General features: G+C 67.1%; 46 protein-coding genes, 1 tRNA gene, 1 CRISPR repeat array and 1 riboswitch (2 of these 49 cut by a window edge). Of the genes, 32 read left to right on the top strand and 15 right to left on the bottom strand.

All coding sequences use genetic code 11. The features are described from left to right. The 3 genes from B6K69_RS16205 to B6K69_RS16195 all read right to left on the bottom strand — a co-directional run. A protein-coding gene (locus B6K69_RS16205; protein WP_108644531.1) for a carbohydrate ABC transporter permease crosses the window boundary here: on the bottom strand, nucleotides 1-118 show its start. 827 nt of this gene lie to the left of the window's left edge; only the first 118 of its 945 coding nucleotides appear in the window; its start codon is at nucleotides 116-118; the stop codon falls past the left edge of the window. A 123-nt stretch (nucleotides 119-241) separates the two neighbouring features. Next, complete coding sequence (locus tag B6K69_RS16200; RefSeq protein WP_108644530.1) at nucleotides 242-1,558, bottom strand: ABC transporter substrate-binding protein; 1,317 nt, start codon at nucleotides 1,556-1,558, stop codon at nucleotides 242-244. 189 nt (nucleotides 1,559-1,747) lie between these two features. Next, on the bottom strand, nucleotides 1,748-2,785 hold the full coding sequence (locus B6K69_RS16195; RefSeq protein WP_108644529.1) for a LacI family DNA-binding transcriptional regulator: 1,038 nt from the start codon (nucleotides 2,783-2,785) through the stop codon (nucleotides 1,748-1,750). A gap of 176 nt (nucleotides 2,786-2,961) precedes the next feature. On the opposite strand from B6K69_RS16195, the gene B6K69_RS16190 reads away from it, so the two are divergent. From B6K69_RS16190 to B6K69_RS16160, 7 genes are all read left to right on the top strand, one after another. After that, nucleotides 2,962-3,876: a LysR substrate-binding domain-containing protein gene (locus tag B6K69_RS16190; RefSeq protein ID WP_108644528.1), complete on the top strand. Its 915-nt coding sequence runs from the start codon at nucleotides 2,962-2,964 to the stop codon at nucleotides 3,874-3,876. Beyond that, nucleotides 3,873-4,895: a hypothetical protein gene (locus B6K69_RS16185; protein ID WP_108644527.1), complete on the top strand. Its 1,023-nt coding sequence runs from the start codon at nucleotides 3,873-3,875 to the stop codon at nucleotides 4,893-4,895. The genes B6K69_RS16190 and B6K69_RS16185 overlap by 4 nt, the downstream gene beginning before the upstream one ends. A gap of 136 nt (nucleotides 4,896-5,031) precedes the next feature. Then, entirely contained in the window at nucleotides 5,032-6,186 is a 1,155-nt protein-coding gene (locus B6K69_RS16180) for an ABC transporter substrate-binding protein (protein ID WP_206340525.1), read from the top strand. Between the two features lie 120 nt (nucleotides 6,187-6,306). After that, entirely contained in the window at nucleotides 6,307-7,311 is a 1,005-nt protein-coding gene (locus B6K69_RS16175; protein ID WP_107672191.1) for an ABC transporter ATP-binding protein, read from the top strand. Further along, nucleotides 7,308-8,243, top strand: coding sequence for an ABC transporter permease (locus B6K69_RS16170; protein WP_107672125.1), 936 nt, complete (start codon nucleotides 7,308-7,310; stop codon nucleotides 8,241-8,243). Before B6K69_RS16175 ends, B6K69_RS16170 begins: the two co-directional genes overlap by 4 nt. Next, nucleotides 8,233-9,042, top strand: a complete 810-nt coding sequence (locus tag B6K69_RS16165) for an ABC transporter permease (RefSeq protein ID WP_108644526.1) — start codon at nucleotides 8,233-8,235, stop codon at nucleotides 9,040-9,042. Before B6K69_RS16170 ends, B6K69_RS16165 begins: the two co-directional genes overlap by 11 nt. Before the next feature lie 17 nt (nucleotides 9,043-9,059). Continuing rightward, nucleotides 9,060-10,517, top strand: a complete 1,458-nt coding sequence (locus B6K69_RS16160; RefSeq protein ID WP_228156764.1) for a gamma-aminobutyraldehyde dehydrogenase — start codon at nucleotides 9,060-9,062, stop codon at nucleotides 10,515-10,517. Nucleotides 10,518-10,527: 10 nt separating this feature from the next. Here the strand turns inward: B6K69_RS16160 and B6K69_RS16155 are convergent, their stop codons facing one another. Continuing rightward, nucleotides 10,528-11,436, bottom strand: a complete 909-nt coding sequence (locus B6K69_RS16155) for a hydrogen peroxide-inducible genes activator (RefSeq protein WP_108644525.1) — start codon at nucleotides 11,434-11,436, stop codon at nucleotides 10,528-10,530. A gap of 154 nt (nucleotides 11,437-11,590) precedes the next feature. On the opposite strand from B6K69_RS16155, the gene katG reads away from it, so the two are divergent. Continuing rightward, nucleotides 11,591-13,762 (top strand): catalase/peroxidase HPI, encoded by a 2,172-nt coding sequence (gene katG, locus B6K69_RS16150; RefSeq protein ID WP_108644524.1) that lies wholly within the window; start codon nucleotides 11,591-11,593, stop codon nucleotides 13,760-13,762. Between the two features lie 73 nt (nucleotides 13,763-13,835). On the opposite strand, the gene B6K69_RS16145 is transcribed toward katG, so the two are convergent. Then, on the bottom strand, nucleotides 13,836-14,243 hold the full coding sequence (locus B6K69_RS16145; protein ID WP_123876585.1) for a hypothetical protein: 408 nt from the start codon (nucleotides 14,241-14,243) through the stop codon (nucleotides 13,836-13,838). 29 nt (nucleotides 14,244-14,272) lie between these two features. Then, nucleotides 14,273-14,484, bottom strand: a riboswitch (cobalamin riboswitch). Nucleotides 14,485-14,579: 95 nt separating this feature from the next. Between B6K69_RS16145 and recJ the strand changes: the two genes are divergently transcribed. The 10 genes from recJ (at nucleotide 14,580) to cas2e (ending at nucleotide 25,507) form a co-directional block, all read left to right on the top strand. Continuing rightward, nucleotides 14,580-16,328 carry a single-stranded-DNA-specific exonuclease RecJ gene (recJ, locus tag B6K69_RS16140; RefSeq protein ID WP_108644523.1) on the top strand — a complete coding sequence of 583 codons (1,749 nt, stop codon included), beginning with the start codon at nucleotides 14,580-14,582 and terminating at the stop codon, nucleotides 16,326-16,328. Between the two features lie 71 nt (nucleotides 16,329-16,399). After that, nucleotides 16,400-16,474 (top strand) — tRNA-Glu (locus tag B6K69_RS16135). A 431-nt stretch (nucleotides 16,475-16,905) separates the two neighbouring features. Next, nucleotides 16,906-19,404 (top strand): CRISPR-associated helicase Cas3', encoded by a 2,499-nt coding sequence (gene cas3 / locus B6K69_RS16130; protein ID WP_164681981.1) that lies wholly within the window; start codon nucleotides 16,906-16,908, stop codon nucleotides 19,402-19,404. Nucleotides 19,405-19,807: 403 nt separating this feature from the next. Then, the gene (gene casA, locus B6K69_RS16125) at nucleotides 19,808-21,265 is read left to right on the top strand and encodes a type I-E CRISPR-associated protein Cse1/CasA (RefSeq protein ID WP_108644522.1); all 1,458 of its coding nucleotides are present in this window, start codon (nucleotides 19,808-19,810) and stop codon (nucleotides 21,263-21,265) included. Beyond that, nucleotides 21,262-21,789 carry a type I-E CRISPR-associated protein Cse2/CasB gene (gene casB / locus B6K69_RS16120; RefSeq protein ID WP_108644521.1) on the top strand — a complete coding sequence of 176 codons (528 nt, stop codon included), beginning with the start codon at nucleotides 21,262-21,264 and terminating at the stop codon, nucleotides 21,787-21,789. Before casA ends, casB begins: the two co-directional genes overlap by 4 nt. Further along, nucleotides 21,786-22,886: a type I-E CRISPR-associated protein Cas7/Cse4/CasC gene (gene cas7e, locus B6K69_RS16115; RefSeq protein ID WP_108644520.1), complete on the top strand. Its 1,101-nt coding sequence runs from the start codon at nucleotides 21,786-21,788 to the stop codon at nucleotides 22,884-22,886. The genes casB and cas7e overlap by 4 nt, the downstream gene beginning before the upstream one ends. Beyond that, nucleotides 22,886-23,551: a type I-E CRISPR-associated protein Cas5/CasD gene (gene cas5e / locus B6K69_RS16110; RefSeq protein WP_108644519.1), complete on the top strand. Its 666-nt coding sequence runs from the start codon at nucleotides 22,886-22,888 to the stop codon at nucleotides 23,549-23,551. Before cas7e ends, cas5e begins: the two co-directional genes overlap by 1 nt. Then, nucleotides 23,548-24,276 carry a type I-E CRISPR-associated protein Cas6/Cse3/CasE gene (gene cas6e, locus B6K69_RS16105; protein ID WP_108644518.1) on the top strand — a complete coding sequence of 243 codons (729 nt, stop codon included), beginning with the start codon at nucleotides 23,548-23,550 and terminating at the stop codon, nucleotides 24,274-24,276. Before cas5e ends, cas6e begins: the two co-directional genes overlap by 4 nt. Next, nucleotides 24,273-25,223 (top strand): type I-E CRISPR-associated endonuclease Cas1e, encoded by a 951-nt coding sequence (cas1e, locus tag B6K69_RS16100; RefSeq protein ID WP_108644517.1) that lies wholly within the window; start codon nucleotides 24,273-24,275, stop codon nucleotides 25,221-25,223. Before cas6e ends, cas1e begins: the two co-directional genes overlap by 4 nt. Beyond that, complete coding sequence (cas2e, locus tag B6K69_RS16095) at nucleotides 25,220-25,507, top strand: type I-E CRISPR-associated endoribonuclease Cas2e (RefSeq protein ID WP_107672138.1); 288 nt, start codon at nucleotides 25,220-25,222, stop codon at nucleotides 25,505-25,507. The genes cas1e and cas2e overlap by 4 nt, the downstream gene beginning before the upstream one ends. Nucleotides 25,508-25,587: 80 nt before the next feature. Beyond that, nucleotides 25,588-27,447: a CRISPR direct-repeat array (repeat unit 29 nt; unit sequence CTGTTCCCCGCACCCGCGGGGATGAGCCG). A gap of 511 nt (nucleotides 27,448-27,958) precedes the next feature. Here cas2e and B6K69_RS16090 read toward each other — a convergent pair. Then, a complete protein-coding gene (locus tag B6K69_RS16090; protein WP_108644516.1) occupies nucleotides 27,959-28,720 on the bottom strand; it encodes a siderophore-interacting protein in 762 nt (253 codons plus the stop codon). A gap of 849 nt (nucleotides 28,721-29,569) precedes the next feature. Between B6K69_RS16090 and B6K69_RS16085 the strand changes: the two genes are divergently transcribed. The 10 genes from B6K69_RS16085 to B6K69_RS16045 all read left to right on the top strand — a co-directional run bounded on the left by B6K69_RS16085 (nucleotide 29,570) and on the right by B6K69_RS16045 (nucleotide 46,191). Next, nucleotides 29,570-31,165: an ABC transporter substrate-binding protein gene (locus B6K69_RS16085; RefSeq protein WP_108644515.1), complete on the top strand. Its 1,596-nt coding sequence runs from the start codon at nucleotides 29,570-29,572 to the stop codon at nucleotides 31,163-31,165. A gap of 24 nt (nucleotides 31,166-31,189) precedes the next feature. Next, nucleotides 31,190-32,173: an ABC transporter permease gene (locus B6K69_RS16080; RefSeq protein ID WP_107672141.1), complete on the top strand. Its 984-nt coding sequence runs from the start codon at nucleotides 31,190-31,192 to the stop codon at nucleotides 32,171-32,173. Further along, nucleotides 32,173-32,991 (top strand): ABC transporter permease, encoded by an 819-nt coding sequence (locus B6K69_RS16075; RefSeq protein WP_108644514.1) that lies wholly within the window; start codon nucleotides 32,173-32,175, stop codon nucleotides 32,989-32,991. The genes B6K69_RS16080 and B6K69_RS16075 overlap by 1 nt, the downstream gene beginning before the upstream one ends. Beyond that, nucleotides 32,988-33,770, top strand: a complete 783-nt coding sequence (locus B6K69_RS16070) for an ATP-binding cassette domain-containing protein (RefSeq protein ID WP_108644513.1) — start codon at nucleotides 32,988-32,990, stop codon at nucleotides 33,768-33,770. Before B6K69_RS16075 ends, B6K69_RS16070 begins: the two co-directional genes overlap by 4 nt. After that, complete coding sequence (locus B6K69_RS16065; RefSeq protein ID WP_108644512.1) at nucleotides 33,767-34,546, top strand: ABC transporter ATP-binding protein; 780 nt, start codon at nucleotides 33,767-33,769, stop codon at nucleotides 34,544-34,546. Before B6K69_RS16070 ends, B6K69_RS16065 begins: the two co-directional genes overlap by 4 nt. Next, entirely contained in the window at nucleotides 34,543-35,625 is a 1,083-nt protein-coding gene (locus B6K69_RS16060; protein ID WP_108644511.1) for an aminotransferase class V-fold PLP-dependent enzyme, read from the top strand. The genes B6K69_RS16065 and B6K69_RS16060 overlap by 4 nt, the downstream gene beginning before the upstream one ends. Further along, the gene (locus B6K69_RS16055; protein ID WP_108644510.1) at nucleotides 35,622-36,419 is read left to right on the top strand and encodes an HAD family hydrolase; all 798 of its coding nucleotides are present in this window, start codon (nucleotides 35,622-35,624) and stop codon (nucleotides 36,417-36,419) included. Before B6K69_RS16060 ends, B6K69_RS16055 begins: the two co-directional genes overlap by 4 nt. A 383-nt stretch (nucleotides 36,420-36,802) precedes the next feature. Continuing rightward, nucleotides 36,803-36,934 carry a hypothetical protein gene (locus tag B6K69_RS18575; RefSeq protein ID WP_257791669.1) on the top strand — a complete coding sequence of 44 codons (132 nt, stop codon included), beginning with the start codon at nucleotides 36,803-36,805 and terminating at the stop codon, nucleotides 36,932-36,934. Next, on the top strand, nucleotides 36,934-45,390 hold the full coding sequence (locus tag B6K69_RS16050; protein WP_228156763.1) for a glycoside hydrolase family 94 protein: 8,457 nt from the start codon (nucleotides 36,934-36,936) through the stop codon (nucleotides 45,388-45,390). Before B6K69_RS18575 ends, B6K69_RS16050 begins: the two co-directional genes overlap by 1 nt. 378 nt (nucleotides 45,391-45,768) lie before the next feature. Further along, complete coding sequence (locus B6K69_RS16045; protein ID WP_123876584.1) at nucleotides 45,769-46,191, top strand: hypothetical protein; 423 nt, start codon at nucleotides 45,769-45,771, stop codon at nucleotides 46,189-46,191. A gap of 133 nt (nucleotides 46,192-46,324) precedes the next feature. On the opposite strand, the gene B6K69_RS18695 is transcribed toward B6K69_RS16045, so the two are convergent. The 6 genes from B6K69_RS18695 to B6K69_RS16015 form a co-directional block, all read right to left on the bottom strand. Further along, nucleotides 46,325-46,585 (bottom strand): DUF3309 family protein, encoded by a 261-nt coding sequence (locus B6K69_RS18695; RefSeq protein ID WP_228156762.1) that lies wholly within the window; start codon nucleotides 46,583-46,585, stop codon nucleotides 46,325-46,327. Between the two features lie 95 nt (nucleotides 46,586-46,680). After that, nucleotides 46,681-47,526 (bottom strand): transglutaminase-like domain-containing protein, encoded by an 846-nt coding sequence (locus tag B6K69_RS16035; RefSeq protein ID WP_236939014.1) that lies wholly within the window; start codon nucleotides 47,524-47,526, stop codon nucleotides 46,681-46,683. Nucleotides 47,527-47,902: 376 nt separating this feature from the next. Next, on the bottom strand, nucleotides 47,903-48,193 hold the full coding sequence (locus B6K69_RS16030) for a hypothetical protein (RefSeq protein ID WP_108644508.1): 291 nt from the start codon (nucleotides 48,191-48,193) through the stop codon (nucleotides 47,903-47,905). A gap of 100 nt (nucleotides 48,194-48,293) precedes the next feature. Then, nucleotides 48,294-48,650, bottom strand: a complete 357-nt coding sequence (locus B6K69_RS16025) for a hypothetical protein (RefSeq protein WP_108644507.1) — start codon at nucleotides 48,648-48,650, stop codon at nucleotides 48,294-48,296. After that, entirely contained in the window at nucleotides 48,650-48,955 is a 306-nt protein-coding gene (locus B6K69_RS16020) for a hypothetical protein (RefSeq protein WP_107672152.1), read from the bottom strand. The genes B6K69_RS16025 and B6K69_RS16020 overlap by 1 nt, the downstream gene beginning before the upstream one ends. Before the next feature lie 333 nt (nucleotides 48,956-49,288). Then, nucleotides 49,289-49,744, bottom strand: a complete 456-nt coding sequence (locus B6K69_RS16015; protein WP_108644506.1) for a cupin domain-containing protein — start codon at nucleotides 49,742-49,744, stop codon at nucleotides 49,289-49,291. 206 nt (nucleotides 49,745-49,950) lie between these two features. Between B6K69_RS16015 and B6K69_RS16010 the strand changes: the two genes are divergently transcribed. After that, nucleotides 49,951-50,499, top strand: a complete 549-nt coding sequence (locus tag B6K69_RS16010; RefSeq protein WP_164681980.1) for an OmpA family protein — start codon at nucleotides 49,951-49,953, stop codon at nucleotides 50,497-50,499. A 314-nt stretch (nucleotides 50,500-50,813) separates the two neighbouring features. Further along, on the top strand, nucleotides 50,814-51,005 hold the full coding sequence (locus tag B6K69_RS16005) for a hypothetical protein (RefSeq protein ID WP_228156761.1): 192 nt from the start codon (nucleotides 50,814-50,816) through the stop codon (nucleotides 51,003-51,005). A gap of 49 nt (nucleotides 51,006-51,054) precedes the next feature. Here the strand turns inward: B6K69_RS16005 and B6K69_RS16000 are convergent, their stop codons facing one another. From B6K69_RS16000 to B6K69_RS15990, 3 genes are all read right to left on the bottom strand, one after another. Further along, complete coding sequence (locus B6K69_RS16000) at nucleotides 51,055-51,807, bottom strand: Crp/Fnr family transcriptional regulator (RefSeq protein WP_108644503.1); 753 nt, start codon at nucleotides 51,805-51,807, stop codon at nucleotides 51,055-51,057. A gap of 155 nt (nucleotides 51,808-51,962) precedes the next feature. Continuing rightward, nucleotides 51,963-52,151: a hypothetical protein gene (locus B6K69_RS18270; RefSeq protein ID WP_164681979.1), complete on the bottom strand. Its 189-nt coding sequence runs from the start codon at nucleotides 52,149-52,151 to the stop codon at nucleotides 51,963-51,965. Nucleotides 52,152-52,328: 177 nt separating this feature from the next. Then, complete coding sequence (locus B6K69_RS15990) at nucleotides 52,329-52,625, bottom strand: virulence factor (protein ID WP_236939034.1); 297 nt, start codon at nucleotides 52,623-52,625, stop codon at nucleotides 52,329-52,331. Between B6K69_RS15990 and B6K69_RS15985 the strand changes: the two genes are divergently transcribed. After that, nucleotides 52,572-53,384 carry an ABC transporter ATP-binding protein gene (locus B6K69_RS15985; protein ID WP_108644500.1) on the top strand — a complete coding sequence of 271 codons (813 nt, stop codon included), beginning with the start codon at nucleotides 52,572-52,574 and terminating at the stop codon, nucleotides 53,382-53,384. The two genes, B6K69_RS15990 and B6K69_RS15985, sit on opposite strands and share 54 nt — an antisense overlap. Before the next feature lie 610 nt (nucleotides 53,385-53,994). Next, nucleotides 53,995-57,671, top strand: the 5' portion of a protein-coding gene (locus tag B6K69_RS15980) for a DUF4011 domain-containing protein (protein ID WP_164681978.1). The gene runs 1,804 nt beyond the window's last position; 3,677 of the gene's 5,481 nt are visible here — the first part of the coding sequence; its start codon is at nucleotides 53,995-53,997; the stop codon falls past the right edge of the window.

Raw genomic sequence — 57,671 nt, 5'->3', positions numbered from 1 at the left:
GAAGAAAGATCGTCGGGGCGACGAAGATCCAGGCGATGGCCCGGTCCGACAGGCCGCGGATGCGGCGCGAGACGGGGGCGGGCGTGGCCCTTGCGGCAAGGTCGATGGGGTTGGTCATGGCATGGTCCCGCTGCGGCGCAAGACGGGACGGCCGTCTCGCCGGGCCCTCCCTCCCCCGCGCGAACGGGGGAAGGAGGGGTCTTCTGCCCCGCCCCCGCGTTGGGGGGACGGGGATCAAGGGTCAGAGCTTGCCTTCGTCCTGGAAGACTTCGGTCCAGTCCGCGATCAGGCCATCCAGCGCCTCTTGCGCGGTGCCCTGATCGGCCACGATGTAGTTGTGCAGCCGGTCCTGCATTGCCAGCAGGAGCGAGGCATAGGCCGGTTCCTGCCAGAAATCCTGCACGCCGTTCATCGCTTCAAGGAAATCGCCGGCGAAGGGGGCGCTGTCCTTGAAGCCCGGATCTTCCAGCACGGCCTTGTGGCAGGAATAGCCGCCCATCGACCACCATTTCTTCTGCACCTCGGGCTGGGCGAACCATTTGATATAGGCCAGCGCCCCATCCATGTTGTCGGTGTAGCTGACAACCGAGATGCCCTGCCCGCCCAGCGTGCTGGCGGCCACGTTCTGCGCCGGGTTCACGAAGAAGTCGATCTTGTCGCCGCCGACATTGGGGTCGGCGTAAAGGCCGGGGAAGAAGGCGAACCAGTTCATCGCCATGGCCACCTGCCCCGATTTGAAGGCATCCAGCGACTGTTCCATATAGGCGTTGTCATAGCCGGGGGGCGTGGCAGTCTTGTAAAGTTCCTTGTAGAATTCAAGGCCTTCCACCGCCGCCGGGCTGTTCACCGCCCCTTCCATGTCATACTTGCCGGGGGTGTTTTCATATTTGAACCCCCAGGCATAAAGCGCGCCGGTCGCGCCCATGGTGATGCCTTCGGACCCGCGCTCGGTGAAGATCGAGGCGCCATAGACGGTCTGGCCGTCGATCTCGCGGCCCTGGAAGAACTGCGCGATTTCCAGCAGTTCCTTCTGCGTCTTCGGTTCGGCCAGGTCGCGGCCGTATTTTTCCTTGAAGGCGGCCTGGATCTCGGGGCGGGCGAACCAGTCCTTGCGGTAGAACCAGCCGTTCGCATCGCCCATGGCGGGCAGTGCGTAATAGTTCGGTTCACCCTTCGGCCAGGTCGAATAGGCATAGACGGTCGCCGGGGCGAAATCGTCCATGCTGATGGCTTCCTTGTCGAAGAAATCGTTCAGCTTGACGTAATGGCCATTCTCGGCGCTGCCGCCGATCCACTGGCTGTCACCGATCAGCAGGTCGCACAACTGACCGCCCGAGTTCAGCTCGTTCAGCATCCGGTCGGCGAAATTGGGCCAGGGCACGAATTCGAACTTCATCTTGATGCCCGACTGGGCTTCAAAGTCCTTTGACAGTTCGACCAGCGCGTTGGCCGGATCCCAGGCGGCCCAGCACAGGGTCAGTTCCTTCGACTGCGCCGAGGCGGCCGAGGCCGCGACAAGCGCAAGGGCCGCGGATGCGGCCAGATGTCCAGCTTTCATGTAATCCTCCCGGTTGTCGATGCAGTCCGTGACGTGCCTGTACCGGGAAACCTCCGGCCGGGCCTTCTCCCTGCGGAAAGCATAGGAACAGCCGGCGTCTGCTGTCCACAGATTTATGAGGTACGCACCTCATTTCGCGGTGCAGCATGGAACGGGCCGAATGACGCCGTCTGGCGGGCGCAAAGCAACCTATTGATCGGGCGGCAGGTTTTCGCGCAGGACGATTTCGACGCGCAACTGTTCCTGCGCCTCGTCAATCGGGGCGTGATCGGCCTTGGCGCGCAGCACGCGCAGGGTGGACCGCGCAAGGTGGCCCAGATTCTGCGTGATGATCGCATCAATATGGCCCGCCAGCAGGGCGCGGCGGGTGTGCGGCGTCAGTTCGTGACCGATCACGACGAATCGCCCGGTCATCCCCAGATCGGCCAGCGTGGCGGCCAGCGCGCGGTGCCCTGCCCCCAGAAGATAGATGCCGCGCACATTGCGGGCATGACGCAGCGCCTCGGTCACCACGGCGCGGAGGGTGGTGTCGGAGCCGTGGGTTTCCAAGGTGGGCAAGACCTCGAGTCCCGGAAAATCGGCCAGCATCACCTCGTCAAAGCCGCGGCGGCGTTCGATGGCATCGCGCAACTGCATCGACTGCGCCACCGCCAGAATCTGCCCCGGCGCCGCCCCGGCAAACCGGCCCATCAGCACCGCCGCCGTGCGCCCCGCCGCGCGGCTGTCGATGCCGACGAAATGGTCGCGTTCCGTGCTGGGCAGGTCAGAGGCCAGCGCAATGACCGGAATCCCCTTTGATTTCAGCCCCCTGATCGCATCGCGCAGGACCGGGGTTTCCGGCGCCATGACCGCGACGCCCGCCACGTCCTGCGGCGACATCCGGCCCAGCAGGGCCGCCAGCGCATGGGCGTCTTCCGCCGGGTAGCGCGTGATCTCCAGCTCCATCCGGGCGGTGACGGCCGAATGCGCCGCCTCGGTCAGCGCCTCGGCCAGCGTTTCGACGAACTGGCTGTCGCCATCGGGCAACGCCGCCACCATGCGATAGCGCCTTTGCCGCGCCAGATTGGCCGCCGCCATGTCGCGCACATAGCCCAGACGGGCCACCGCATCCTGCACCGCCGACACGGTTTTCGCCCGCACCCCGGGCCGCGCGTTCAGCACGCGGTCCACCGTGGCCAGGCTGACGCCGGCTTCGCGGGCAATGTCATTGACGGTGGGGCGGCTCATGTCTCCTCGCTATGCGGAAAAGCGTGGCCCAGTCCTTGAGGTACGTCAATCATTCTCATCCCCACTTGCCGCACCCTGCCCAGGCGGCGCGGCAAAAGGCAAGCGTCGGCCCGCTCTGGCAAAGACGGCGCAAGGGTGCAATCCTCAGCCCGACCCAACCGCCCCCGCGAGGCACCTTGGCCTTCACCCTGCGCCAGCTTCAGTTCTTTGTTGCCGCGGCCGATTCCGGCAGCATCTCGGCCGCCGCGCGAATGCTGTCGATCTCGCAAAGCTCTGTCACAGAGGCGATCCGCGCGCTGGAGGTGGATCTGGGCGTCCTGCTGTTCGAACGCCGCGCCCGCGGGCTGGAGCTGACGCACAAGGGCGGGCTGTTCCTGCGCCATGCCAGCCAGATTCTTGGCGACGTGTCGCAGGCCCGCCAGTCATTCCAGCAGGAAACCGGCAATGTGCCGGGGCGGCTGTCGCTGGGCGTGTCGTCGCTGGTGGCGGGCTATGTGCTGTCGGACGTGCTGTCGCGGTTTCGCCGGGGCTGGCCGGCGATCGAGATTTCGGCGCTGGAGGAAACCGGCGACTATCTTCAACACCTGCTGATCGGGGGCGAACTGGACGTGGCCGTCCTGTTCACCTCGTCGATCCGCGACCGCGCGGCGCTGAATGTGGAAACGCTGCTGGTGTCGCCCTATCGGCTGTGGCTGCCGCAGGGGCACAGGCTGGCCTCGGCCGAAGTCATCGCGCCCGAGGATCTGGTCGAGGAACCCTTCATCAGCCTGATGGTGGACGAGATCGAGGAAAGCACCCGCCGCCTGATGGCCGGCTTGTCGGTGCGGCCCCGCATCGCCTTTCGCACCCGCAGCGTCGAGGCGGTGCGGTCGCTGGTCGCCACCGGCGCCGGGCTGGCGATCCTGCCCGGCCTGGTTTACCGGCCCTGGTCGCTGGAAGGCGACCGGATCGAGATCCGCGATGTGTCGGGCGACCTGCCGTCGGTGCAGGTCGGGCTGGCCTGGCGCAAGGGGGCGCCGCTTTCGGCCCCGGCGCATAACTTCGTGCGGTCGGCTCAGCTTGGCTTTGCCGCGCGCCCCGCCGTTCCGTGAAGATCCTGCTGCACATGGGGCCGGGCAAGACCGGCACCACCGCCTTGCAGCAATCGCTGCATGACGGGGCAGAGGTGCTGCGGGCCAGATCGGTGCTTTACCCCCGCTTCGGCGGGTCTGCCATTGCACACCATCTGCTGCTGGCGCTGTGCGAACACCCCGACCGGCTGACCGGCTGGACGCTGCAGGAACATGGCGGCCCCGAGGCGACGGCGGACAGGGCCTGGCAAGTGTGGAACGAGCTTTGCCTTGCGGTTGCGGCCAGCCCGCCCCGGGTGCTGGTGCTGTCCAGCGAGGTGCTGTTCCAGCAGGCGCGCGGCAAGGCCAAGGCCCTGCTGGCAGAAACCCTGTCGGAACTGACCACCGACATCACGCCCATCTTCTATATCCGCGATCCGGTTTCGCATTACCGGGCGCGGCTTCAGGAATGGCTCAAGACCGAAAACGCCCCGCTGCCGCCCAGCCGGCTGCCGCTGCGCGAGGCGATCCTGGATACCGGGGCCGCCTTCGGACGCCCGCCCGAACTGGTGGCGTTTGACCGCACCACCCTGCAGGGGGGCGACATCACCACCGATTTCGTCACCCGGTTCCTTGGCCCCGAGGTGACGCCGGCCGACCTGCCACGGCATCAGGCGAATGTCGGCCTGTCGGCCGAGGCGCTGGTGCTGCTGGCGCGGCTGCGGCGTGACGGCGGGCTGACGGCGGCGGCCCGGCGGCGGGGCGAACGGCTGATCCTGCCGCTGGCCGCGCTGGACCGCAGCGATCCGCCCGATGCGCCGCTGGCTCTGCACCCCGAAGTGGCCGAGGCCGCCCTGCGCGCCGCCACCTGCCACCGCTGGCTGGCCGAGACCGGGCGCCTTGCCCTGCCGGGGCTGGACACGGGCCGCATCGACGGCGCCCCGCCGCCCGGCTGGATGCGCGCCGCGCCGCCGGAAACGCTGTTCGCGCATGATCCGGCCCGTCTGGCGCGGCTGACCACGGCGCTTTGGCAAAGCCATCCGCATCTGATGGCCGGCTGAAACCGCCAGCCATCGGAAACGCCGATACCTCGCATCCATCTTTTGCATTTGCGATTCCTGCCCGCTTCCGTAGCGTGATTGCATGACCGGAATACCGGCGTGCCGCCCGGAGCGGCCTATCCACAGGGAGTTTGCGATGAACACCATGAAGCTGATGGCCAGCACGGCCCTTGTTCTGTTGACCGGCCTTGGGCCGACCTTCGCGCAGATGACCGCGCTTGGCACGCCGGAAGGCCAGGTCGATATCGTGGCCTGGCCCGGCTATATCGAGCGGGGCGAAACCGACAAGGCCTATGACTGGGTGACCAAGTTCGAGGCGGCCTCGGGCTGCAAGGTCAACGTGAAGACCGCCAACACCAGCGACGAGATGGTTGCCCTGATGAACGAGGGCGGCTTCGATCTGGTCACGGCCAGCGGCGATGCCTCGCTGCGGCTGGTTGCGGGCAAGCGTATCCAGCCCATCAACACCGATCTGATCCCGTCCTGGTCCAAGGTTGATGACCGGCTGAAGGACGCGCCCTGGCATACGGTGGGCGGCGTGCATTACGGCGTGCCCTACCAGTGGGGTCCGAACGTGCTGATGTACAACACCGAGGTGTTCAAGGACGGTCCGCCGAAATCCTGGTCGGTGGTGTTCGAGGAAACCACCCTGCCCGACGGCAAGTCGAACAAGGGGCGCGTGCAGGCCTATGACGGCCCGATCCACATTGCCGATGCCGCGCAATACCTGATGGCGCACAAGCCGGAACTGGGCATCACCAACCCCTATGAGCTGAACGAGGACCAATACGCGGCCGCGCTGGACCTGCTGCGCGCCCAGCGCGAACTGGTCGGGCGCTACTGGCACGACGCGATGATCCAGGTGGACGACTTCAAGAACGAGGGCGTGGTTGCCTCGGGGTCGTGGCCGTTCCAGGTGAACCTGCTGAAATCGGAAGGCCAGCCGGTTGCCAGCACCATTCCCGAGGAAGGCGCCACCGGCTGGGCCGATACGCTGATGCTGCATTCCGAGGCGCCGCACCCGACCTGCGCCTATCTGTTCATGGAACATTCGCTGAATTCGAACCTGCAATCCGACCTGTCGGTCTGGTTCGGGTCGAACCCCGTTGTTCCCGCCGCCTGCACCGATGGCAGCGGGATGCAGACCAAGGAAGGCTGCACCGCCAACGGCTTTGACGATTTCGATCGCATCCGGTTCTGGACCACCCCGGTCGCAAGCTGCCCGGCGGGCAACTGCGTGCCCTACTATCGCTGGGTGTCCGACTATATCGGCGTGATCGGCGGCCGCTGACACACAGACCCACGCCCCCTTTCCCCATGCCGGGGAAAGGGGTCTTCCCCACCCCGCGCCTGCCGTGCCTGCGCTGCGGAAGCCTGCGCTGCGGACGGGCGGGCCATGTCCGGTGACCAGATGACCGCTGCCGTCGAATTCCTGAACGTCTCGCGCCATTACGGGGCCGGGCCTGTGGCCGTGAAGGCCGTGGACGGGGTGGACCTGACCATCCCCGAGGGCGAGTTCTTCGCCATGCTTGGCCCTTCGGGGTCTGGCAAGACCACCTGCCTGCGGCTGATCTCGGGGTTTGAAACGCCCACGGCCGGCGCGATCCGCATCTTTGGCGAAGATGTCAGCCGGGTGCCGCCGAACCTGCGCAACGTGAACACCGTCTTTCAGGATTACGCGCTGTTCCCGCATATGAGCGTGCGCGACAACGTGGCCTATGGGCTGATGGTCAAGGGCGTGGACCGCCGCAGCCGTCTGGCCAAGGCCGACGAGATGCTGTCGCTGGTGCATCTGCCCGATTACGGCAGCCGCAAGCCGGGGCAGTTGTCGGGCGGCCAGCGCCAGCGGGTGGCGCTGGCCCGCGCACTGGTCAACGAACCAAAGGTGCTGCTGCTGGACGAACCGCTGGGCGCGCTGGACCTGAAGCTGCGCGAGGCGATGCAGGACGAGCTGAAGAACCTGCAACGCCGGCTGGGCATCACCTTCGTCTTCGTCACCCATGACCAGGGCGAGGCGCTGTCGATGGCAGATCGCGTGGCCGTCTTTTCGCGCGGCCGCATCGTGCAGGTGGGCACGCCGGAAGAGATTTACGACCGCCCGGCCACCCGTTTCGTGGCCGATTTCGTGGGGTCATCCAACGTGCTGCCGCCCGACCTTTCAGCCCGGCTGGGCGGCCCCGCCACCTGGGCCAGCCTGCGCCCCGAGGCGATCCGGCTGACCGACACCGCGCCGCGCGCGCGGGGCCGGGTGACCGGGCTGCGCTATCTGGGGCTGGGCACGCGGCTGGCCGTGGATGTGGGCGGCACCGAACTGGTGGCGCTGGTTCCCGCCGGCACCGCCCTGCCCGCCGAGGGCGCCGAGGTTGGCCTGACCTGGGCGGCAGACGCCGCGCATCAGATGGCGGGCGAGGCATGAGCGGCGCGTTCCACCCCGCCCGCGGCCCCGGCGACCGGCTGACCGGCCTGTTCTGGCGCCGCCCCGGCGTGCTGCTGGCGCTGCTGATCGCGCCGCCGCTGATCTGGCTGGGCGTGGTCTATCTGGGGTCGCTGGTCGCCCTGCTGTGGCAGAGCTTCTGGTCGATTGATGAATTCTCGGGCCTGATCGTGCCGGAATTCACGCTGAAGACCTATGCCGAACTGCTGCGCCCGGCGAATTTCGACGTGATCGTGCGCACCGTCACCATGGCCTCGGTCGTGACCGCCGCCTCGGTCGTGCTGGCCTTTCCCATTGCCTATTACGCCGCCCGCTATGCGCGGGGCCGGATGAAGGCGGTGTTCTATCTGGGCGTCATGCTGCCCTTGTGGTCCAGCTATCTGGTCAAGGTCTATGCCTGGAAGCTGATCCTTGCGCGCGAGGGCATCGTGACCTGGGCCGCCGAAGGCATTGGCGCGGGCAATGTGCTGAACGCGGTGCTGTCGCTGCCGGTGATCGGGGGAAATTCGCTGTCCACCAGCTATATCGGCACCTTCATCGTCTTCGTCTATGTCTGGCTGCCCTTCATGATTCTGCCGATGCAGGCCTCGCTTGAGCGGGTGCCGAACGCCATGCTGGAAGCCTCGTCCGATCTGGGGGCGACCTCGTGGCAGACCTTCGTCCATGTGATCCTGCCGCTGGCGCTGCCCGGCATCATTGCCGGCACGATCTTCACCTTTTCGCTGACGCTGGGCGATTACATCATTCCGCAGATCGTCGGCTCATCCCGGCTGTTCATCGGGCAGGCGGTCTACATGTTGCAGGGCACCGCCGGGAACCTGCCGCTGGCGGCCGCCTTCGCGGTGATCCCCATCGTGGTGATGCTGGCCTATCTGGTCTTTGCCCGCCGGATCGGAGCTTTCGATGCCCTCTGAACGCCGCGCCCCCCTTGCCCTGAAACTGGCGGCCCTTGGCGGGCTTCTGTTCCTGCACGGGCCGATCCTGCTGATCTTTCTGTATGCCTTCACGACCGAGGAACGCAGCTACCAGTTCCCGCCACCCGGGCTGACGCTGAAATGGTTTGCCGTGGCGTGGAACCGCCCCGACATCTGGCCGCCGCTGATCCTGTCGCTGAAGGTGGCCGCGATTTCCACCGCGCTGGCGCTGGTGCTGGGCACGCTTTGCGCCGCCGCCATGTCGCGGGCGCGGTTCTTCGGGCGCGATTCAATCTCGCTTCTGGTGATCCTGCCCATCGCCCTGCCCGGCATCATCACCGGCATGTCGCTGCGGTCGGCCTTCGCGATGATGGAGATTCCCTTCTCGACCTGGACCATCGTGCTGGGTCACGCCACCTTCTGCATCGTCATCGTCTACAACAATGCCGTCGCCCGGTTCCGCCGGCTGTCGGGGTCGATCCTGGAAGCCTCGGCCGATCTGGGCGCCAACGGGTTCCAGACCTTCCGGCATGTGATCCTGCCGAACCTTGGTTCGGCGTTGCTGGCGGGGGGAATGCTGGCCTTTGCCCTGTCGTTCGACGAGGTGATCGTCACCACCTTCACCGCCGGGCAGCAATCGACCCTGCCGATCTGGATGCTGAACGAACTGGTCCGCCCGCGGCAGCGCCCTGTCACCAATGTCGTCGCCATCGTGGTCTTTGCCGCAACCGTGGTGCCGATCCTGATCGCCTATGTCCTGACCCGCGGCGGTTCCGAAACCGCCGGTGCGGGCAAATGATCCCGAAGGAAGCCCCCATGTCCCAGCCGATGCCCCTGCCCCGGATTGCCGATACCGATTTCCTGATCGACGGCCGTTTCGAACCCGGACAGGAGCCGGGCGAGCCGGTGCTGAACCCGCGCAGCGGCGCGCTGATCCTGGAACTGGCCGAGGCGTCTTCGGCCCAGATCGGCCGCGCCGTTGCCGCCGCCCGCCGCGCCTTTGGCGGCTGGTCGCGCACGACGCCGGCCGAACGGTCGGCCGCGCTGCACCGCATTGCCAACCGGATCGAGGCCGAGGCCGCCGGTTTTGCCGCGCTTGAGGCGCTGAACTGCGGCAAGCCGATCAATGCCGTCACCAATGACGAACTGCCCGGCGTGGTGGATTGCTTCCGCTTTTTCGCGGGCGCCGTGCGCTGCCAGCAGGGCGCGGTGGCGGGGGAATATCTGGCCGGCCATACAAGCATGATCCGCCGCGATCCGATCGGCGTCGTCGCCTCGATCGCGCCGTGGAACTATCCGCTGATGATGATGGCGTGGAAACTGGCCCCGGCCATTGGCGGCGGCAATGCGGTGGTGTTCAAACCGTCGGAACAGACGCCGCTGACCGCGCTGAAACTGGCCCGCATCCTGGCCGAGGAACTGCCGCCCGGCGTGGTCAACATCCTGCCGGGGCGGGGCCAGACCGTGGGCAACGAGCTGATCCACCACCCCGGCGTGGACATGATCAGCCTGACCGGCGACGTGGCCACCGGGCGCAAGATGCTGGATGCCGCCGCCAAGACGGTGAAGCGCACCCATCTGGAACTGGGCGGCAAGGCGCCGGTCATCGTCTATGACGATGCCGATCTGGAGGCCGTGGTGGAAGGGCTGCGCGCCTTTGGCTATTACAACGCAGGTCAGGACTGCACCGCCGCCTGCCGCATCTATGCGGGGAAGAATATCTACGACAGGCTGGTCGCAGACCTCAGTTCCGCCGTTTCCTCCATCGTGCTGGGGGCCGAGGATGACACCACCAACGAGATCGGCCCGCTGATCAGCCTGCGGCAGCGCGACCGGGTGGCGTCGTTCGTGGAGCGCGCCCGCGAATTGCCGCATGTCGAGGTGACCGCCGGGGGCGAAACCATGGGCACTGCCGGGTTCTACTACCGCCCGACCGTGGTGGCCGGGGCGCGGCAAAGCGATGAAATCGTCCGGCGCGAGGTTTTTGGCCCGGTCGTGTCGATCACCCCCTTCTCGGACCCCGAAGAAGCCGTCACCTGGGCCAATGACAGCGACTATGGCCTCGCCTCCTCGGTCTGGACGCGCGATGTGGGGCGCGGCATGGAAACCGCCGCCCGGCTGCGCTACGGCTGCACCTGGGTGAACACGCATTTCATGCTGGTCAGCGAAATGCCGCATGGCGGGCTGAAACAATCCGGCTATGGCAAGGATCTGTCGGCCTATGCGCTGGAGGATTACAGCGTGGTGCGGCACGTCATGGTGAAGCACGGCTAGACGGGGACGGCTAGACCGGGGCGGCGCGCCCCGCCAGCCCGGCCTGACGGACGATCTCGGCCACCTGCGCCAGTTGTCCGGCCAGCGGGCTGGTCTTGCGCCAGACCATGCCGATGGTGCGCAGCGGGCGCGGCTGCGGCAGCCGCGCCACCGACACCTGCGCCGAGCGGGTTTCAACCGCCACCGCCATTTCCGGGATCAGCGTCACGCCGATGCCCGCCCCCACCATCTGCACCAGCGTGGACAGCGAACTGCCTTCCATCAGGTCGCGCGGGGCCGAGGGCGACAACATGCAGAAGGACAGCGCCTGATCGCGGAAACAGTGACCCTCTTCCAGCAGCAGAAGCCGCATCTCGCGCAGGGTTTCGGGGTTGGGCACCGGCTTGCCCGCATCTTCGGGCGGGCGCACCAGGATGAATTCCTCGTCAAACAGCGGCTGTTCGGTCAGCGCGGGTTCGGACACCGGCAGCGCCACGATGGCGGTATCCAGCCGCCCGTTCAGCAGATCGTCGATCAGCACCTGTGTCACCGTCTCGCGCGGGCGCAGGTCCAGATCGGGATAGCGCGCGGCCAGCGCCTTGATCACCCGGGGCAGCAGATAGGGCGCCACGGTCGGGATGACACCGATCCGCAGCCGCCCCGCCAGCGGCCCGACAGAGGCCCGGGCCAGATCGGCCAGTTCATCGACCGACCGCAGGATTTCGCGCACCCTTTGGGCGAAGTCCTCGCCCAGCGGCGTCAGCCGGATCTGCCGCGCGCCGCGTTCCACCAGGGTCGCCCCCAGCAGATCCTCCAGTTCCTTGATCTGCAAGGACAGCGCCGGTTGCGAGATGGCGCAATCCTCGGCCGCGCGCCCGAAATGGCCGTGCCGGGCCAGCGCGTCGAAATAGCGGAGGTGGCGCATGGAAAGGCTGATCATAAGCCCAGCTTATTGCACACCTTAGAAAATGCAATTTGGAATTATGATACACAAATGTTAGAACGATTCCATATTCAGGGTCGGGAAAGCTGGCGTCACCGCGCCGGGCCGGGCCTGGAACGCCATGAAAACCACAGCCGCATCGGAGACACGGATGGACGGGAACGACACCAGGGGTTCGGGCAAATGCCCGGTCATGCACGGCGCGATGACCAGCGTCGGGACCAATGTCATGGAGTGGTGGCCGAATGCCCTGAACCTTGACATCCTGCACCAGCATGACAGCAAGACCAACCCGCTGCCCGGCTTCAACTACCGCGAGGCGCTGAAGACGCTGGATGTCGAAGCCCTTAAGCGTGACGTGAAGGCGCTGATGACCGACAGTCAGGACTGGTGGCCCGCCGACTGGGGCCATTACGGCGGCCTGATGATCCGCATGGCCTGGCACGCGGCGGGGTCTTACCGTCTGGCCGATGGCCGGGGCGGCGCCGGCACCGGCAACCAGCGGTTTGCGCCGCTGAATTCCTGGCCCGACAATGCCAACCTGGACAAGGCCCGCCGCCTGCTGTGGCCGATCAAGAAGAAATACGGCAACAAGATAAGCTGGGCCGACCTGATCGTTCTGGCCGGGACGATGGCCTATGAATCGATGGGCCTGAAGACCTTTGGCTTCGGCTTCGGCCGCGAAGACATCTGGCACCCGGAGAAAGACGTGTACTGGGGCAGCGAAAAGGAATGGCTGGCCCCCAGCGACAGCCGCTATGGCGATCTGTCCGATCCTTCGACGATGGAAAACCCGCTGGCCGCGGTGCAGATGGGCCTGATCTACGTCAACCCCGAAGGGGTGAACGGCCAGCCCGACCCGATGAGGACCGCCGCCCAGGTGCGCGAGACCTTCGCCCGCATGGCGATGGACGATGAGGAAACCGCCGCGCTGACCGCGGGCGGCCACACCGTCGGCAAGACCCATGGCAACGGCAGCGCCGCCAACCTTGGCCCCAGCCCGGAAGGCGCCGATGTGACCGAACAGGGCCTTGGCTGGATGAACCACACCAGCCGCGGCATCGGCCGCAACACGGTGACCAGCGGCATCGAAGGCGCCTGGACCACCCATCCGACCCAATGGGACAACGGCTATTTCGACCTGCTGTTCGGCTATGAGTGGGAGTTGAGGAAATCGCCCGCCGGTGCGTGGCAATGGATGCCGATCAACATCCGCGAAGAAGATATGCCGGTCGATGTGGAAGATCCCTCGATCCGCGTCATGCCGATCATGACCGATGCCGACATGGCGATGAAGGTTGACCCGGCCTATCGCGCGATCTGCGAACGCTTCCGCGCCGACCACGCCTATTTCAGCGACACCTTCGCCCGCGCCTGGTTCAAGCTGACCCACCGCGACATGGGCCCCAAGGTCCGCTACATCGGGCCGGACGTGCCCGCCGAAGACCTGATCTGGCAAGATCCGGTGCCCGCCGGCCGCAGCGATTATGACGTGGCCGCCGTCAAGGCCCGGATCGCGGCCTCGGGCCTGTCGGTGGCGGATGCCGTTGCCACCGCCTGGGACAGCGCGCGCACCTATCGCGGGTCGGACATGCGCGGCGGCGCGAACGGCGCCCGCATCCGGCTGGCCCCGCAGAACGGCTGGGAAGGCAACGAACCGGCGCGACTGGCGCGTGTGCTTTCGGTGCTGGAGCCCATCGCCGCCGCGACCGGCGCTTCGCTGGCCGATGTCATCGTGCTGGCCGGCAGCCTTGGCGTGGAAATGGCCGCCCGTGCCGCCGGCTTCCCGGTCGCGGTGCCCTTCGCCCCCGGCCGTGGCGATGCCAGTGCCGAACAGACCGACGCGGCCTCGTTCGACGTGCTGGAACCGCTGGCCGATGGCTTCCGCAACTGGCTGAAGAAAGACTACGTTGTCAGCGCCGAAGAACTGATGCTCGACCGGGCGCAGCTCATGGGCCTGACCGCGCAGGAGATGACCGTACTGGTCGGCGGGATGCGGGCGATGGGCACCAACCACGGCGGCACGGCGCATGGCGTCTTTACCAACCGTGTCGGCGCCCTGACGACCGATTTCTTCACCACGCTGACCGACATGGCCTGGAAATGGGTGCCGGCGGGCAACAACCTGTATCACCTGACCGACCGCAAGACCGGCGCGGTGAAATGGACCGCGACCCGTGTCGATCTGGTGTTCGGCTCGAACTCGGTCCTGCGGGCCTATGCCGAGGTCTATGCCCAGGATGACGCCGCCGAGAAATTCGTGCGCGACTTCGTGGCCGCCTGGACCAAGGTGATGAACGCCGACCGTTTCGATCTGCGCTGATCGCGGCACGGTCTGCCGGAACTTCGGGCGCCCTCCGGTCTTCGGGGGGCGCCTTTTTCGTGACGGCCCCGGCTCAGGCCAGACGGTCGGGCAAGACCTCGGCCCCGATCAGCGCATCGGGCCGGGCGGCGGTGATCGCCGCCGCCGCAAGGCCCGGACCCGGCCCGGTTTCCCCGGTGCCAAGGTCGCCGCGCACCCAGGTGGCCCTGGCCCCGGCCTGCCAGCCCAGCCGGCAGGCGCGGATGCAGCCCACGGCCTCCAGCGTTCCCGAGATTTCGAAATCGGGCGTCAGCCCGCCCGCGCCGGTGGCCATGGCCGCCACCAGCCGCCGCGTCAGGTCCAGCCCCACCGGGCAGACCCGGCCCAGATGCGGGCAGACCGTCGCGCAGGTCACCTGCCAGCGCGGCGACATTCGGCCGGGGATCGCGTCACCCGGCCCCTCGGGCGCAGGGGCACGTTCGGGGAAAAATCCGTCTTCCATCACGTCTCCTGTCGGGCGCCCCGCCCGCTTCGGGTTTCGGTGTGATGGCAGGTCTCCTGACTTGCGGGTCTTCGCCTTTCCGCGCCTTCCCGGTGCCGGGGCACCAGTGGACCATTGCAGATCAGCTCGCCGCTTACAGTTGCGGGGGCAGTCGCGGCCTTGGCCCCCGAAGGCGCCGCACCGCGTTCCCATTTTCATCCGAAGGCTTGCGCCCGCCGGAACCATCGCCCGCAGAAAGCCGCGTTTCGGCGGGCAGAGTCAAGCCGTGCCGCTGGGGGCGGACGGGAGCGACCATTCCCCCTTGCGCGACGGCCCCTGTTGCGGCACCCCTGCCCCATGTCCAGCCCTGCCGCCTTTCTCAATGTCCAGGCCTCGCTGACCGGCCGCCGCTGGGTCGGGCCCGATGCCGGGGCCGACCGTCTGGCCGAGGCGATGGCGCAAGCCACCCGCCTGCCGCTGCCGCTGTGCCGCATCCTTGTCAGCCGCGGCGTGCCGCCCGATCAGGCCGCGGGCTTTCTGGCCCCCACGCTGAAAGACCTGCTGCCCGACCCGCGGTCGCTGCGCGACATGGAAAAGGCCGCCGCGCGGCTGGTGCGCGCCCTGACCTCGGGCGAGCGGATCGCCATCTTCGCCGATTACGATGTGGACGGCGGGGCTTCGGCGGCGCTGCTGCTGGCCTGGCTGCGCGCGCTGGGGCGCGATGCCACGCTGTATATCCCCGACCGCATCGACGAAGGCTATGGCCCCAATGTCCCGGCCATGCAGGCGCTGGCGCGCGACCACGGGCTGATCCTTTGCGTCGATTGCGGCACGCTGAGCCATGAGCCGGTTGCCGCCGCCGCGCCGGCCGATATGGTGATCCTTGACCACCACCTTGCCACCGAAACCCTGCCCGCCGCCCATGCGGTGGTGAACCCCAACCGGCAGGACGAAGACGGCAGCCTGGCGCATCTCTGCGCGGCCTCGGTCGTGTTCCTGGCGCTGGTCGAGGCCAACCGGCAATTGCGCGGCCAAGGCAGCACCGGCCCCGACCTGATGGCGCTGCTGGATCTGGTCGCGCTGGCCACTGTGGCGGATGTGGCCCCGCTGATCGGCGTCAACCGCGCTTTCGTGCGGCAGGGGCTGCGCGTCATGGCCCGGCGGGAGCGGCCCGGCCTGCGCGCGCTGGCCGACATTGCGCGCATGGACAGCGCCCCCACCGCCTATGCCCTGGGCTTTCTGCTGGGGCCGCGCGTCAATGCCGGGGGCCGCATCGGCCAGGCCGATCTTGGCGCCCGCCTGCTGGCCGCCACCGATGACGCGCAGGCCCTGGCCCTGGCCCGCCGGCTGGACGAGCTGAACACCGAACGCCGCGTGCTGACCGAAGCCGTCCGCGAAGAGGCGCTGGCCCAGGCCGAGGCGCGCGGGCTTGATGGCCCGCTGGTCTGGGCCGCCGCCGAAGGCTGGCATCCCGGCGTGGTGGGTATCGTTGCCGCGCGGCTGAAGGAAGCCACCAACCGCCCCGCCATCGTGATCGGCTTCGACGGCGGCATCGGCAAGGGATCGGGCCGGTCGGTCGCCGGGGTTGATCTGGGCGCCGCCGTGCAGCGCGTGGCGGCCGAGGGGCTGCTGGTCAAGGGCGGCGGGCACAAGATGGCCGCCGGCCTGACGGTGGACCGCGACCGGCTTGAGGCCGCCATGGCCCGCCTGTCCGAACTGCTGGCCCGCCAGGGCGCCGGCGCCGCCGGCCCGCAAGATTTGCGCATCGACGGGTTGCTGATGCCCGAAGCGGCCAACCTGGCGCTGGCCGAACAGATCGAAAGCGCCGGCCCTTTCGGCGCCTCGGCCCCGGCACCGCGATTCGTGCTGCCCTCGGTCAGCGTCGCCGCCCGCCGCATGGGCGAATCGCACCTGCGGCTGACCATCGGCGGGCGCAGCGGTGGCGGGCCGGAAGCGGTGCTGTTCGGCGCCTTCGACAGCCCCCTTGGCCCCGCGCTGGAACAGGGCGGACACCGGCTTTTCCACCTTGCCGGCAAGCTGGAGGTGAACACCTGGGGCGGCCGCTCGCGCGTGCAGTTCCGTCTGGACGATGCTGCGGAAGCCTGATCGGAAAACCTTCGTTTTTCCTCTTGCAGAACCCGCGCAGCCCCGTTAGACACCCGCCACACCGACAGCGTGGCCCGTTCGTCTATCGGTTAGGACACCAGGTTTTCAACCTGGGAAGAGGGGTTCGACTCCCCTACGGGCTGCCACTTCTCCGTATAAGATATTGGAACACATGGGGTTTCCCCCGTGCCCGCCAATGGCGAGACGAACCCGTATGCGGAGCTGCGCCGCATCTGCGCATTGTGCCAGCATCATGACGGCCCTGAAGATGCCTCGCGGCAGTTCCATCAGCACAGTCGGGCGCAACTCGTCTCTCGCACGCCACGGCGAAGCAGAAAGCCCCTGCCGAGTATGAAAACTCGATCGCGCCGTCTGAAACGGAGGGAAGCGTCTGACGTTCAGATCGCGGCGATGCAGGCCGAAGGCCAGAAACGGCCCCGAACCCGGTGACGGCGACCTGATTTCATGATGCCGTCGATCCTTGAGTCGACAACCCGACTGGACTTACGCTTTTCAAACACCTGTGCTGTCTTCCGCCGGCGCAGGCCGGTTCACGGAGCGCATGGACGACAATTCAATGTTTGCCTGGCCTGGAAAAAGCGCGGCCGAGGGGCAGGTGCCGCACCCGGCGGTCCTGCACATGCTGGATGTCGGCGCCGTCGCCGAACGGCTGATCGCCCCCTTTGGCTTCGAGCCTGCGCTGCGCGACGCGCTGGTGCTTCTGGTCGCGCTGCATGATCTGGGAAAGATCAGCGACTCGTTCCGCGCGATGATCGAGAGCGGTTCTCGGCAGACATACCGCCACTGGGAATTGTCTGAGGCGTTGTTCTTCGCCCATGATGCGCTGCTGGGCGCAAAACTGGGTGGCGATGATCTTCAGCGCGCCGCGCTTTACGCGGCCGTCGCGGGGCACCACGGCCAGCCCTCTGACCTTGTGCTGGGCGATCTTGGCCGATCAAGCCGGGATCTGCGGAAAGTCCTGCGGCAGGTTGGATCGGGGCTGGAACCGGCGGGCGAGGTCATTGCGGCTTTCAGCGCCCTCTGGCCCCGGGCATCGCTGCAGAGCCTTGCCCCGGGCGCCGCCACGACCGCGCTGAGCTGGTGGGTGCCGGGCCTTTGTGCCGCGGCTGACTGGATCGGGTCGAACACCACCTGGTTTCCGCCAAGGGCCGGTCAGCCCCGGCTGGCCGACTATCTGGCCGAGGCGCGCGCAGCGGCGGAGCGGGCCGTGGCCGAGGCCGGGCTGGCGGGTAGCCCGGTGCAACCGGGCGCGACCTTCGACTTTGCCCTGCGCCCGATGCAGGCGGCCTGCGCCTTGGTCGCCCTGCCCGATGGCCCCGTGCTGGCGGTGATCGAAGATGAAACCGGCGCGGGCAAGACCGAGGCGGCGCTGATCCTTGCGCATCGCATGGCGCAGGCGGGCAAGGGGCGCGGCCTTTACTTCGCCCTGCCGACGATGGCGACGGCGGATGCGATGTTCGGCCGTGCCAGCGAGGCCGTGGGCCGGATCTTCGCCGCCCCGAGATTGACCCTGGCGCATGGACGCGCCGCGCTGTCGGTTCCGTTCCGCGATCTGCCGACAGGGGGTGCGCCGGGCGAGGATGCGCCATCCTGCACCGACTGGCTGAAACAAAGCCGCCGCCGTGCGCTTTTGGCGGATGTCGGCGTGGGCACGGTGGATCAGGCGTTGCTGTCGGTGCTGCCGGTCAAGCACCAGACGCTTCGGCATTTCGGGCTGTCCTCGAAGATCCTGATCGTCGATGAGGTTCATGAAATGGGCGAGCCCTATATCGGCAAGGAGCTGGAGCGTCTGTTGCAGATGCACCGCGCGGCGGGCGGCTCGGCCATCCTTCTGACGGCCACGCTGCCGCTGGACCTGCGGGCGCGGTTGCTGGCGACCTATGGCGGGGCCAATCCCGGCCCGGCCTATCCGGCGCTGACGGTGGCGGGCGGGGCTTCGGTCACGGGTCTTGCCGCCGATACGCGGGCCGTGAAGGGGCCGGTGAAGGTGGACAGGATCGACAGCGCCGAGGCGGCCGCCGATCTGATGGTGGCGCAGGCGGCGCGGGGCGCGGCCTGCGTCTGGGTGCGCAACGGGGTGGATGATGCGATCGCCGCCGTCGGGATGCTGCGGGAACGGGGGGTGGCGGCGCGGCTGCTACATGCGCGCTTCGCGCTGAACGACCGCAAGCGGATCGAGGCCGAGGTGCTGGCGCGCGTCGGCAAGGATGGAACGGATCGGGCGGGCTTCATGCTGGTGGCGACGCAGGTGCTGGAGGCTTCGCTGGACCTCGATTTCGATGTCATGGTCTCGGACATTGCCCCGATTGCGGCGTTGATCCAGCGGGCCGGGCGGCTGTGGCGGCATATGGACCGCCGCCCCGCCGCATCGCGCCCGGTCCCCGCCCCCGTGCTGCATGTGCTGTCGCCCGATCCGGCGAAGGTGACCGATGACCGCTGGCTGCAGGGCACGCTGGGCAGCGGGGCCTGGGTCTATTCGGTTGCCGATGTCTGGCGCAGCGCCCGCGTCCTGTTCGCGGCAGGGCGGATCGTGGCCCCGCAGGGACTGCGCGCGCTGATCGAGGCGGTGCATGGCGAGGGCGCCGAGGATGTGCCCGAAGCGCTGGCGCGGGCCGAGATGGAGGCGCTTGGCAAGGCAGCGGGCGCCCGCACCCTTGCGTTGCACAATCTGGTGGACCTGTCCGCGGGTTACCGGGATGCGGGCCGGGGCGCGGACGATGTGGCCTACCCCACCCGCCTGGGCGAAGAGACGCGCGTTCTGGTTCTGGCCCGCCGGGTGGGCGCGGCGCTGCACCCCTGGGCGCCACCCGATCCGGCAAACGACCCTGGCTGGTCAGACGCCTGGGCCTTCTCGGAAGTCGCGGCCAGCCGCAGGAAGCTGGACCGCCTGCCCCTGCCCGACCAATCCTCGCCCGAGATCGCGGCCATCACCCGCCTCTGGCCGGAGTGGAAGAGTGCCGGGACAATCCTCTGCCCGGTGGGCGATGATGGCAGTCTCTGCGAGGGCTTGCGGTATGATCCCGATTGCGGTCTGGTGTTCCTTGCCCCGGACTGATCGGGGATGAACCGTGTTCGGACGACCGATGGACCGGGACTAGATTCTGTTCCCCGCACTCGCGGGGATTAAGTGTTCAGACGAACGATGCTTTCTACTTGACTTGAGCTGTTCGATCTGCCAATAAGAAAGCCTCGGGAGGGTATTCCCCGCCCGAGGCTCCTGAAGACCACATTCCCCGCCGCGCCAACGGCAAGAAGTCGCGAGGTGTGAAAGATGCAGAAATTACCTTTCTGAACCCGCTCGTGGCGCTTTTCTTTTAGCATCACCTGCGGGCGCGGGCAATGACATGATGTCCTTGCCCTTTGCGGGCCGGCCCGGCTTTACGCCATTGCGTCACCTTGCCGCTTTACTGCGAGCCGGGACCGGCTTTCTATCGCCATGATTGCAAGCAGGGATCACCATGTCTCTCAATCTGATTTCCGATCCATGGATTCCGGTAATCTGTTCCGATGGTTCGCGCCGGATCATCGCACCGTGGCAAATGGCCGAACCGGGGCCCCGTTCGCCGGATTGGCCGCGGCCCGATCTCAACATCGCCTGCCATGAATTCCTGATCGGGCTGGTCTATCTGGCCGATCCGCCCGCCGACCTTCATGACTGGCGCAACCGCCGCGCGCCCGATCCGGCCCGGCTGCGCGAGAAGCTGGCACCCTTTGCACCCGCCTTCGACCTGCTTGGTGATGGCCCGCGGTTCCTGCAGGATCAGGAGCCGCTGGAGGGCGAGACCAATTCGCCCGACATGCTGTTCATCGACAGCGCCGGTGCCAATACCGCCCGCAACAACGCCGATGTGATGGTGCATCGCTGCCGCTATCCGGTGCTGGACCCGGCCCTTGCGGCGATGGCCCTTTATACCTTTCAGGCCTTCGCCCCGTCGGGCGGAGCGGGCAATCGCACCTCGATGCGCGGGGGCGGGCCGCTGGTCACGCTTGCCGATCCCGGGGACGGGCTTTGGCCGCGCATCTGGGCCAATGTGCCCTATGGCCAGCCCGGAACCACACAAAGCCTGCCCTGGATGCGCGCCACCCGCGTTTCGGACAAGGGGCTGGAAACCTTTCCACCCGAGGATGCCCTGTTCGAACCCGAGGCGTTTTTCGGCCTGCCACGCCGGTTGCGGCTGGTGGCCAGCGAAGGCGGCGTGACCGGGGTGATCCAGAAACCCTATGGAACGAACTATGCGCGCTGGAAGCACCCGCTGTCGCCCTATTACCGGCTGAAACCCGGCACCGAATGGCTGCCGAAACACCCGCGTGCCGGGCGGTTCGGGTATCGCAACTGGCTGGGGATCGTCGCTCAGGAAGCGAAAAGCGAGGTGACCGAGCTTTCGCTGTCGCTGCGCAATTGGGAGAGCCGCGGCGGGGGCGGTTCGGTCATCGTTGCGGGCTGGGCGATGGACAACATGAAACCCCGCGACTTCACCCTGTCGGTGCAGCCCCTGCCCGACCTGCCGGTCGCGGCGCAGGATCTGCTGGCCTTCCTGATCCTTGGCGCCGAGGCGGCGGGTGTCGCCCTGCGCGGCGCGCTGGAGCCGGTGCTGGCCGGGGGCGAAGCGCGCGAGGCCGAGCGGGAGGCGTTTTTCATGGCCACCGAGACGCGGTTTGCCAGGCATCTGGACGCGATCCGGGCCGGGGCGGACCCCCGCGCCGACTGGCTGGCCGATCTGCGGGCGCAGGCGTTGCGGCAATTCGATGCGCTGGCGGTTCCCGGGATCGACCAGCGCGAGACCGATCAGATCAACCGCATCGTCACGGCGCGCAAGTTCCTTGGCCTTGCCTTCGGGGGATATGGCAAGCAGGGCAAGGCGATCTTCGAGGCGCTTGACCTGCCCCTGCCGGAAAAGAAGGGGAAAGCGGCATGAGTGTGCGTTCCGAAGAACAAGGTGCCATCGCCTACGCCTGGTGGAAGCAGCATATTTCGAGAAGGGACGAGGCGGGTCAACGCGGTCTGTCTGCCCGTTTGCGCCGAGCGGATATCATCAAGATCCTGTGCGAGCCGGCGGTACATGAACTGTACCGTGACCTGCGTATGAAGCCCAGCCAAAGCTATGATCTTGCACGTCTTGCTACGCTGCTGGCCGAGTTGCGGAGTAACGACAGACAAACCTTGGCCCAAGTCCTTGGGGGCGAAAAGCCCACCCTGTCCAGGTCGCGCTTCGAACATCTGATCCGGGCAAAGGGCGATGATCTTACGGACGGCCTTCGCAATGCAATTCACATGCTCAAACCGGAACGACGAGTTTGCAACGTGGCAGTTTTCGCCGCCGATCTGATGAACTGGGAGGCGGCGAGGCGACGGTGGTGCTTCGAGTATTTTGATCCCGACACTCCTGCCCCGACAAACGATGACCGACGCCTTCAGGATTCCGAGGAGACCTCCGAATGACCACCTTCGTGCAATTCCATCTGCTGACCAGCTATGGCCCCTCGAACCCCAACCGTGACGATCAGGGCCGCCCGAAACAGGCGATGGTCGGCGGGGTGCCGCGGCTGCGGATGTCGTCGCAATCGGTGAAGCGCGCGCTGCGGGAGAGCAGCTTTTTCGCGCTGGATCTGGCCGGGCATACCGGCACGCGCACCAAGAAACTGCATGATCGGCTGCGCGAACATCTGGGAAAGAAGGGCATCGCCGACAAGGCGGCCTCCGATGCCGCAACGCAGGTGGCGGCCATCTTCGGCAAACTGGAGACGGTGAAGGAAAAGGACGGTTCCGAGACGGTCAAGGCCACGACGCTGGCCTTCATCTCGCCCGCCGAATGGGCGCTGGCCGAGGAGCTTGCCGAAAAGGCGGCCGCGGGTGAGGCCTTGCCCAAGGACAAGGACCTGAAAAAGCTGGTGCTGCGCCGGGCCGATGGCGCAGTGGATATCGCCATGTTCGGGCGGATGCTGGCCGATGACGCCGATTTCAACCGTGATGCAGCGGTGCAGGTTGCCCATGCCATCACCACCCACAGCGCACAGGCCGAGGAGGACTGGTATTCGGCGGTCGACGACCTGAACAAGGCCGAAGACACGGGCGCGGGGCACCTGGGCGAAACCGCCTTCGGCTCGGGCATCTATTATCAGTATGTCTGTGTGAACTGCGACTTGCTGATCGAAAACCTTGGCGGCGAAAGGGACCTGGCGGCGCGCGGGATCGAGGCGCTGGCGAAGGCCCTGCCCCAGACCAGCCCCGCCGGCAAGCAGAACAGTTTCGCGCATCGCCCGATCGCCTTTTTCATGCGGGCCGAAGCCGGGCCCCGCGCGCCGCGCGATCTGTCGGGGGCCTTCTTCACCCCGGTGGACCGCAAGCTGCGCGATCTGGGCGCGAATGATCTGCAAACCGGCTCGATCAAGGCGCTGGAGCAAACCTTGGCACAGATCGACGCCTGCTATTACGATGGTCAGGCCGAAAACACCTGCACGCCGCTGAACACGCTGGACGGCACCGGTACCCTGTCGGAAATCGTGCGCTTTGCCGGCCAAGCGGTTCGGGGGGCCTGATGCAGCCCTTCCTGATCTTTGGCCTGACCGCCAACCTGGGCGCCATGGGCGAACTTGCCGGGCATGAGCGGCGCGGCGGGCTGACCTTTCCCGGCCGGTCGGCGGTGATCGGGGTGATGGGGGCGGCGCTTGGCATCCGCCGCGACGGCGATTTTTCGGCGCTTGAGGTGCTGGAGATCACCATCGGCCTGCATGACAGCGGCGCCCCCTTGCGCGATTACCACACCATCGAAACGGTGCCCTCGGCGGCGGTGAAATCACCCAATTCGCGCCCCGAGGCGCTTCGGGCCGCGCGGGGCCGCACCAACACCACCATCACCCTGCGCGACTACCGCGCCGGGCCGCTGTTCAGCGTCGCCGTGGCGGGTCAGGGGCTTGCGGCGCTGGCAACCGCGCTGAACGCCCCGGTCTTCACACTGTATCTTGGCCGCAAATCCTGCCCGCTGGCCGCCCCGCCCGGGGCGCGGCTGGTGCAGGCCGAACGGGCGGAGGACGCCCTGGCGCAACTGATCCTGCCCCCCTGGCGGCAAAAGGACCAGTTGCAGGCCGTCGTGGTTGAAGACCCCGCAGGCGAGGTGCTGCACGATCGGGCCCTTGACCGTGCCCGCTGGCATTTCGCAGCGCGCCGGGTGGCGGTGCGGCCGGTGGCGGGGGCTGCGACATGACGCTTTATCTCAGCCATCTGCGCCTGTCGCGGCGGCCTTCGGCGCAGGCTCTGGCCCCCCTGCTTGCCCCCGCCGACCCGGCGGCGCGCAAGGCCGCGCAGCACAACCTGCTGTGGTCTGTCTTCACCGATGGCCCCGACCGCAACCGCGATTTCCTGTGGCGCGAAGAGCGGGAGAACAGTTTCCTCACCCTCTCGGCCCGCCCCCCCGCGCAGACCGACCTGTTCGAGCCGCATCAGGTGAAGGAATTCGCCCCGGCCCTTTCCATCGGGGACCGGCTGGACTTCCAGTTGCGCTGCAATGCCACCCGCACCGAAAAGACCGGCGGCTTGTCGGAACGGGGCAACGAGAAGAAGCGCCACATTGATCTGGTCATGGATGCCCTGCAGGCGGTTCCCGGCCGCAAGGATTTGCCCGAAGGGGCCCAAAGCCTCCGGGCACCGGCGCGGCTGTCCCTGGCACAGGATGTGGGCCGCGCCTGGCTGGCACGCCAGGGGCAAAAGGCCGGGTTTCACCTGCTGGCGGCCGAGGTGGCGGATTACAGCACCGAGGTGCTGCCCGGCCATCGCGGCCCGCGCAAGGGCCAACCGCAATTCGGCATCCTTGATCTGACGGGCAGGATCGAGATCACCGACCCGGCGGCATTCCTGCCGATGCTTGCGGCGGGGTTCGGTCGCGCCAAGGCCTTCGGCTGCGGCCTGATGCTGATCCGGCGCGCGGCATGACCGGCGCGGGGCAGGATCTGCCGGGACTTGCCCCGCCCTCTCCGATCCCGCTCAAAGACCGGGCCTCGATGGTCTTTGTCGAACATGCCCGGCTGGATGTGCTGGATGGCGCCTTCGTCGCGGTGAATGCCGATGGCACGCGCACCCAGATTCCGGTGGGCGGCATCGCCTGCATCCTGCTGGAGCCCGGCGCCCGCATCAGCCATTCCGCCGTGGCCCTGGCAGCCCGTGTCGGCACCCTGATCACCTGGGTCGGCGAAGGCGGCGTGCGGCTTTACTCTGCCGGGCAGCCGGGCGGCGCGCGGGCGGACCGGCTGCTGTGGCAGGCGCGGATCGCGCTGGACGATGCCGCCCGCCTGCGGGTCGTTCGCCAGATGTATGCGATGCGCTTTGGCGAAGAGGCACCGTCGCGCCGGTCCATCGACCAGTTGCGCGGGATCGAAGGGGTGCGGGTGCGCGAAACCTATGCCTTGCTGGCAGACCGTCACGGCGTCAACTGGCAGCGCCGCCGCTACGACACCCGCGACTGGGAGGCCGGAGATGTGCCCAACCGCTGCCTGTCTGCCGCCACGGCCTGCCTGCACGGCCTGTCCGAAGCTGCCGTGCTGGCCGCCGGTTACGCCCCCGCCATCGGCTTTCTGCATTCCGGCAAGCCCCTGTCCTTCGTCTATGACATCGCGGATCTCTTCAAGATTGATACCGTGGTGCCCGAGGCCTTTCGCATCGCAGGGCTGGCGGCAAAGGGCCGGCTGGACATGGCCCCCGACCGCGCCGTCCGGCTTGCCTGCCGCGATGCCTTCCGCAAGACCGGCCTTCTGTCCCGCATCATCCCCGCGATCGACCAAGTGCTTTCGGCCGGCAACCTGCCCCGCCCCGATCCCCCGCCCGAGGCGATGCCGGTGGCGATTCCCGAAGACCCCAGCGGCGACGGGGGCCATCGCGGATGATGGTCGTGGTGGTCACGAACGCCCCGCCCCGCCTGCGCGGCCGCCTTGCCGCATGGCTGGTGGAACTGCGGGCCGGAGTCTATGTCGGCGACTATTCCGCCCGCACGCGCGAGATGATCTGGGATCAGGTGCTGGCCGGTCTGGACGAAGGCGACGCCGTGATGGTCTGGAAGGCCCCGACCGACCAGGGCTATGACTTCCTGACCCATGGCCGCAACCGCCGGATGCCGGTGGATTTCGACGGACTCAAGCTGGTGAGTTTCCTTCCCGAGAAGCCCGCCTGACCTCGACCAGCCAAGGCCGAAACCTCGGTGCGCTCTTTGACATCGTGAATTCCGTGGAGGATCAATCGCCTGCAGAAAGACTCTTCCCCGCACCCGCGGGGATGAGCCGTTGGACAAATCTGGTCAACGCGACATTCATCCCTCTTCCCCGCACCCGCGGGGATGAGCCGTCGCCCAGCGCGTCTTCCAGCGCCCAGACCTCCTCTTCCCCGCACCCGCGGGGATGAGCCGATCGTCAGCCGAACGGCAAACAAAATGGATGCCTGTTCCCCGCACCCGCGGGGATGAGCCGCCGACTTCCTGGTTCTGCCCGCCGCCGTTGCCCTGTTCCCCGCACCCGCGGGGATGAGCCGGACCGGGACGGCACGGAACGGCCCTGGGCGGCCTGTTCCCCGCACCCGCGGGGATGAGCCGAACTACCCGTTCGAAAACGCGGCCAACATCAACTGTTCCCCGCACCCGCGGGGATGAGCCGGCTTCGCGCTCCCATGCGGTCCCGATGGTGTACTGTTCCCCGCACCCGCGGGGATGAGCCGATGCTGCCATGCCGGAATACCTGCCACGGCATCTGTTCCCCGCACCCGCGGGGATGAGCCGGGCTCGCGCTGGTAGGGCGCATTTTCAAAACTCTGTTCCCCGCACCCGCGGGGATGAGCCGCCATTTTTGATCTGGCCCACGCCGAATGCCTCCTGTTCCCCGCACCCGCGGGGATGAGCCGGCCACCACCCGCAGACCGCCGCTCTTGGACAGCTGTTCCCCGCACCCGCGGGGATGAGCCGCTCCAGCGCCGCCGGATCGTCATCCACATCGACTGTTCCCCGCACCCGCGGGGATGAGCCGTAGTATGGCCACCACATCGCGCGCCAGACCGGCTGTTCCCCGCACCCGCGGGGATGAGCCGATTCGCTTGACCTTCAGCGGCGGCACGATTCCCTGTTCCCCGCACCCGCGGGGATGAGCCGCCCGGGGCTTCGTGAGGACGGCATTCCAGGTCCTGTTCCCCGCACCCGCGGGGATGAGCCGGTCGCGATCCTGATGGAGGATGTGTGATGGCCCTGTTCCCCGCACCCGCGGGGATGAGCCGAACCTGGACAACGCTGGCCACCATTTCCGCGACTGTTCCCCGCACCCGCGGGGATGAGCCGAACACGCTGCGGCGGTGCTTGCGGTCTGGTCCCTGTTCCCCGCACCCGCGGGGATGAGCCGTTTGGTGCTGACACCCTGCACGATCTGACCCGCCTGTTCCCCGCACCCGCGGGGATGAGCCGCCAGTGGCTTTTGGCTGTCTTCCCGTAGCGGTCTGTTCCCCGCACCCGCGGGGATGAGCCGCGGCCGATGCCGACCGACAGGCCGGCGGCGGTCTGTTCCCCGCACCCGCGGGGATGAGCCGCCATGCGTTCGGCAGGGGCCATTGCGTGATGTCTGTTCCCCGCACCCGCGGGGATGAGCCGCCGTCGCCAATGCGACGGCGTTCCAGGAACAGCTGTTCCCCGCACCCGCGGGGATGAGCCGGAGTTGCGGGATGAAATCCTTGGCCCCGATGTCTGTTCCCCGCACCCGCGGGGATGAGCCGGGCCTCATGCAGCTCTGCGCCACCGGGCCGACTTGTTCCCCGCACCCGCGGGGATGAGCCGGATGTTGAGAACCGTGACTGGCCGACGCGCTTCTGTTCCCCGCACCCGCGGGGATGAGCCGGTCCGCAACTTCGAACAGCCGCCCGGCCTGCCCTGTTCCCCGCACCCGCGGGGATGAACCGGGGTTGCCCGTGGCAGAAATCGCCCGCATGTTCTGTTCCCCGCACACGCGGGGATGAACCGGACCGAGCCATGCCGGAAGACGGAATGCTACGCTGTTCCCCGCACCCGCGGGGATGAGCCGTCCGGAATCACCCTGCCGACCTACTCGACAACCTGTTCCCCGCACCCGCGGGGATGAACCGAAACCTGGGTGCGGAATGTTTGTGCCATAGGTCTGTTCCCCGCAAAGGGCGGTCGTGCTGTGCCAGTACCGGCCGGACCAGTCTGGCCGCCCATGCGCAGATGCTCTGCCATCGCCGCTTCTGAAGCGAAACAAGCGTCCCTTCGCATCGGGTTCAAAATGGCAGCGTTGTCCCGCATATCTGTTGCGGCTGACCTGCCGCCGGCTGTCCCTTGTTCATATCGAAAGTGGGTTTGGTGCGAGGATGAGCGGCCCATCTTGTGCCCGATGCCCCCCAACCGCCGCGCCCCGATGGTCTTGCACGGGCGGGGGCATCGTGATGGCCCGCCGGCACCAGCCATTTGACAACGGGCCGGGGCCCTTGCGGGCGGCCCCGGCCTTTTGGATGTTTGTGTCGAAATGCCCGAACTGCAGGTGACGCCTGACCAGATCATGGCACGACCCTTTGTCATATCCCGGCGATGCACCGCACAGCGGTCGGCGCAGCAATGATCGCAAGGCGGAGACGGGCGCTAATCATCAAGCGACTTTACCGAAGCATCGGCCTGCCCCTGGACCCAGTAGCCCGAGGCCTTGATCCAGTTCGGCGCCATCCCGCGCGCGATCAGTGCCGCACGCAAAGCCTTGGCCACCCCCGCCTCGGCTGCGATCCAGGCGAAAATGCCCGGACGCAGTTCAATACCGGAAAGCGCCGCCAGCAGGGAGCCCGGGTCTGCGGCCTTGGCCAGCGGGCGCGCGATCCAGTGCGCCTTGTGTCGGGCGACGGTCTCGAAACCTTGCCGGTCCGCCTCTGACGGCACGGCGACAAGGCTTGTAACCGGCGTTCCCGCCGGCAATTCCTCGATCCAGCGGCCGATGGCAGGCAGGGCCGTCTCGTCGCCGATCAGAAGCCAGTGCGTGACCGGGCCGGTGATCACCGTCGAGCCGCGCGGCCCGCCGATGCTTGCCACATCGCCCGGTTGCGCGGCGCGTGCCCAGTCAGCGGCAGGTCCGCCGGGGTGATCAACAAAATCCAGCGTGAGTTCGCGACGAACAGGATCGAAGCGACGGGGCGTGTAATCGCGCATCTGCGGTCGCGCCTCGGCGGTGTCGGGACCAAGGAAGAGCTTGACGTGATCATCAGGGGCAAGGCTCTGAAAATCGGCCAGATCGTCCCCAGCCAGCACCACCCGGATCATCGCGGGGGTAAGTTGGGTAACGCTGCGCACAGTCAGGTTGCGCCGCTTCGGGTCTTGCCGGAAACGCTGCAGGTGCGGGGCGGGTGTGTCGGTCATCTTCGGCCTTTCTGTCCGGCCCGGCCTCGGATGCGCTGATCCAAACGCACCGAAACACGGGCCCGTGGGGTGCCAGTGTCGGTGCGTTGATTCACGTTAACGCTTACGATGGATCGGGCTTATGATCTTTCAGCGACCGGAAGACGGCAAGGGCTGCATCGCCAGATCACGGCAATGTCAGCCCTGCAGCGCCCCGAAATGCGCACGTTTTCGCGCCGAATGCCTGAACCCGCGCGGGTTCATGGCCCTTGCGGGGGGCGCTGAAACGCGAACGGATCGGCGGGGAGACACCAACACGGACCGGCCATGCGGCGCGATTGGCAAGATGGTCCCGATCTGCCGAAACGGGAGGAGAGGCGCGGCGTTTTGCGCGACACGTCGCGCGCAAGCTGACGGACCCCGCGGTCAAGGACTGGCGTGCCCTGTTTCAACGGGCGGGGCCGGGAAGAAACCCATCGGCGCGGGGGCGGCGCAGAGAAGTTTCATGATGTCTTGCCGCAAAATAGACGATTGATATTGACGTGATTTATCCCGAAGGTTGCCGGCATGACAGGCCCCCAAGGCGGGGCGCGAGAACGCCCCGCCTTGGGGGCCTGAATGCAGCACGCAAACGGAGCTTGGAATGACCACAAATCTGGCCCGTCGTCCCGGCGGGCCCCGGATCGCAATCCAGATCACCGGCGTGGCGAAGTGGTTGGGGTTACGTCGGGTCTTGCGCGACAACGGGCTGATCCGCCTTCCATCCCTGTCTGCTGTCTTTGCCCCGTTCACAGCCCCGGTGCCGGCCTTGGCTTGCCAGCCCGGGCCCCTTGCCCCACACTCCCCCTCATCCAACCATCAGGTGCCAGAATGACCCTTGTCCTGTCCCGTCGTGGCCTGTTCCTGTCGACTGCGGCGCTTGCTGCCCTGCAATTCCTGCCCCGTTCGGCCAGCGCCCAGTCCGGCGGCCGGATCACGGTTGCGGCCGACAGCGAACCCGCACAATTGAACCCGGCGATCGCGGCGTCGAACGGCGTGTTCTACATTTCGTCCAAGGTGATCGAACCGCTGGCCGAGGCTTCCTATGATGACGCGGGGCTGCGGCCGCTGCTGGCAACGGGGTGGGAAGGGGCGGAGGACGGCCTCTCGATCACCTTCAAGCTGCGCGAAGGGGTGACGTGGCATGACGGCACGCCCTTCACCTCGGCCGATGTCGCATTTTCGGCGCTACAGGTGTGGAAACCGTTGCAGAACATCGGCCGCACGCTGTTTGCCAACCTTACCGCCGTCGATACGCCGGACGCGCATACGGCGGTCTTCCGCTTTTCGGCCCCGACACCGCTGCAACTGATCGCCAAGGCGCTGCCCGTGGTGTCATCTGTGCTGCCGAAGCACATCTATGATGGCAGCGAAATTGCGGAGAACCCGGCCAACCGGGCCCTGATCGGAACGGGGCCGTTCGTCTGGGGCGACTACAAGCCCGGCGAATACTATCTGCTGAAGCGCAACCCGGCCTACTGGCAACCCGATCTGCCGCTGGCCGAGGAACTTGTGTTCCGCGTTCTGCCTGACCGTGCCGCAGCGGCGGGGTCGCTGGAGGCGGGCGAAGTCCAGCTTGCGGCCTTCTCATCGGTGCCGCTGGTCGAGCTTGACCGGATCGGCAAGGTGCCGGGCCTGACCGTCATCACCAAGGGCTATGAGGCGCTGACGTATCAACTGGTGGTCGAGATCAACCACCGCAACGCGCATCTGGCCAACCTGAAGGTCCGGCAGGCAATTGCCCACGCGATCGACAGGCAATTCGTGCTGGACACCATCTTCCTTGGCTATGCGGCCAAGGCAACCGGGCCGGTGCCCGCCAACGATCCGACCTTCTACACGCCGGATGTGACCACCTACGCCTTCGATCCCGAAAAGGCCAAGGCCCTGCTGGATGAAGCCGGCTTCCCGGCGGATGCCAGCGGCAAACGCTTTGCGCTGCGATTGCTGCCCGCGCCCTATTTCAACGAAACCCGCCAGTTCGGCGATTACCTGCGTCAGGCGCTGGCTGCCGTGGGAATTGAGGCGACCATCGTGGCGAATGACAGCGCGGCGCATCAGAAGGCGGTCTATACCGACCATGATTTCGACCTTGCCGTCGCGCCGCCCGTGTTCCGGGCCGACCCGGCAATCTCGACCACCAATCTGGTGCGGTCGGGCATCCCTGCGGGGGTGAACTTCTCGAACCAGGGGGGCTATGTGAACCCCGAACTGGACAGCCTGATCGACACCGCGCTGACGACACTGGACCCGGCCGCGCGCGTGGCCCTTTATCACCGCTTCCAGCAACTGGTCACGGCGGACCTGCCGCTGATCAACGTCGTCGACTGGTCCTTCACCTCGGTTGCCTCGGACAAGCTGGGGAACATCGCGAACAATCCCCGCTGGGCGGTTTCCAACTGGGCGGACCTGACACTTGGCACCTGAGCCTTTCCCTTCGCGCCGCCCGAGATGACCCCTGCCCTGCGCCGTATTCTGGGTCGCCTGATCGGCAGCATTCCGGTGCTGCTGATCGTGGTGATCGGGGTTTTCCTGCTGCTGAATTCGGCTGGCGGCGATGCCGTCGATGCCTATCTGGCCAGCATCGGGGGCGGCGATGCCGGCCTGGCCGCAAAACTGCGGGCAGAGCATGGGCTGGACCAGTCCATCTGGCGGCGGCTGATCTTCACCCTTGGGCGGCTGGCGCAGGGCGACCTGGGCTGGTCTGTCGCGCTGAACCGCCCCATCGCCGCCGTCATTGCCGAACGGCTGCCCAACACGCTTTGGCTGATGGGCAGCGCCACCGCCCTGTCATTCCTTGCCGGATCGGCGCTTGGCATCCTGGCCGGACGCAGGCCGGGTTCGGCGGTGGACCGGCTGCTGTCGGGCGGGTCGCTGCTGCTTTACTCGATTCCCGGTTTCTGGCTGGGTCTGGTGCTTTCGGTGATCTTCGCCGTGCAACTGCGCTGGTTGCCGGTGTCGGGGATCGAGACCATCGCCTCCGGCAAGACCGGCATGGACCGGGCGCTGGACATCGCGTGGCATCTGGTGCTGCCGGTATCGACCTTGGGGATGATCTATCTGGCGCTGTTCCTGCGGGTGATGCGCAGCGGCATGGCCGAGGCCTGGAGCCAGGATTACATCCTTGCCGCCCGCGCCCGTGGCCTGTCGGAAAGCCGCATCGTGCTGAACCACGCCGCGCGAAATGCGCTTTTGCCGCTGATCACCTTGCTGGGGTTGCAGGCGGCCTCGATGCTGGGCGGGTCTGTGGTGGTGGAAAGCGTCTTTGGCGTGCCGGGTTTCGGGCGGCTGGCGCAAGAAGCCGTGGCCGGGCGGGATACGCCGCTGCTGCTGGGGGTGATCCTGGTCTCGGCGGTGCTGGTGATCCTGACCAACCTGCTGGTCGATCTGGCCTATGGCGTGATCGACCCGCGCGTCGGACGGGGCGGCACCTGATGGCCGGCCTGCTGAAGCGCCCCGAAGCGTTGGCCGGCGGGGCCGTCCTGCTGACGCTTGCCCTGATCGCGCTGGCCGCGCCGCTTCTGTCGCCGGGCGATCCGCTGGCAATCGCGGGCAAGCCGCTGATCCTGCCGCTGACCGATGCCGCCCATCCGCTGGGCACCGACCGGCTGGGGCGGGATCTGCTGGCGGGTCTGATCCATGGCGCCCGCACCTCGATGACGGTGGGCTTGCTGGTGGCCGTGGTGGCGCTGTCGGCCGGGATGATCGTCGGCACGGTCGCCGGCCTGGCTGGCGGCTGGACCGAGGCGGTGCTGATGCGCCTTGTCGAGGCGTTCCAGATCGTGCCGGGCTTCCTGTTGGCACTGGCCCTTGTCTCTGTCGCGGGGCCGTCACTGGCGGGAGTGGTTCTGGCCATCGCGCTTGGCGCATGGACCGGCCCTGCCCGGCTGGCGCGATCAAGGGTTCTTGCGCTGCGGGAAAGCGAATTCGTGGCCGCCGCGCGGGTGCTTGGCCTGCACCCCGCCGAGATTGCGTTTCGCCAGATCATGCCGCTGGCCCTGCCCCCCGTGCTGTCGCTGACCGCGATCATCGTCGCGGGCGCAATCCTGACCGAGGCAGCCCTGTCCTTTCTTGGGCTGGGCAACCCCAATGTGGTGACATGGGGCGGCATGATCGCCGAAGGGCGCAACCAGTTGCGCTCGGCCGCGTGGCTGTCGATCATTCCGGGGCTGGCGCTGGTGATCACCGTCGTCTCGACCTACCTTGTGGGCGAGGCCCTGACCGACAGCCTGACCGAGCGGAGGCCGCGATGACCGACCGTCCGCTGCTGTCCCTGCAACAGCTCGCCGTCACCTATCCGGGCGCCCCGCAGCCCGCCCTGCAGGGCATCGACCTTCGGCTGGCCCCGCGCGAAAAGCTGGCGGTGATCGGGGAATCCGGGTCGGGAAAATCCACACTGGCGCGGGCAATCGCCGGGCTGCTGCCCGCCGGAAGCCATGTCGGGGGCGATCTGATCTGGTCGGGCGATGCCCCTGTTCCGGGGCGGGACATCGGCTTTGTCTTTCAGGACCCGGGGGGCAGTCTGGACCCGCTGCTTTCGATTGGCGCGCATCTGGTCGAAGTCTTGCGAACCCATCTGCCGCTTTCGCCCCGGGCGGCGCGGGACCGGGCGGGCGATCTGCTGGCACAGGTCAGGCTGCCCGATCCGCGCGCCGCTCTGGAGGGTTATCCGCACCAGTTTTCCGGCGGGCAGCGCCAGCGCATCGCCATTGCTCTGGCAATCGCGGCCGGGCCGGCGCTGCTGATCGCGGATGAGGCGACATCGGCGCTGGATGTTCTGGTGCAGGCCGAGATCGTGGCCCTTCTGCGGGATCTGGCCGTGGCCCGGACCATGGCCCTGATCTTCGTGACGCATGACATCGGGCTGGCGGCCCAACTGGCCGACCGGATTGCCGTGTTGCGCAATGGGCGGCTGCAAGAGATCGGGCCCACGGCCCGCGTGCTGGCCGCGCCGCAGGCAGAGTACACGCGGCAGTTGCTGGCGGCCCATCTTGACCTGTCCAGCCCGCCCCTGGTGGAGGCGCGCGGATGAGCCTGCTGACCGTCACCAACCTGAGCAAGACCCACCACGGTGCCCGGCAGGTGCGCGCGCTGGAAAACGTCTCGTTGTCGGTGGATGCGGGCGAAACGCTGGGGCTTGTCGGGCCTTCGGGCTGTGGCAAGTCCACGCTGGCCCGCATGATCCTGCGGCTGGACCGCCCGGATGCCGGGGCCATCCGCTTTGACGGGCAGGACTGGCTGGCGCTGCGCGGACGCGATCTGCGACGGGCACGCGGCGGCCTGCAGATGGTGTTTCAAGATCCGGCCGCGGCCTTTCATCCCCGCGCCACCGTGCAAGGCGCGCTGGCCGAGGCGCTGCGGCTTCATTCCGGGATGCCGCGCGCCGCCTGGGCGACACGGATTGCCGATCTGCTGACACAGGTCGACCTTGCCCCCGACCTGGCGCCGCGGCCGCTGTCCACGCTTTCGGGGGGGCAGCAACAGCGGGTTGCGATCGCCCGCGCCATTGCCACGGGCCCGCGGCTGGTGGTGCTGGACGAGGCGCTGTCGGCGCTGGACACCTCGATCCGGGGCCGCATCCTGGCCTTGCTGGTCCGGCTTCAGCGTGACCTTGGGCTGGCCTACCTGTTCATCGGCCATGACCTTGCGGTGGTGCGCGCCATTTCCCACCGGATCGCGGTGATGGACGCGGGCCGGATTGTCGAGACGGGTCCGGCAACCAAGGTGCTTGCCCATCCGCAGGCCGATCTGACCCGCCGCCTGATTGCCGCCATTCCCACGCTTTCCCCGCCCGGAGACCTGCCATGACACCCCCCGCGCCCTGGACCCCGCTGCCCGATGCCCCGGCATTTCCCGCCACAGGCTACGCGCCCCTGGCAGATGCGATCGGGCGCCTGCTTGGCACCAGCAACGATGTGCTGCTGCTTCAGGGCGAGGCGGTGGTGGCGCTGGAAGCCGTGGCCCAATCCCTGGGCCGGCCCGGGCTCAGGGCGCTGAACATCGTCACCTCGATGTATGGGCGGTGGTTTGGCGGCTGGCTGCGGCGCGCAGGCGCCGAGGTGCAGGATCTGGTCGCCCGACCGGGACAGCCGATCAGCCTTAACGCGGTGTCCGAGGCGCTGGACGCGGCGCCGTTCGATCTTGTCGCCGTTGTACATGCCGAAAGCGCCTATGGCATCCTGAACCCGCTTGAGGAAATTGCCGCGCTTGCCCGCGCAAGGGGGGCATTGATCGTGGTCGATGCGGTGGCGTCGGTCGGCGGGCACCGGCTGGAGGTCGACGGGCTGGGGCTGGATGTCGCGGTGATCGGGCCGCAAAAATCGCTGGGCGGGCAGGCCGGCGTTTCGGCGCTGTCCATTTCGCCCGCCGCATGGGAACGGGTGGCCCCGGCGGACGAAGCGCCGTCGATCCTGTCGCTGGCCGATCTGCGCGACGGCTGGCTGGCAACGGGGCGCCTGGCCCTGCCCGGCACCCCTTCGGCGCTGGAATTCCACGCGCTTGCCGCAACGCTGGCGCGCGTTGAACAGGAAGGGCTGGCCGCCTTGCAGGCCCGCCATGCCGATGCCGCGCGGGCGGCGCGGGCGGGGGCGCTGGCCCTGACCGGCCGCGCCTGGGTTTCGCCTGACCGCGCCTCGAACCTTGTCACGGCCGCGGCCCTGCCCCCCGGGATCACGGCGGCGGCGGTGCTTGCCCATGCGCCCGCCGGGCATACGCTGAGTGCCGGCGTCGGGCCCGGAGGGGACGGGCTGATCCGGCTGAACCATACCGGCCCGCGCGCCCGGAAGGACGTGGTTCTGGGCGACCTTGTGGCCCTTGCCCGGGCCTTGGGCGCGCTTGGCCATGCGGTTGATCTGGCCGCCGCGCTTGCGGCGGCAGCGGACGCATGACAGGCGGCGCCAGTTACGGCGTTCTGCGCCGGCCCGTGGCGGTTGTGTTCGATCTGGACGACACCTTGCTGACGGCCTACCGGACCCCGGAACGGACCTGGGCCGCAATCATCGCCGAACACGCCGATGCGCTTGGCGAACATGACAGCCGCTGGGTCACTGCCAATGTGCTGAACCGCGTTCTGGAATTCCTGTCCCGGGACGAGGGGCGCAAGATGTGGCGGCTGGAAGGTGACGCCACCCGGCGGCAGGTCGTGCGGTCAGCCTTCCACCGGCTGAACCTTGCCCGACCGCCCGGGTCAGAGCCGCTGCACGGCGTTGATGCCGACCGGATCGCCGACAGGTTCGAGACCTTTCTTGAAGAGACCATCCGCCTGAAACCCGGCGCGCGGGACATGCTGGATCAATTGACCGGGCAAGGGCTGCGGCTTGCGTTGCTGACCAACGGTTCAGGCCCACGGCAAAGAGACAAGATCACGCGGTTTGATCTGGAGAAATACTTCCAGATCATCCGCATCGAGGAAGAAGTTGGCGTCGGAAAGCCGGAAGCCGCCGCCTATTCCGGTCTTCTGGCCGATCTCGGCTTGCCGCCAGCCCGGGCCTGGATGGTGGGCGACGATCCCGTCTGGGATGTCACCGCGGCGGCAGAGGCCGGGATGACCGCCATCTTCTATTCCGAAGACCCGCTGGCGCCCACACCGGCCAAGGCCGCGGCGCGCATTTCAACGCTGGAAGACCTGCCGCCGCTGGTTGTCGGGGCAGATCAATCCGCCGGGCAGGGTTCCGCCCGTTAAGCGGGACAGGCCGCGCGCTGCCGGGCAACAGGATTGTCGCCCGCCCTTCCCCGGACGCCGAAGGGGCGGTTCGGCCATGGCCTGGCCGGTTCACCTGTCGCGCGGCGCCCAAGGTGCCTCCTGCCCGCGCTTCCCGGCGCGATTCACCATCAGGCGGCTTGTCTTGGCTGCCAAGGCGGCCCATGTTGAAGGGACGAAGGCCGGTCCGGCGTCGAGAGACCTCCGCCAGACCCGGTTTGCCTGATACCCCGAAAACATCGCCCCCCATTCCGTGGGAAGGTTTCCATTTTCGGTTTCTGCGAACAGCCCATCCGCCCTGCAAGCCCGCAGGGAACGCAATTCCATATCCGTGCCCAATGGCCGGAAAATCAAAGGATATTCTCGTGGCAAAGGAAAACAAGCGCGGCAATCGCGAGACGAAGAAACCCAAGCAGGTGAAGGTTGCCCCCGTTGCGACCCCGCTGTTCGAAAAGGGCTCGCTGACCGCCGTGACCACACCGAAGAAGAAAAAGTAATGAGCCCCCGCCCCCGGCCCGCCCCCGCGTCAATGCTGCGGATGCTGGCCGGTCTTGGCCGGGGAACGGCAGCCCCCCTTGATCCCTGGGCCGATACCGCCCCCGTCCGGGCCGAACTTTTCAGCGTTGAACGGCTTGAGCAACATGCGCTCACGCTGGCCGCCGCGCAGTCCATCGCGCCGCGGCCGCGCAACATGCCGCCCTTGCGCCGCCGTCTTGACGATAACGCCAGGGTGCTGCTGGCCGCCTGGAGGGCCAGCGCGCGCGAGGTGGCGGCCGGGCGTGACGTGGTTCCGGCGGCGGATTGGCTGCTGGACAACTACCATCTGGTCGAAGCGCAGATCCGTGAAATCCGCACCGATCTGCCTGCCGGATACTACCGGCGTCTTCCCAAGCTGGCGACGGGGCCCTTCGCGGGCTATCCGCGCGTCTTCGGCATTGCCTGGGCTTTTGTGGCGCATACCGACAGCCATTTCGACATACGGACGCTGCACCGCTTTCTGGTGGCCTATCAGACCATCCAGCCGCTGACGATCGGAGAGCTTTGGGCGGTTGCGATCACCCTGCGCATCGTCCTGATCGAAAACCTGCGGCGGCTGGCCGATCAGATGACGCAAGGCCGCGCCCGCCGGTCCGAGGCCGATGCCCTTGCGGACAGGGTCTGCGCGCCGGGTCAGGCCCATGCGGCCCTGCTGCCCGAAATCGCGCGCCAGGCCCGGCGCCCGTTGTCCGAGGTCTTTGCCGCCCAGTTGGCCAAGCGCCTGCGCGACCGCGACCCGCGCACCAACCCCGCGCTTGGCTGGCTGGAAGAGCGTCTGGCCTCGCAGGGCAGTTCGATTGATACCGTGGTGCGCCACGCGCAAGAGCGGCAGGGGGCATCGAACGTGACCCTGCGCAATGTCGTGACCGCGATGCGCAGCATTTCCGCCACCGACTGGGCCGAGTTCTTCGAAGGGGTCAGCCTTGTCGAAGCCGGGCTGCGCGACCACCCCGGTTATGCGCAGATGGATTTCGCCAGCCGCAACCTGTACCGCAGCGCGGTGGAAGATCTGGCGCGGGGCAGCACCCTGAGCGAGACCGGCGTGGTGGCGCTGGCCCGCGCAGGGGCCGAGGTGCAGCCCCCGCATGACCCCCGATCTGACGTGGGATGGTCGCTGATTGCCGGCGGCAGGGCGGATTTCGAACGCAGGATCGGAGTTCGCCCGCCCGCCCGCCTGCGTCTTCGCAGATGGGGCATCGCGGCGGGTCTTCGCGGCTATCTTGGTGCGATTGCCGGTGTGACGCTGGGGCTGCTGGGTCTTTGCGCCTGGTGGGTGGCGGGCAGCGGCAGCGTCATTGGCGCGCTGTGGCTGCTGGCGATGCTGCTGCCGCTGAGTGCCGTCGCGGTCATGCTGGTGGACCGGCTGGCCGGGGCCGCCGTCGGGGCCACGCTGCTGCCCGGGCTGGATCTGCGGGCGGGTGTGCCGTCAGAGCTGCGGACGGTCATTGCGGTGCCGGTGCTGGTCTCGGGCGCCGAAGATCTGGGCGCGCAGATTGACGCGCTTGAGGTGCATCACCTGTCGGGGGCCGGCGGCGACCTGACCTTCGTGCTGCTGACCGATGATGTGGATGCCCCCGAACAGGTCATGCCCGGCGACGCGGCGCTGTTCGCCCAGGCGACCGAGGGCATTGCCGCGCTGAACCGGCGCCATCCGCCCGGCCCGGCGGGGCCGCGGTTCCTGCACCTGCACCGCCCGCGCCGGTTCAATGCCGCCGAGGGCGTCTGGATGGGGTGGGAACGCAAGCGCGGAAAGCTGCACGAGTTGAACCGCCTGCTGCGCGGCGCGCAGGACACCGGCTTTCGCGATGCGGATGGACAGGTGCCCGCCGTTCCCGCCGGGGTGCGGTATGTCATCACGCTGGATGCCGACACGCGGATGCCGCGCGATACGGCGGCGCGGCTGATCGGCAAGATCGCACACCCGCTGAACCGCCCGCGGTTCGATGCGGCCAGCGGCCGTGTAACCGGCGGTTACGGCATCCTGCAACCCCGCGTCACCCCGGCGCTGGAACCGGGCGCTCCGGCCACGCTTTACCAGAAGGCAACCGCCGGGCCCGGCGGGATGGACCCCTATGCCGCGGCCGCGTCGGACATCTGGCAAGACCTGTTCGGCGAAGGGTCGTTCACCGGCAAGGGCATCTACGACATTGATGCCTTCGAGGCGGCGATGCAGGGCCGCGTGCCCGACAACACGCTGCTCAGCCATGACCTGCTGGAAGGCGTGTTCGCCCGTGCGGGGCTGGCTTCGGATGTTGAACTGGTCGAGGCGTTTCCCGGCCGTGTCGACATTGCCGCCCGCCGCCAGCATCGCTGGACACGGGGCGACTGGCAGTTGCTGCGCTGGCTGTTCGCGCCGGGTCTGCCGGTGCTGGGCCGGGTCAAGATGGCCGATACGCTGCGCCGGTCGCTGATCGCGCCGGCCACATTGGCGGCGCTGGTGCTGGGATGGTTCCTGCCCGCCCCGGCGGCGCTGACCGCGACGGGGCTGCTGCTTCTGGTGCTGGCGGTGCCGGTGCTGTTGCCGGCGATCCTTGGGCTGATTCCGCGCCGGTCCGGGCTGGACCTGACCAGCCACCTGCGGCAGACGGCAGGCGATCTGGACATGGCCGGGCTGCGGTTCGGGCTGAGCCTGGCCTTCCTGGCGGATACGGCCTGGCGGATGATGGATGCGGTGCTGCGCAGCCTGTGGCGGATGGCGGTTTCGCACCGCCACCTGCTGGAATGGACCACGGCGGCGCAGGCCCTGGACGGCGCGCGGCCGGGGCTGTGGGCGCAGGTCCGGTTCATGGCCGGGGGCATGGGGCTGGGCACCGTTCTGGCCGGGGCTGCCATGGGGCCGGGACAGGCGTCGCTGCCGCTGGTTCTGCCCTTTGTGATGCTGTGGCTGGCCGCGCCGGTCATCGCGCTGCGGATCAGCCAGCCGCCGGGTGCGGCGGACGCGGCCGGCCTGCCGTCTGACGTTGCGCAAGACCTGCGCCGCATCGCCCGTGCGACATGGCGCTATTTCGAGGTGTTCGTGACAGAGGCGCACAGCCATCTGCCGCCCGACAACCATCAGGAAGTTCCGGCGCCGCTGACGGCGGCGCGGACATCGCCCACCAACATGGGGCTTTACCTGCTGTCCTGCGTGGCCGCGCGTGATTTCGGCTGGATCGGCACGCCCGAGGCTGCCGCCCGGCTGGAGGCAACGCTGGCCAGCATGCAGGCGCTGCCCAGGCACAACGGCCATTTCTACAACTGGTATGCCACGGATGACGGGCGGGTGCTGGACCCGGCCTATGTGTCGTCGGTGGACAGCGGCAATCTGGCCGGCCATCTGATTGCGCTGGCCAATGCCTGCGAGGGCTGGTCGTGTGAGGGCGATGCCAAGGGCCCGGACATTGCCCCCCTGCGCGATGGCCTGCTGGACACGCTGCACCTGGCGCGCCAGGCCCCCGGTGCCGCCGCACCGCGCATGGACAGCCTGCTGGACGAGGTGGAGGCCGCGATCCTTGCCCCCGGTGCGGATGCGGCCACCTGGCCCGCCGTGCTGCGCCTGACCGCCAAGGCGCGGGCGATCCTGCCGGTCGATCCGGGCACCGAAGACCTGCGCGCCTGGCTTGGTGCCCTGCACGACCAATGCGCCAGAAATGCGCAACCCTGCCCCGATGATCTGCGGCCCCGGCTGGCGGCGCTTGGGGCGCAGGCGCGGGCGCTGGCGCTGGCCATGGATTTCGCCTTTCTGTTCGACCCTGACCGCAAGCTGCTGTCGATCGGCTGGTCGCGGAATGACAACGCGCTTGACGAGGGCTGTTATGACCTTCTGGCGTCCGAGGCGCGGCTGGCCAGCCTGTTCGCCATTGCCAAGGGCGATCTGCCGGTGCGGCACTGGTTCCGGCTGGGCCGCGCGGCCACCCCGTCACGCGGCGGTTCGGTGCTGGTGTCCTGGTCGGGTTCGATGTTCGAATATCTGATGCCGGCCCTGGTGATGCAGGAACCGCCGGGCAGCCTGCTGGACCAGACCAACCGGCAGGTGGTGGCGGGGCAGCAGGCCTATGGCCGAAGGCGGGGCATCCCCTGGGGCGTCTCGGAATCGGGCTTCAATGCGCGCGATCTTCAGATGAACTACCAGTATTCCACCTTCGGCATCCCCGGCATGGGGCTGAAGCGCGGGCTGGCGACCGATCTGGTGGTGGCACCCTATGCCACCGGGCTGGCCGCCATGTTCGCGCCGGTTGAGGCCCGGCGCAATTACGCCGCTCTGGCCGGGCTGGGCGGGCGCGGGCGATACGGCTTTTACGAGGCGCTGGATTTCACCCCCGCCCGCCTGCCCGAAGGCGCAGCGGTGGCCGTGGTGCGCAGCTACATGGCCCACCATCAGGGCATGACCATCGTCGCCATCGCCAATGTGCTGCAAGCCGGCCGGATGCGTGCGCGCTTCCACGCCGAACCAATGATCCGCGCTGCCGAGCTGCTGTTGCAGGAACGCATTCCGCGCGATGTTTCCGCCGTGACGCCGCGCCCCGAAGCGGTGGCCCTGCCTGACAGTTCCACCGCGCTGGAGATGCAGCGCATGGCGCTGATCGAGGGGGCACCGCAGGGGCCGCCGGTCAGCCATATCCTGTCGAACGGCCGCTATTCGGTGATGCTGACCGCCGCCGGCGGCGGCTACAGCCACTGGGGCGACATTGCCCTGACCCGCTGGCAGGCAGACCCCACGCGCGAAAACGCCACCTCGGGCATCTGGCTGCGCGATCTGCGCAACGGCCGGCTTCACCCCGTTGCCGCGGCCAGCGGCGCAGACCAGCGCGACGTGCAGTTCTTCGAGGACCGCGCCGCGATCTGGCGTCAGGATGACACCCTGTCGACGGTGATGGATGTTCTGGTCTCGGGCGAGGACGATGCCGAGGTGCGCCGCGTTTCGGTCAGTTCCAGTTCGCACCGCCCGCGCGAGGTGGAGCTGACCTCTTACGCCGAGCTGGTGCTGACAACGCCCGCGGCGGATGCGGCCCACCCCGCCTTTGCCCGGATGTTCGTGCAAACGGAATACCTGCCCGAATTCGGCGCCATCATCGCCACCCGCCGGCCGCGTTCGCCTGATGAACCGCCGGTCTGGGCTGCACAGTTCCTGGTGATCGAGGGCGAACCCTCAGCCCCGCCGGAACATGAAACCGACCGGGCGGCCTTTGTCGGGCGCGACAATGATCTGGCCTCGGCCCGGGCCATGGAACCGGGCGCAAGGCTGGCGGGCGGCGTCGGCACGGTGCTGGACCCGGTGTTCGCCCTGCGCCAGCGGGTCCGCATCCCCGCGGGCGGCACCGTGCGGCTAGCGTTCTGGATGGTGGCCGCGCCAACGCGGGCGGCGCTGCTGGATCTGATCGACCGCCACCATGACCGCAACGCCTTTGACCGGGCCAAGACGCTGGCCTGGACCCAGGCGCAGGTGCAACTGCGCCATCTGGGGGCCAATACCCAGCAGGCGGCAGGCTTCCAGCGGCTGACCGCGCCGATCCTGTATTCCGATCCGCGGTTCCGCGCCCGCCCTGACCTGATCGCCGGCGGTCTGGGCAAGCAATCGGCCCTGTGGCCCCTGGGCGTTTCGGGCGATCTTCCGATCGTGGTTCTGCGCATCGACGACCCGGCTGACATGGCGCATGTGCATGAGATGCTGCTGGCGCAGGAATACTGGCGCGGCAAGCGTCTGGCGGTGGATCTGGTGATCCTGAACGAACACCCCGCCTCCTATGTTCAGAGCCTGCAGGCCGGGATCGAGGCCGCCCTGCGTGCCAGCCGCGCCCCCGACGCAGGCGCCTTGCCAGGGCAGGTGTTTGCCCTGCGCGCCGATCTGATGTCGCCCGAGGCGCGGGCGCTGCTGATCGGCGTGGCGCGCGTGGTGCTGGTGGCCCGGCGCGGCACGCTGGCCGAACAGATCGCGGCGATGCTGACCGAAGCAGCCGATGCGGCGAACCCGGTCCCGCTGGTGGACCCTGCGCCGCCCGCGCGGCCCATGGCACCGCTGCCGGCCCCCGAGCTTGAGTTCTTCAACGGTCTCGGCGGCTTTGCCCGCGACGGGCGCGAATATGTGACCGTCCTTGACCAGGGCGCCGCGACGCCGGCGCCCTGGGTGAACGTCATCGCCAATGACGGGTTCGGGTTCCACGTCTCGGCCACCGGCAGCGGCAGCACATGGGCCGAAAACAGCCGCGAGAACCGGCTGACCCCATGGTCGAACGACCCCGTGTCCGACCCCACCGGCGAGGCGTTCTATATCCGCGATGAAGCGACGGGCGCGCTGTTTTCCCCCACCGCCCGGCCGCTGCGCCAGGCGGGGCGGCATATCGCGCGGCATGGCTTCGGCTACAGCCGGTTCCAGCATCAGGCTGGTGGCATCGGTTTCGATCTGGTGCAGTTCGTGCCGCTGGATGACCCGGTCAAGATCTCGCGGCTGACGCTGCGCAACCTGTCGGGGCGGCCGCGGCGGCTGACCGTGGTCAGCTATGCCGAACTGGTTCTGGGCGTCACGCGCGCCTCGGCCGCGCCCTTCGTCACCACCGGACAGGATGCGGAAACCGGCGCGATCCTGGCGCGCAATCCCTGGAACATTGCCTTTCCCGACCGCATCACCTTTGCCGATATGGGCGGCGCGCAGACCGGGTTCACCACCGACCGCGCCGCCTTTCTGGGCCGGGGCGGCGATCTGGCGGCACCTTTGGCGCTGACCGGGGGGCTGCCGTTGTCCGGAGCAACCGGGGCCGGGCTTGACCCCTGCCTTGCGCTGGCGCGGACGGTGGATCTGGCCCCGGGCGCCAGCATCACCATCGACCATTTCCTTGGCCAGACGCCTTCGCCCGAAGCGGCGCGCGCGCTGATCCGCAGCCTGCGCGCGGCCGATCTTGACGCCAGCCTTGCCGCCGTCGAGGCGCATTGGGACAGCGTGCTGGGCACCGTGCAGATCACGACGCCCGACCGCGCGATGGACATCATGGTCAATGGCTGGCTGCAATATCAGACGCTTGCCTGCCGGGTGCAGGCGCGGGCGGGCTTCTATCAGGCCAGCGGCGCCTATGGCTTCCGCGATCAGTTGCAGGATGGCATGGCGCTGACCCTGACCCAGCCCGACCGCGTGCGCGCGCATCTGCTGCGCGCCGCCGGCCGCCAGTTCCCCGAAGGCGACGTGCAGCACTGGTGGCTGCCACATTCCGGGCAGGGTGTCCGCACCCGGATTTCGGATGATTGCGTCTGGCTGGCCTTCTGCGCCGCCGATTATGTGGCGGTGACGGCGGATATGGCCGTGCTTGATACCCCGCTGCCCTTCCTTGACGGACCGTCGCTGGCGCCCGGCCAGCATGACGCCTTCTTCCTGCCCGGATCATCGGGCGCCGAGGTCACGCTTTACGAACATTGCGCCCTTGGGCTGGACCGGGCGATTGCGCTGACCGGCACGCTTGGCCTGCCGCTGATCGGAACCGGCGACTGGAACGACGGCATGAACCGGGTCGGGGAAGGCGGACAGGGCGAAAGCGTCTGGCTGGGCTGGCTGCTGCTGGCCACGCTGCACCGCTTTGCCCCGCTGGCCGCATCGCGCGACCCGGCCCGCGCCGCCCGGTGGCAGGCCCATGCCGTGCAGTTGCGCGCCGCGCTGGAGCGGGAGGCCTGGGATGGCGACTGGTATCGCCGCGCGACCTTTGATGATGGCACCTGGCTGGGCTCGGCGGCGGGCAGGTCGTGCCGGATCGATTCCATCGCCCAAAGCTGGGCGGTGCTGTCCGGCCAGGCCGACCCGGCGCGCGCCAGCCGGGCCATGGCCGCCGTTTCGCGGCACCTGATCGACCCCGACGCCGGAATTGCCCTGCTGTTCACCCCGCCCTTCGACAATGCCGCCGCCGATTTCGGGCCCGATCCGGGCTATATCGCCGGCTACCCGCCGGGCCTGCGGGAAAACGGCGGGCAATACAGCCATGCCGCGATGTGGGCGATCCTTGCCCGGGCGAAGCTGGGCGATGGTGACGGGGCCGCCGCCTTGTTCGCCCTGCTGAACCCGATCAACCACGCCCTGACACCCGATGCGGCGCGGCGCTACAAGGTTGAACCCTATGTCGTGGCGGCCGATGTCTATTCGGTTGCCCCCCACAAGGGGCGGGGCGGCTGGACCTGGTACACCGGATCGGCCGCCTGGATGTACCGCGCTGCCGTCGAGGGAATTCTGGGCCTGCGGCGCGAGGGGGGGCATCTGTCGATCACCCCCTGCCTGCCTGCGCATTGGCCGGCGATCTCGGTGCAAATCCGCATTGCGGGGACGGTGATCGACCTCACGATCACGCAGGGGCCAGATACGGCGCAGGAAGGCGCAGAGCCGGATGCCACCAGCACGATCCGCATCGCGCTTGATGGCGCCGCCCACAGGCTGCGCCTTCGCATGATGGCGGGAAACACCTGACCCGGGGCTGCTTCCGGGCAAAGGGCACGCCGGGTTGACCGCAAGCCGGCGCACGCCCCTGCGACGCAGATCGCCGTGCTGGCACCACTGGCCCTGCCCCACCAGCGGCAGAAACGGCCCTTGGGCAACGGGGTTGCGGCATCGTCGATGTGATTGCCTTTGATATTCGGAGGCCGTGCAACAAGACACTGAAGAACGGGCCTGTCGCCCAAGCGTCGTGAAGACCGCCGTTCGCCCCGAGCAATCCGGTGTCTTTTCGAAGGAGAAGTCACCGCTTGGGGCAGAGGTTTCTTGATCAAATTATCTTGTCAGGCGATCTTGCGATCAGGCGACAGACTGCTTGGGGAATGTCCGTCAAAACCTGGAAAGGAATAACGAGTGCGGGTTGCCTTGTGTTTTGTGATGGCTTTGGCACTTTCAGCTTGCGTCAGACCCGATGGAAGCCCCGCCCTTGGCGCCAGTGATGCCCAGCAGGTGTTCACCTTTGTCCTGAACGGCAAGGGAAGCAGCGGCGGTCATTGCACGGCGGAAGGCGCAAGGGGAGAGGTCAGAAGCGGCAAGGATCTGTTCGGATCCCCTACCGTCAAGATTCGCGGCCATATCCGATACGGCAAGATCATCTGCACCGACGGTCAGGGCGTGAAGTATGTCACGACAATCAACCAACTGGTCCCTCAGGGACTGCGCACGCCGAGGGCCTGGAGCAATCTGAGACCCGGAAAGACCGCCCATGACGTGAAGCTGGAGCTTCCAAGCGGGGTAACGAGGATCTTTTACAAGGCACTCATCCGGGTCGAATAGCGTGAGCCGCGCACCCGGGCAAAAGACCTGCCCCGCAAGCAGGGGCTTCCGGGGCAGGTTGATCACCACAGGGCAGTAACACGGTTACAACGGGTCATGGGGTGCCGGATTTTGGCACCCCGGATTGCCGGCGTCAGATCCGGCCGGTCAGAACCAGAACAAGCAGGATCACCAGAATGATCCCCAGGCCACCGCTGGGCAGATACCCCCACGAGGCGCTGTAACGCCAGTTTGGCAGAGCCCCGACAAGCATCAGGACAAGGATAATGATAAGGATGTTGGTCAGCATTGGTGCGGGCTTTCTTCTGAAGGAATGGAACGGCGCTTCGGCCCTGGCATCGCGACCTCTGGCTTTGCCTGTGGCAATCCGTGCGACAGGCAGCTTCAGCGGCATGATGCAGCTTGCGCGCCTTTCGCCTGCCGCGCGCTAACTTGCGGCAGTCTTGCAGGCGGCCACGCCCGGGCAATGCCGGAAAACGCCCGCAACCATCAGCGGTCACGGACAAAGGGCGCGGGCTGGGTCATGGTGGAGGTGACGGGTTCTTCCTGCACGACGGTCACCTTCACCGAGAGTTCGACAAGATCTGCGGAAAAGCCCTGAAAGCTGCCGGATACCGGCGTGACCTGCTGGATGTTGCGCGCAACGGCAACCGGGATCAGGTTGGCCGAACCCACCGCGCGATTTGTGGGGTCGATGGCAATCCAGCCGGCGCCGGGCAGAAAGACCTCAACCCAGGCATGGGTCGATCCGGCGCCGGCAGAACCAAGCCTGTTCTCTGTCGGGTCGAACAGATAACCCGAGACGATCCGCGCGCCGAAACCCAGCGTCCGAACCGCCTCGGCAAACAGCACGGCAAAATCGCGACACGATCCCCAACCGCGGTCGAGGGTTTCAAGCGGCCCTTGCGTGCCCTCAAGATCCCGCGCCTGATAGGCGATCTGGTTGGAAACGCCCAGGCTGACATCCTTCAGCAAGGACAGCGTGTCGGTGGCCGGTCCCATCACGAAGCCCCTGGCCCAGGCTGACAGGCGCCCTGCCGGGTCTGCGTATTGCGCGGCCACCAGCGCCCCCAGATCCGTGCGTTCATCGGCGGAATACAGGAAGGGATATTCGATGGCCGATGTCGCGATGGCGAACACCGGCCAGGCGGGGGCACTCAGATCAATCGAGGCGCGGGACTCGATCCTGAGCGTATCGGTCATCCCGGGAAAGATGGCTGTCGCGACGGCGTTTCCCGCCACATCATGCGCCCAGGTCACGGGTGCTTCGGGCGAAAGCTGCAGATCGAAAGAGATGAGCTTCAGATCCCGCGTTTCGCGCGGGCGCAACATCATCCGGTGCGCCCCCAGTTGAACCGGGGTTCGGTAGCGATAAAGCGTCTCATGCAGAATGGAGATTTGGGGCAAAGGTCAGGCCGATCTTTCGGTTGGGTCACGGTTGCAGGTCTGGGTCAGCCGGTCCTTGGGTATCCTTCGGCAAGGGGGACGGTGTTCCGCCACGAAGAAGATGCCTTGCAGCGTGGGCAGACCCTTTGACCGAACCCGTCACTTCTGAAAATGGTGCGGCAGCGCAGGCAGGTTCGGTCTGCCGGCACATCGCCCTGCGCGGGAACCAGCGCGTCCGGCGGCATCTGGCCGGCGTAAGCGGTCTCGCCCGGTTTCGGCGCACAAACCGCCGGCCTTGCCGGTTTTCGGAATCCATCGGTCATTCCTACCTGCTTTCTGTCAGCAATGCGATGCCATCCACGTCCGGCGCCTGATCCCGCGTCAGCATCCCCTGAAGGTCATGCTCGGACACCGGATACATCTCGGTCCGGCCCGTCTTCGCGGAACCGGCCACAAGAAAGCTGGCCGTGCGGCGATAGGCTTCAAAGGTCAGACCTTGCAGAAGCTCTTCCTCGACAAGGATTTCATAGTCGCCTGCCGGCAGGCGGGCCGCGTCTCCGGGCAGGGAAAAGGGATGCCGGAAGGTCACCATGAAACGGGTGGAACGTAACGCCATCTGATTGCCTCCGCTTTGCAAGGGGACGGTCAAGGGATGTGCCCCGATCCTGCGCGGCCACCTGTTCGCGGCGCCGCGCCGATCGGGGTTCGTGCGGCCTTCAGGGCAGCCGCCGGCGCAGCAGGGTTCGGGCCAGAAGAAAGCCAAGAACGAACCCTGCCTGCCCCAGCGCATAACCCGCCGTCACCGGCGGCCTTGCCGGCAGAAACGGCACTGCGGGCCTGACCCGCCGCCGCCAAAGGGCCAGAGCCGCGGCGGCCACGATCAGCCCAAGCCCGACCGCCGTCATGGCAAGGCCCGGCCCGATGAGGCGCGACAGTCCCATGACCGCGGCAGTCAGCAGCAGGGCCGAACCGGCGGACAGCAGCGCTGCCAGCAGCACCGCCCAGACAAGGGCAGAACGGCCCCTGTCCAGCGTGCCGCGAAACCGTTCGGCCAAGAGGGTGCGCAAGACCATCAGCGCCGGGTCATGGCCCCGAGAAGAATACCCATTCCGACCGCCAGCCCCAGCGCCATGTAAGGGTTTGCCGCCACGGCGCCTTCGATCCGCACATCGGCATCATGGCCTTTGCGCCCAAGATAGCTGACGGCATCGCTCATGCCATTGGTGACATCCTTGGCCAGCGCCTGGCTGCGCGTGCCGGCGGCAGTCTGCACGTTCCTCGCAAGCTCCATCATGTCTTGCCGCAGGGTGGCCATCTGCTCGACCACGGCATCGTAGTCGGCGCTTGCGGTCCGGTGGTTCGCGTTTTCTTGTGCCATGAGATGGCTCCTGTCCGTGTGAATAAGGGGCACCCTGCCGGTACCTGCCAGAAGCGGCAGGCAGGTCCGAAGGTCTGCGGGAAAGCCGGAGATTGTTGCGAAACCGGCATGGGGCAGTCTGGGTCAAACAACCGGGGCGCGCACTAACACCCGTCAGCAGGAGGGGGCTTTCCGGGGAACTGCGGGACGGACGGCCCGGATACGATCGCTTCGGCGCCGCCCACAGCACGCCGCCCGCCTTGAGGGAATCAAAGGCGGGCGACGCCGTCCGCACCGGCTGTCGGGACAAGGATCGGTGCGGAATGGAGCCGGGCGCGTGGGCAGGACACGCGGTCAGGCTGTGGCCGCGGCCACAGGCCCTCCCTCATCAATCATGTCCTTGCGCCCCTGTTCGGCCGAGGCGGCAAGCGCGCGCGCCTTTTCATGCGCGTCGGCAATGGCCCGTGTCGCTTCGACAAGCTGGTCAACGTGGTTGGGCGGCGCGTAGATCGTATAAAGCCGCAGGCGGCGCTTTCCTGTATTGGTCAGGTTGTGGCGCACCCCGGCCGGCACAAGGATCGCGTCGCCGGCGGCGACCCTGATCTTCACACCGTCAATCCTGATCCGGCCCTTGCCCTTTTCGATCCTGAAGAACTGGTCATGGGTCATATGCACTTCGGACCCGATTTCCTCGCCGGGCCGCAGGGCCATCAGCACCAGTTGCAGATGGCCTGCGGTGAACAGCACGCGGCGAAAATCGCGGTTGTCTCTTGTCAGGCGTTCAAGTGCTCCGACGTAGCCCTGTTTCATCACATTCCGCCTTTGCAAAGCACAAGCCTAGCACCCCGTCACGCGGCCAGACTGATCAAGGTTAGGGGTCCGGGCAGAACATCCGGGTCCGGGCTGATGCAGATTAGGGCGCCCCGATCGCGCGGGGGGCACCATGGGGCATGGCCCGACCCGGCCAAGGCGGCAGCCCGCCGTTCCGCCGGGGCGGCCGCGAAAAGGATCACCCCATGTTGTCCAGCATCCGCCTTCTTACGGTTGCGGCCGTACTTTCCATGACCAGTTGCACCTATATCGCCACCACCCCCAGCCGCCCCTATACGGGGACGATGACCGGGGGCACCCTGTCGGAAGCCGCCGCCCGGCAGGAACGCGAACTGACTGTCCAGCTTGCCGGCAGCGGTGCCAGCATCACCAACACGGGCAACCAGTTGCGCGTGATCCTGCCCGAAGCGGTAAGCTTTGCGCCCGGTTCGGTCACGCTGACCCCAGGCTTCATGCCCGCGCTGCGCGAAGTGGCGCGTTCGCTGAACAGCCATCCCAGCTCGACCATCCGGGTGGTGGGCCATACCGACTCGGTCGGGTCCGAAATGTACAACAAGCAACTCAGCCAGGAACGCGCCCTGGCCGTGGCCCGCGCACTGATCCGCTATGGCGTGCCGTCCAGCCGGATCAGCTATTCCGGGCGCGGATCGGGTGAACCGATCACCTCGAACGCCACCGCGGCGGGGCGCGCAATGAACCAAAGGGTTGAAGTCGTGATCACGCCGACCAACTGACCCGGCCTGACCGACCGACTGCCTTGCCGCCCGCCACACTTGGCGGGCGGTTTTCGTCCGCGTCTGGCGTCGCCTTGCCCCCCTCGGCGGTTCCTTGCCGCTTTCCCGCGCAGCCGGGCTGAACCGACGCAAAGCAAACCTGCATCAGCGCTGGCGCCTGTTCCTGGCCTAGATTGGGCCATGGTCCGCGAATACCCGCGGCCGTCATCGGCGACAGACCCCGATCCCGCCCTGAACGATAAAGCCGGTCCGGTCCCGCAGGGGAGGTCCGGTCGGGGCGCCCTCGGCGACTGGTCGCTGAAAAGGATACGAACATGTCCATGACCATTCCCACCTCGACGATCGACAAGATGAAATCCGTCAAATCCGCCTGGGACAAGGCGCCGGCCGGTCCCAAGAAGGATGCGGCACTGACCCATTACAAGGCGGCCGAAAAGGCCCAGACGGCGAAGAATGACGCCGAATGCCTGAAGTCGCTGAACGCGGCCACCCACGCGCTGGCATAAGCCCGCCTGCCCTTCCGGGAACACCTGTCCCGGAAGGGCAACTTCGTCCTCAGGTCAGCAAAGGGCCTTCGTGGTCAAGATAGGCCCGGTCGAAACCGGCGAATTCGACCAGCGCCTCGTAATCATCGAAGGTGACGTGGCCCTTCTGAAACGTCACCAGACCCTCCTCGCGCAGCTCGCGCAGCACCCGGTTGACGTGCACCGCACTTAGCCCCAGCGTGTCTGCAAGCAGGTATTGCGACAGCGGGCAGGAAAAGCCGGTCTTGTCGGCCAAGCCCACCAGCCGCAGCCGCGCGCCCAGTTCCAGCAGGAAATGCGCCATCCGCTCGGTTGCGTTGCGGCGCCCCAGATCGACCAGATGCTCGACCACCATCGCCTCATCCCGCGACGCGGCCCACAGCACCGCCGTGGCCAGCCGGGGCGTCTCGGAAAAGGCTGACAGCAGATCGCGCTGCGTCACCTCCGAGGCATGAACAACGGTGATCGGTTCGACATTGTGGTCGGACGTGCGGAACAGAACCGACCGCAGCCCAAGGAAATCGCCGGGGATCTGGATGTCCACGATCTGCCGGTTACCGCTTGGCAGGATCTTGTAGGAACAGGCCCAACCCGAGGCAAGAACATAGGCCGCATGGTCGGTCTGCCCCTGGTGGATCATGTCCACGCCCACGGCAAAGCGGCGCCGGCGGCGATACAGATCGGACATCACCGACAGATCGCCCGGCGCAAGCCGCACGAATGCCGAGAGCTTGCGCGCAAACGGGCTGTCCTGAATCAGCAGCGCGGTGTCCCGCTCGATCATTGCCCACCCTCTTCTGCGCAGGCAGCGCCCTGCCCTCCGCTCAAGGTGCATTCTCCGCAAACAACGCGGCTCAATCCTGATGCAAATCAGTCCACCCGTCCGATTTACTGCAACGATGGTTGCCGGATGAACCTGACCCGGCGCGTCAGGGCGCCTCAAGGCGCGGATGCCGGCAGGATGTCACAATTCTTGTGGAAAGTCGAAGTCATATGCCCGTGCCCCCCGAAGCTGCCGGAGCCGCCGCCCTTGCCATTTGCGAGTCGCTCCTTCTTGCCCTGAATGATCACAATATCCTGCCAGAGCGTGAGATCGTCGGGGTTCTCAGGGATGCGGCCGAAGCCCACGCAAACGCGCCCGCGGGCGATGGCTCGGCAGAAATGCACAGGGCCGTCGCCGCCCTGATCAACCGCATCATTGACGGCGGAAACTCGGTCCGCCGCCGATAGAGCCGGACTGACGCCATTGCCGGGTCAGAACCTGTCCTGCCACGGCAGAAGCGGGGGCAAGGCCGCCTGCCGGCGTCAATTTCCCAGGCGGGTCCGCAGGCCCTGCATGATTTTCTTAGTGACCCCGGCATAGTCGCCGTCGAAATGGTGATCGCCGTCGAACCCGACCAGTTCATAGCCCATGCCCGTTTGTGACTGGCAGGCATCGTCATCGTCGGTCTTGCCATAGATGCACTGGATCAGATCCGGCGCGATCTTCTTCATGTCGTCGGTGGGGTCTTGCGTGCTGCCGCTGCCAACGCCCAGCCATCCCGCGACATGGATCACATAGTCGCGCTGGTGCGACAGGCCCAGCAGGCTGATCTGCGCGATGCCGGCCTGATCTTCCGGGGGCAGCAGGCTGTAGCTTTGCGGCAGGATGTCAGCGCCGACGTGTCATGCAGCGGCCTGCCCGATTTCGGCGCCCGCTATCCGTTCCAGCTTTCGGGCGGCCAGCAGCAGCGTGTCGCGCTGGCCCGCGCGCTGGCCCCGCGCCCGCGCGTCCTGCTGCTGGACGAACCCTTGTCCGCGCTGGACGCCAAGGTTCGGGTCTCGCTGCGCAACGAGATCCGCATGATCCAGCGGGAACTTGGAATCACCACGATCTTCGTGACCCACGACCAGGAAGAGGCCATGAGCATCTCGGACCGGATCGTGGTGATGAACGGCGGCGTGGCCGATCAGGTCGGCACCCCGTTCGACATCTACAACCGCCCGACCACCCGCTTCGTGGCCCAGTTCGTCGGCACGCTGAACACCTTCGATGTGACCGTGCGCGACGCCGCCGCAGGCCAGGTTGACCTGGCGGGTCAGACGCTGACCCTGCCCGAAGCGCTGCAGGTCAGCACGCCGGTCATCGCCCTGCGTCCCGAAGCGCTGCACCTCGGCCGCGTTCCGGGGGCCGAGGCGCTTCTGCCCGCCCGCATTGACGAAGTGCATTTCATGGGCTCGGTCATCCGCCTGCGCGCCACCATGGCCGGCACCCGGGTCTCGCTCGACACCTTCAACCGCCCGGACCAGCCGCCCCCCAGCCCCGGCACCGACGTCGAGATCAGCTTCTCGGGCCGGGACGCCATCGTTCTGCGTCAATAGCTGGGGAGTGAGGATCGCGTCGGCGGTCAAACTCCGTGCCGATGCCATGTGTGCTTGGCGTCGCGTCTGCGGCTTTACCGCGTTTATAGCCTGACTGTTTATCTGCGTTTGGAACGCAGAAAGCGCCCCGTAGGGCGCTGCGCAGGTATCTGATGTTATGGTATTTTGGTTGCGGGGGCAGGATTTGAACCTGCGGCCTTCAGGTTATGAGCCAAACCTACTGATTTTTGAGACTCTTTTGATTTCAGCAACTTGGCGGACAAGCCTTTGAAATGGCGGACTCTCTCGCGGACTCTCGACGTCCTTCGTCGGATTCGGGCGGATCAATGTGCTTTTGCGAACGCATTCGCGGGTTGACCAGACGTTGACAAGCGAGGTTCATCAAAAGCGATAGAGCATCTCCATTCCCAATCATAGAATGAGGCATGGTCAGAAGCCGGACACGAAGTAGATCAAATCGCCGATCTGTCTCAGCTTGGGCATTGTTGTCCCGTATCAATTTATAGATTAGGTTCAAGCCCATACGGACCGCGCGTGAAGTCCAATCGGTCGCAAGTCAGGAGATGCCGTGAGCGTTTTGCATCATGATCAAGAGGCATCCAGCCCCCTGTTGACCGACGAGAACATCGAGCTTGTCGCGGCCAAGCTACAGGAACTCCGGCTCCGACTTCTCGACTCGACTCGCCGCAACCCGCTGATCAACATCCGCTTCACCCCTGCGTCGACTTCGTTCATCCGCGTCGTGGACGAGCTGCCGGACATCTTGCGCCACAACCTTTCCCAGGGGCGCCAGATGCGGCTGGCGGCTTTGCCCGCGCTTGAGGACGAGCTTCCGGATGAGCAGACGGACGAATTCCGGGATGCACTCTTCGTCGCCCGGCAGGAGGACGAGGGCTACCTCGCCGACATCGCGAAAATCGATCCCGACGCGGCCAAGGCCGAAGAGAAGTTGATGAAAGCCGAGCGATCCCTGAAGGACCGGTTACGCGAAGACCTCGGATTGCCACCGCGCCAGACCAAGGACGCGCCATCGCTGGCCGACCACGCTCGTCTCCACGGTGTCGAGCCGAGCTATATCCTGCCGCTCCCCGGAGATGAACACGACGACGGGCGGCACAGCGACGACGACATTCAGACGCTGCTTCTGCCAGACCGCCTGCAACGCTCAGCAAAGTCCATCCTCGAGAAAGGCCGGTCCTTCGAGCGCGAGACCGGCGTCAACGTGCTCCATGTCGCCTTCGGCCTCCTCGAGTGGAAGAGCCCCGACGAGAATGATCGCTTCGTCTCTCCGCTCCTGCTTCTCGAGATCCGGATCGAGCGGAAGCAGTCCCCTCAGAGCGCCGAATTCTACCTTCACGGCGTCGACCAGGTCATGGTCAACACCAACCTCGCACTGAAGCTCCAGAACGAGAAGAAGCTTGCCCTGCCGGACTACGAGGGCGGGAGCGTCGAGGACTATTTTAAGACGATCGAAGAAACGGCGCCCTCGGGCTGGCACTGGAAGATCCGCCGCGAGGTCTGCGTCGGGATCTTTCCGTCTTCGAAGATCGCGATGTACCACGACCTCGACCCGGAAAAACGCCCGCTGGCCGAGGAAGAGACGGTGGTACGCCTCCTCGCCACGACCGGCGTCGGGGATGGTGCGTATGCCGAGACCTACGGTACCGACGATCCCGAGGTCGCCAGCAAGGTGCCATACGTGGTGATGGATGCGGATGCGTCGCAGTACTCCGCCCTCGTCGATGTCGCCGACCAGAAGAACCTGGCGATCGAAGGCCCGCCGGGCTCTGGCAAGTCGCAGACCATCGTCAACCTTATCGCCTCGGCGCTCGCAGACGGAAAGAAGGTGCTCTTCGTCGCCGAGAAGCTGACCGCCCTCGACGTAGTGAAGAATCGCCTCGATGCCGCTGGCCTCGGCAACTTCATCCTACCGCTTCAGGCTGGCCGTGGCACTGCCGAGACTGTCTACGAGAGCATCGAAGCCCGCCTCGAGATGAGCCGGTCCCCGGGGCCCGGTCGGCACAGCTTCGATTCGCGCCAGCGCGCCCTCGAGCGCGACCGCGCCATTCTCCAGGGCTACCTTGATGCGCTGGGCGCGATGCTTGGCTCTACAGGATTGACGGTGCACCAGGTCATTGGCCATGCCATCGCCACGGCCGAGACCCGCGAGGCCTTGCCGCGGGAGATCCGCCGGCTGGCGATTCCGAACGCCGGGGTAATGGGCGCGATCGAGGTCGAAGCATTAGTTTCGGAAGCCGATGCCTTCGGCACCCGGCTCGGGCGGATCGCCCGCATGCCAGTCCTCTGGCGCGCCTCGACCGCACCGATCACGTCGCATGACCTAGCCGAGGATCACGCTGAGACTGCCGCCAGCTTGGCAGAGTCTCTGGAGATCTTCGAGAGGAACGTCGCGGCCTCCTCCATCGCCGTCTTCATGACGGCGAACCCCTTCGTGATCGACATGAAGGCGATTTGCGATCTGTTCTCGGCCGCCGCACGCGAAGGTGGACGGGTCGACCCGGAGCTACTCGAAAGGCTCACCGATCCAGTCGCCCGCCGGGCATCCCGGGATCTCTGCGGCCAGCTCAGCGAAAGACAGACACTCGTGGCTCAGCTCGGCCACAGCCTACGCGATGCCGAGGGCTGGAATGTCGGGAAGCGCCTCGCAGCGGCCGCAGACTTCGCCCGGGCACGGGGCGGGCGGCTCGATCCCGAGCAACATCTCGTCAGGCTCGCCGAAATCGAAGCAGCGGTCGCCGATGCTCACGAGGTAATTGGCGCCGCGTCCCGGCTTCCCCGAAGCTGGACATCTTCCGGCCGGACCCTGACGGAAATCCGCGATGGGGCAAAGCGCATCGGCGAGCAGTCCCCGGATGTCCTCGCCCTCCGCCGTGGCGACCCGATGGCCTCGATCGAGTCCGTGGCAATCGAGATCGATAACACGATCTCGCGTCTCTCGACCGAGATTGGTCGCATCCGGCAAGCGCTGCCGTCAGCCGGCGGTTCCCACAACCCAGGCGAACTCAGGAATGCCGCGGCCGCCATCGAAGGCGCCGGCTTCTTCGGCAGGATGAGTTCTGCGTACAAGGCGGCACGCAACACCTACGCGAATGTTCTCGGAGGTCGGCGAGAGGACACGCAGGCCGACATGGCGCGGCGCCTGAAGGAATATGCCGACTGGCTCGACAGCCGCCGCGACTTCGACAATGGCACCCGCTACAAGGAGTGCTTCGGGCCTCACTTCCAGGGCTTCAACACCGACAGAACGGCGATCGGCCGTGTGGTGACCTTCCACGGGATCTGCAAGGACATCGCCGGCTCCAGCGTGGACCTCAAGACCTACCTGGAAACCGGTGAGCTCGATCCTGTACTCGCTTTCGCAGAACTGGAGGAGGTGCCTCCTCTGACCCTCTCCGAGACCGAGGCGAAGCTGCGCGAACTTGAGGATCTCGCCGACAGGGAACGGCGCTACATCGCAGAGGCCGAGAGCCACCTCGAGCTCTTCCGCGACAGGAAAAGCCTGCACCTCCCGGAGATCGAGGAGATCCTGGCCAGGAAGACGGCGGAAACAGACCTCGCCCGCAAGATCGAGGAGAGTCCGGCGCGCGAGGTGCTCGGGGCGCGCTTCTCCGGCCTCACGACACGAACCGACCTGCTCAATATCGAGTGCGACCTTGCCGAAGCGATCGCCAACACCGAGGACGCGGATCTTGCGCTCGACGCGATCCGGTCGGACCGGGCGGACGCGATGGCGAAGGAATTTGAGATTTTTGCTGCCCGCCGCGCAAAGCTCGAGTCGCAAGTTGGCACCTTCGCGGCCGATCTCGGTCTTCCCGAGGATCTCTCGACGCCGATGGCGCTGGCCAGGCGGACGGCCGACCTGCGGGAGGCCGCCGCCGATCCGCAATCGCTGCTCGACCGGGCGCAGTTGAGGCGCGCCGAGGACAGCCTGCGCGGGCAGGGGCTGGGCGAACTGATCGACTGGGCGGTGGCCGAAGGCGAGGCTTTCGATCCGGCACGGCTCGCACCGATCGTCCGCGCTCTGATCGCGCGCTCGATGGCAGATCTCGCCTACAAGGAATGGGGCCCCGCGCTGCAAGGCTACGACGGCCAGGACTTCGACCGCATCCGCGCCGAAATCCGCTCTAAGGACCGCGAGATGATCGAGCTCTCCCGCGTTGCGGTGGTTCAAAAGCTGCTCGAGTCGGCGCGGCCGCCGGCTGGAAACAATGTCGGGCGGAAGTCGACCTTCTCCGACATGAGCCTGATCTACAACGAGCTCCACAA

Source organism: Pseudogemmobacter blasticus, from assembly GCF_003071405.1.
Classification (GTDB): Bacteria; Pseudomonadota; Alphaproteobacteria; order Rhodobacterales; family Rhodobacteraceae; genus Pseudogemmobacter; species Pseudogemmobacter blasticus.
The sequence above is the reverse complement of the archived record's forward strand: the minus strand, read 5'-3'. Positions and strand labels throughout refer to the sequence as shown.

Bases quoted from the DNA above. Each gene is read 5' to 3' on its own strand.
- B6K69_RS16200 (WP_108644530.1), bottom strand. From the start codon at position 1,558: ATGAAAGCTGGACATCTGGCCGCATCCGCGGCCCTTGCGCTTGTCGCG.
- B6K69_RS16195 (WP_108644529.1), bottom strand. From the start codon at position 2,785: ATGAGCCGCCCCACCGTCAATGACATTGCCCGCGAAGCCGGCGTCAGC.
- B6K69_RS16180 (WP_206340525.1), top strand. From the start codon at position 5,032: ATGAACACCATGAAGCTGATGGCCAGCACGGCCCTTGTTCTGTTGACC.
- B6K69_RS16175 (WP_107672191.1), top strand. From the start codon at position 6,307: ATGACCGCTGCCGTCGAATTCCTGAACGTCTCGCGCCATTACGGGGCC.
- B6K69_RS16170 (WP_107672125.1), top strand. From the start codon at position 7,308: ATGAGCGGCGCGTTCCACCCCGCCCGCGGCCCCGGCGACCGGCTGACC.
- B6K69_RS16165 (WP_108644526.1), top strand. From the start codon at position 8,233: ATGCCCTCTGAACGCCGCGCCCCCCTTGCCCTGAAACTGGCGGCCCTT.
- B6K69_RS16160 (WP_228156764.1), top strand. From the start codon at position 9,060: ATGTCCCAGCCGATGCCCCTGCCCCGGATTGCCGATACCGATTTCCTG.
- B6K69_RS16155 (WP_108644525.1), bottom strand. From the start codon at position 11,436: ATGATCAGCCTTTCCATGCGCCACCTCCGCTATTTCGACGCGCTGGCC.
- katG (WP_108644524.1), top strand. From the start codon at position 11,591: ATGGACGGGAACGACACCAGGGGTTCGGGCAAATGCCCGGTCATGCAC.
- B6K69_RS16145 (WP_123876585.1), bottom strand. From the start codon at position 14,243: ATGGAAGACGGATTTTTCCCCGAACGTGCCCCTGCGCCCGAGGGGCCG.
- recJ (WP_108644523.1), top strand. From the start codon at position 14,580: ATGTCCAGCCCTGCCGCCTTTCTCAATGTCCAGGCCTCGCTGACCGGC.
- cas3 (WP_164681981.1), top strand. From the start codon at position 16,906: ATGTTTGCCTGGCCTGGAAAAAGCGCGGCCGAGGGGCAGGTGCCGCAC.
- casA (WP_108644522.1), top strand. From the start codon at position 19,808: ATGTCTCTCAATCTGATTTCCGATCCATGGATTCCGGTAATCTGTTCC.
- casB (WP_108644521.1), top strand. From the start codon at position 21,262: ATGAGTGTGCGTTCCGAAGAACAAGGTGCCATCGCCTACGCCTGGTGG.
- cas7e (WP_108644520.1), top strand. From the start codon at position 21,786: ATGACCACCTTCGTGCAATTCCATCTGCTGACCAGCTATGGCCCCTCG.
- cas5e (WP_108644519.1), top strand. From the start codon at position 22,886: ATGCAGCCCTTCCTGATCTTTGGCCTGACCGCCAACCTGGGCGCCATG.
- cas6e (WP_108644518.1), top strand. From the start codon at position 23,548: ATGACGCTTTATCTCAGCCATCTGCGCCTGTCGCGGCGGCCTTCGGCG.
- cas1e (WP_108644517.1), top strand. From the start codon at position 24,273: ATGACCGGCGCGGGGCAGGATCTGCCGGGACTTGCCCCGCCCTCTCCG.
- cas2e (WP_107672138.1), top strand. From the start codon at position 25,220: ATGATGGTCGTGGTGGTCACGAACGCCCCGCCCCGCCTGCGCGGCCGC.
- B6K69_RS16090 (WP_108644516.1), bottom strand. From the start codon at position 28,720: ATGACCGACACACCCGCCCCGCACCTGCAGCGTTTCCGGCAAGACCCG.
- B6K69_RS16085 (WP_108644515.1), top strand. From the start codon at position 29,570: ATGACCCTTGTCCTGTCCCGTCGTGGCCTGTTCCTGTCGACTGCGGCG.
- B6K69_RS16080 (WP_107672141.1), top strand. From the start codon at position 31,190: ATGACCCCTGCCCTGCGCCGTATTCTGGGTCGCCTGATCGGCAGCATT.
- B6K69_RS16075 (WP_108644514.1), top strand. From the start codon at position 32,173: ATGGCCGGCCTGCTGAAGCGCCCCGAAGCGTTGGCCGGCGGGGCCGTC.
- B6K69_RS16070 (WP_108644513.1), top strand. From the start codon at position 32,988: ATGACCGACCGTCCGCTGCTGTCCCTGCAACAGCTCGCCGTCACCTAT.
- B6K69_RS16065 (WP_108644512.1), top strand. From the start codon at position 33,767: ATGAGCCTGCTGACCGTCACCAACCTGAGCAAGACCCACCACGGTGCC.
- B6K69_RS16060 (WP_108644511.1), top strand. From the start codon at position 34,543: ATGACACCCCCCGCGCCCTGGACCCCGCTGCCCGATGCCCCGGCATTT.
- B6K69_RS16055 (WP_108644510.1), top strand. From the start codon at position 35,622: ATGACAGGCGGCGCCAGTTACGGCGTTCTGCGCCGGCCCGTGGCGGTT.
- B6K69_RS16050 (WP_228156763.1), top strand. From the start codon at position 36,934: ATGAGCCCCCGCCCCCGGCCCGCCCCCGCGTCAATGCTGCGGATGCTG.
- B6K69_RS18695 (WP_228156762.1), bottom strand. From the start codon at position 46,585: ATGCCGCTGAAGCTGCCTGTCGCACGGATTGCCACAGGCAAAGCCAGA.
- B6K69_RS16035 (WP_236939014.1), bottom strand. From the start codon at position 47,526: ATGATGTTGCGCCCGCGCGAAACGCGGGATCTGAAGCTCATCTCTTTC.
- B6K69_RS16030 (WP_108644508.1), bottom strand. From the start codon at position 48,193: ATGGCGTTACGTTCCACCCGTTTCATGGTGACCTTCCGGCATCCCTTT.
- B6K69_RS16025 (WP_108644507.1), bottom strand. From the start codon at position 48,650: ATGGTCTTGCGCACCCTCTTGGCCGAACGGTTTCGCGGCACGCTGGAC.
- B6K69_RS16020 (WP_107672152.1), bottom strand. From the start codon at position 48,955: ATGGCACAAGAAAACGCGAACCACCGGACCGCAAGCGCCGACTACGAT.
- B6K69_RS16015 (WP_108644506.1), bottom strand. From the start codon at position 49,744: ATGAAACAGGGCTACGTCGGAGCACTTGAACGCCTGACAAGAGACAAC.
- B6K69_RS16010 (WP_164681980.1), top strand. From the start codon at position 49,951: ATGTTGTCCAGCATCCGCCTTCTTACGGTTGCGGCCGTACTTTCCATG.
- B6K69_RS16005 (WP_228156761.1), top strand. From the start codon at position 50,814: ATGTCCATGACCATTCCCACCTCGACGATCGACAAGATGAAATCCGTC.
- B6K69_RS16000 (WP_108644503.1), bottom strand. From the start codon at position 51,807: ATGATCGAGCGGGACACCGCGCTGCTGATTCAGGACAGCCCGTTTGCG.
- B6K69_RS15985 (WP_108644500.1), top strand. From the start codon at position 52,572: ATGGATCACATAGTCGCGCTGGTGCGACAGGCCCAGCAGGCTGATCTG.